At 65.1% G+C, this 57,215-nt stretch carries 51 protein-coding genes, 1 tRNA gene and 1 pseudogene (1 of these 53 only partly in view); 26 read left to right on the forward strand and 27 right to left on the reverse strand.

Annotated elements, in window-relative coordinates; genetic code table 11:
• Positions 1-399: 399 nt before the first annotated feature.
• On the forward strand, positions 400-1,113 hold the full coding sequence (gene radC / locus P6U30_RS35815; RefSeq protein WP_407167357.1) for a DNA repair protein RadC: 714 nt from the start codon (positions 400-402) through the stop codon (positions 1,111-1,113).
• 27 nt (positions 1,114-1,140) lie between these two features.
• On the opposite strand, the gene P6U30_RS35820 is transcribed toward radC, so the two are convergent.
• Together P6U30_RS35820 and P6U30_RS35825 are read right to left on the reverse strand one after the other, a co-directional pair.
• The gene (locus P6U30_RS35820; protein ID WP_407167358.1) at positions 1,141-2,502 is read right to left on the reverse strand and encodes a sensor histidine kinase; all 1,362 of its coding nucleotides are present in this window, start codon (positions 2,500-2,502) and stop codon (positions 1,141-1,143) included.
• Positions 2,489-3,154 carry a response regulator gene (locus P6U30_RS35825; RefSeq protein ID WP_407167359.1) on the reverse strand — a complete coding sequence of 222 codons (666 nt, stop codon included), beginning with the start codon at positions 3,152-3,154 and terminating at the stop codon, positions 2,489-2,491. The genes P6U30_RS35820 and P6U30_RS35825 overlap by 14 nt, the downstream gene beginning before the upstream one ends.
• Positions 3,155-3,271: 117 nt before the next feature.
• On the opposite strand from P6U30_RS35825, the gene P6U30_RS35830 reads away from it, so the two are divergent.
• From P6U30_RS35830 to P6U30_RS35840, 3 genes are read left to right on the forward strand one after another with little or no spacing between them, the layout of a single operon-like run.
• Entirely contained in the window at positions 3,272-4,051 is a 780-nt protein-coding gene (locus tag P6U30_RS35830; protein WP_407167360.1) for an ABC transporter ATP-binding protein, read from the forward strand.
• Positions 4,052-4,066: 15 nt separating this feature from the next.
• Positions 4,067-4,933: an ABC transporter permease gene (locus P6U30_RS35835; RefSeq protein WP_407167361.1), complete on the forward strand. Its 867-nt coding sequence runs from the start codon at positions 4,067-4,069 to the stop codon at positions 4,931-4,933.
• Positions 4,934-4,984: 51 nt separating this feature from the next.
• Entirely contained in the window at positions 4,985-6,001 is a 1,017-nt protein-coding gene (locus P6U30_RS35840; RefSeq protein WP_407167362.1) for an ABC transporter substrate-binding protein, read from the forward strand.
• Between the two features lie 606 nt (positions 6,002-6,607).
• On the opposite strand, the gene P6U30_RS35845 is transcribed toward P6U30_RS35840, so the two are convergent.
• The 9 genes from P6U30_RS35845 to P6U30_RS35885 form a co-directional block, all read right to left on the reverse strand.
• Complete coding sequence (locus tag P6U30_RS35845; RefSeq protein ID WP_407167363.1) at positions 6,608-7,375, reverse strand: tetratricopeptide repeat protein; 768 nt, start codon at positions 7,373-7,375, stop codon at positions 6,608-6,610.
• Between the two features lie 259 nt (positions 7,376-7,634).
• Positions 7,635-8,795 carry an iron-containing alcohol dehydrogenase gene (locus P6U30_RS35850; protein ID WP_407167364.1) on the reverse strand — a complete coding sequence of 387 codons (1,161 nt, stop codon included), beginning with the start codon at positions 8,793-8,795 and terminating at the stop codon, positions 7,635-7,637.
• A gap of 122 nt (positions 8,796-8,917) precedes the next feature.
• Positions 8,918-9,928 (reverse strand): NAD(P)H-dependent flavin oxidoreductase, encoded by a 1,011-nt coding sequence (locus P6U30_RS35855; RefSeq protein WP_407167365.1) that lies wholly within the window; start codon positions 9,926-9,928, stop codon positions 8,918-8,920.
• A 21-nt stretch (positions 9,929-9,949) separates the two neighbouring features.
• On the reverse strand, positions 9,950-11,137 hold the full coding sequence (locus P6U30_RS35860; protein WP_407167366.1) for an acetyl-CoA C-acyltransferase: 1,188 nt from the start codon (positions 11,135-11,137) through the stop codon (positions 9,950-9,952).
• 11 nt (positions 11,138-11,148) lie between these two features.
• Positions 11,149-12,282, reverse strand: coding sequence for an acyl-CoA dehydrogenase family protein (locus tag P6U30_RS35865; RefSeq protein ID WP_407167367.1), 1,134 nt, complete (start codon positions 12,280-12,282; stop codon positions 11,149-11,151).
• A 107-nt stretch (positions 12,283-12,389) separates the two neighbouring features.
• A complete protein-coding gene (locus P6U30_RS35870; protein ID WP_407167368.1) occupies positions 12,390-13,571 on the reverse strand; it encodes an acyl-CoA dehydrogenase family protein in 1,182 nt (393 codons plus the stop codon).
• Positions 13,572-13,583: 12 nt separating this feature from the next.
• Positions 13,584-14,321 (reverse strand): SDR family oxidoreductase, encoded by a 738-nt coding sequence (locus P6U30_RS35875; protein ID WP_407167369.1) that lies wholly within the window; start codon positions 14,319-14,321, stop codon positions 13,584-13,586.
• 44 nt (positions 14,322-14,365) lie between these two features.
• The gene (locus P6U30_RS35880) at positions 14,366-15,919 is read right to left on the reverse strand and encodes a class I adenylate-forming enzyme family protein (protein WP_407167370.1); all 1,554 of its coding nucleotides are present in this window, start codon (positions 15,917-15,919) and stop codon (positions 14,366-14,368) included.
• Positions 15,920-15,963: 44 nt separating this feature from the next.
• On the reverse strand, positions 15,964-16,602 hold the full coding sequence (locus tag P6U30_RS35885) for a 2-hydroxychromene-2-carboxylate isomerase (RefSeq protein WP_407167371.1): 639 nt from the start codon (positions 16,600-16,602) through the stop codon (positions 15,964-15,966).
• A gap of 197 nt (positions 16,603-16,799) precedes the next feature.
• Between P6U30_RS35885 and P6U30_RS35890 the strand changes: the two genes are divergently transcribed.
• Complete coding sequence (locus P6U30_RS35890; protein WP_407167372.1) at positions 16,800-17,300, forward strand: winged helix-turn-helix transcriptional regulator; 501 nt, start codon at positions 16,800-16,802, stop codon at positions 17,298-17,300.
• Positions 17,301-17,408: 108 nt separating this feature from the next.
• Here P6U30_RS35890 and P6U30_RS35895 read toward each other — a convergent pair whose 3' ends face one another.
• The 3 genes from P6U30_RS35895 to P6U30_RS35905 all read right to left on the reverse strand — a co-directional run bounded on the left by P6U30_RS35895 (position 17,409) and on the right by P6U30_RS35905 (position 19,987).
• A complete protein-coding gene (locus P6U30_RS35895) occupies positions 17,409-17,738 on the reverse strand; it encodes a hypothetical protein (RefSeq protein WP_407167373.1) in 330 nt (109 codons plus the stop codon).
• Between the two features lie 545 nt (positions 17,739-18,283).
• A tRNA-Arg gene (locus tag P6U30_RS35900) sits at positions 18,284-18,360 on the reverse strand.
• A gap of 118 nt (positions 18,361-18,478) precedes the next feature.
• On the reverse strand, positions 18,479-19,987 hold the full coding sequence (locus P6U30_RS35905) for a flavin-containing monooxygenase (RefSeq protein ID WP_407170624.1): 1,509 nt from the start codon (positions 19,985-19,987) through the stop codon (positions 18,479-18,481).
• 105 nt (positions 19,988-20,092) lie between these two features.
• On the opposite strand from P6U30_RS35905, the gene P6U30_RS35910 reads away from it, so the two are divergent.
• Entirely contained in the window at positions 20,093-20,743 is a 651-nt protein-coding gene (locus P6U30_RS35910) for a TetR/AcrR family transcriptional regulator (RefSeq protein WP_407167374.1), read from the forward strand.
• A gap of 254 nt (positions 20,744-20,997) precedes the next feature.
• Positions 20,998-21,639, forward strand: coding sequence for a hypothetical protein (locus tag P6U30_RS35915; RefSeq protein WP_407167375.1), 642 nt, complete (start codon positions 20,998-21,000; stop codon positions 21,637-21,639).
• 177 nt (positions 21,640-21,816) lie between these two features.
• Here the strand turns inward: P6U30_RS35915 and P6U30_RS35920 are convergent, their stop codons facing one another.
• Both P6U30_RS35920 and P6U30_RS35925 read right to left on the reverse strand, forming a co-directional pair.
• A complete protein-coding gene (locus tag P6U30_RS35920) occupies positions 21,817-22,023 on the reverse strand; it encodes a hypothetical protein (RefSeq protein WP_407167376.1) in 207 nt (68 codons plus the stop codon).
• A 280-nt stretch (positions 22,024-22,303) separates the two neighbouring features.
• Positions 22,304-23,308, reverse strand: coding sequence for a 2-dehydropantoate 2-reductase (locus P6U30_RS35925; protein ID WP_407167377.1), 1,005 nt, complete (start codon positions 23,306-23,308; stop codon positions 22,304-22,306).
• A gap of 149 nt (positions 23,309-23,457) precedes the next feature.
• Between P6U30_RS35925 and P6U30_RS35930 the strand changes: the two genes are divergently transcribed.
• Positions 23,458-24,054, forward strand: a complete 597-nt coding sequence (locus P6U30_RS35930; protein WP_407167378.1) for a YidB family protein — start codon at positions 23,458-23,460, stop codon at positions 24,052-24,054.
• 38 nt (positions 24,055-24,092) lie between these two features.
• Positions 24,093-24,371, forward strand: a complete 279-nt coding sequence (locus P6U30_RS35935) for a GlsB/YeaQ/YmgE family stress response membrane protein (RefSeq protein WP_407167379.1) — start codon at positions 24,093-24,095, stop codon at positions 24,369-24,371.
• A 188-nt stretch (positions 24,372-24,559) separates the two neighbouring features.
• On the opposite strand, the gene P6U30_RS35940 is transcribed toward P6U30_RS35935, so the two are convergent.
• Positions 24,560-25,342, reverse strand: a complete 783-nt coding sequence (locus tag P6U30_RS35940; protein WP_407167380.1) for an SDR family NAD(P)-dependent oxidoreductase — start codon at positions 25,340-25,342, stop codon at positions 24,560-24,562.
• 263 nt (positions 25,343-25,605) lie between these two features.
• On the opposite strand from P6U30_RS35940, the gene P6U30_RS35945 reads away from it, so the two are divergent.
• The 5 genes and pseudogenes from P6U30_RS35945 to P6U30_RS35965 all read left to right on the forward strand — a co-directional run.
• Positions 25,606-26,673 (forward strand): acyl-CoA dehydrogenase family protein, encoded by a 1,068-nt coding sequence (locus P6U30_RS35945; RefSeq protein ID WP_407167381.1) that lies wholly within the window; start codon positions 25,606-25,608, stop codon positions 26,671-26,673.
• 23 nt (positions 26,674-26,696) lie between these two features.
• Positions 26,697-27,857, forward strand: coding sequence for an acyl-CoA dehydrogenase family protein (locus P6U30_RS35950; RefSeq protein WP_407167382.1), 1,161 nt, complete (start codon positions 26,697-26,699; stop codon positions 27,855-27,857).
• A gap of 201 nt (positions 27,858-28,058) precedes the next feature.
• Positions 28,059-28,859 (forward strand): enoyl-CoA hydratase/isomerase family protein, encoded by an 801-nt coding sequence (locus P6U30_RS35955; protein ID WP_407167383.1) that lies wholly within the window; start codon positions 28,059-28,061, stop codon positions 28,857-28,859.
• 119 nt (positions 28,860-28,978) lie between these two features.
• Positions 28,979-30,061: an IS4 family transposase gene (locus P6U30_RS35960; RefSeq protein WP_407167384.1), complete on the forward strand. Its 1,083-nt coding sequence runs from the start codon at positions 28,979-28,981 to the stop codon at positions 30,059-30,061.
• A gap of 389 nt (positions 30,062-30,450) precedes the next feature.
• A pseudogene (locus tag P6U30_RS35965) lies at positions 30,451-30,549 on the forward strand (enoyl-CoA hydratase/isomerase family protein); the annotation flags it as partial.
• 218 nt (positions 30,550-30,767) lie between these two features.
• On the opposite strand, the gene P6U30_RS35970 reads toward P6U30_RS35965, so the two are convergent.
• From P6U30_RS35970 to P6U30_RS35985, 4 genes are all read right to left on the reverse strand, one after another.
• On the reverse strand, positions 30,768-32,882 hold the full coding sequence (locus P6U30_RS35970; RefSeq protein ID WP_407167385.1) for an acetate--CoA ligase family protein: 2,115 nt from the start codon (positions 32,880-32,882) through the stop codon (positions 30,768-30,770).
• Positions 32,883-33,329: 447 nt separating this feature from the next.
• Positions 33,330-34,079, reverse strand: a complete 750-nt coding sequence (locus tag P6U30_RS35975) for a hypothetical protein (protein ID WP_407167386.1) — start codon at positions 34,077-34,079, stop codon at positions 33,330-33,332.
• A 3-nt stretch (positions 34,080-34,082) separates the two neighbouring features.
• Positions 34,083-34,877: an enoyl-CoA hydratase gene (locus P6U30_RS35980; RefSeq protein ID WP_407167387.1), complete on the reverse strand. Its 795-nt coding sequence runs from the start codon at positions 34,875-34,877 to the stop codon at positions 34,083-34,085.
• A 134-nt stretch (positions 34,878-35,011) separates the two neighbouring features.
• Positions 35,012-36,217: an ABC transporter substrate-binding protein gene (locus P6U30_RS35985; RefSeq protein WP_407149192.1), complete on the reverse strand. Its 1,206-nt coding sequence runs from the start codon at positions 36,215-36,217 to the stop codon at positions 35,012-35,014.
• A 169-nt stretch (positions 36,218-36,386) separates the two neighbouring features.
• Here P6U30_RS35985 and P6U30_RS35990 point away from each other — a divergent pair, with 169 nt between their 5' ends.
• The 3 genes from P6U30_RS35990 to P6U30_RS36000 all read left to right on the forward strand — a co-directional run bounded on the left by P6U30_RS35990 (position 36,387) and on the right by P6U30_RS36000 (position 39,878).
• Complete coding sequence (locus P6U30_RS35990) at positions 36,387-37,157, forward strand: thermonuclease family protein (RefSeq protein ID WP_407167388.1); 771 nt, start codon at positions 36,387-36,389, stop codon at positions 37,155-37,157.
• Positions 37,158-37,298: 141 nt separating this feature from the next.
• Entirely contained in the window at positions 37,299-38,714 is a 1,416-nt protein-coding gene (locus P6U30_RS35995; RefSeq protein ID WP_407170625.1) for a M48 family metalloprotease, read from the forward strand.
• A gap of 372 nt (positions 38,715-39,086) precedes the next feature.
• Complete coding sequence (locus P6U30_RS36000; protein ID WP_407167389.1) at positions 39,087-39,878, forward strand: transporter; 792 nt, start codon at positions 39,087-39,089, stop codon at positions 39,876-39,878.
• Positions 39,879-40,138: 260 nt separating this feature from the next.
• On the opposite strand, the gene P6U30_RS36005 is transcribed toward P6U30_RS36000, so the two are convergent.
• Positions 40,139-41,431, reverse strand: coding sequence for an MFS transporter (locus P6U30_RS36005; RefSeq protein ID WP_407170626.1), 1,293 nt, complete (start codon positions 41,429-41,431; stop codon positions 40,139-40,141).
• A gap of 190 nt (positions 41,432-41,621) precedes the next feature.
• Here P6U30_RS36005 and cyoA point away from each other — a divergent pair, with 190 nt between their 5' ends.
• From cyoA to P6U30_RS36040, 7 genes are read left to right on the forward strand one after another with little or no spacing between them, the layout of a single operon-like run.
• A complete protein-coding gene (gene cyoA / locus P6U30_RS36010) occupies positions 41,622-42,788 on the forward strand; it encodes a ubiquinol oxidase subunit II (protein WP_407167390.1) in 1,167 nt (388 codons plus the stop codon).
• Between the two features lie 9 nt (positions 42,789-42,797).
• Entirely contained in the window at positions 42,798-44,807 is a 2,010-nt protein-coding gene (gene cyoB, locus P6U30_RS36015; protein WP_407167391.1) for a cytochrome o ubiquinol oxidase subunit I, read from the forward strand.
• A complete protein-coding gene (cyoC, locus tag P6U30_RS36020; protein ID WP_407149197.1) occupies positions 44,804-45,433 on the forward strand; it encodes a cytochrome o ubiquinol oxidase subunit III in 630 nt (209 codons plus the stop codon). Before cyoB ends, cyoC begins: the two co-directional genes overlap by 4 nt.
• Positions 45,430-45,822, forward strand: a complete 393-nt coding sequence (gene cyoD, locus P6U30_RS36025; RefSeq protein WP_407167392.1) for a cytochrome o ubiquinol oxidase subunit IV — start codon at positions 45,430-45,432, stop codon at positions 45,820-45,822. Before cyoC ends, cyoD begins: the two co-directional genes overlap by 4 nt.
• A 26-nt stretch (positions 45,823-45,848) precedes the next feature.
• Positions 45,849-46,643: an SURF1 family protein gene (locus P6U30_RS36030; protein ID WP_407167393.1), complete on the forward strand. Its 795-nt coding sequence runs from the start codon at positions 45,849-45,851 to the stop codon at positions 46,641-46,643.
• Positions 46,644-46,668: 25 nt separating this feature from the next.
• Positions 46,669-48,006 (forward strand): ATP-binding protein, encoded by a 1,338-nt coding sequence (locus tag P6U30_RS36035; RefSeq protein ID WP_407167394.1) that lies wholly within the window; start codon positions 46,669-46,671, stop codon positions 48,004-48,006.
• Entirely contained in the window at positions 47,990-48,532 is a 543-nt protein-coding gene (locus tag P6U30_RS36040; protein WP_407167395.1) for a response regulator transcription factor, read from the forward strand. The genes P6U30_RS36035 and P6U30_RS36040 overlap by 17 nt, the downstream gene beginning before the upstream one ends.
• Before the next feature lie 340 nt (positions 48,533-48,872).
• On the opposite strand, the gene P6U30_RS36045 is transcribed toward P6U30_RS36040, so the two are convergent.
• The 5 genes from P6U30_RS36045 to P6U30_RS36065 form a co-directional block, all read right to left on the reverse strand.
• On the reverse strand, positions 48,873-49,676 hold the full coding sequence (locus tag P6U30_RS36045; RefSeq protein ID WP_407167396.1) for a CarD family transcriptional regulator: 804 nt from the start codon (positions 49,674-49,676) through the stop codon (positions 48,873-48,875).
• 411 nt (positions 49,677-50,087) lie between these two features.
• A complete protein-coding gene (fdxA, locus tag P6U30_RS36050) occupies positions 50,088-50,426 on the reverse strand; it encodes a ferredoxin FdxA (RefSeq protein ID WP_066499798.1) in 339 nt (112 codons plus the stop codon).
• A gap of 126 nt (positions 50,427-50,552) precedes the next feature.
• Positions 50,553-50,822, reverse strand: coding sequence for an RNA-binding S4 domain-containing protein (locus P6U30_RS36055; RefSeq protein WP_407167397.1), 270 nt, complete (start codon positions 50,820-50,822; stop codon positions 50,553-50,555).
• Between the two features lie 69 nt (positions 50,823-50,891).
• Positions 50,892-54,356 carry a helicase-related protein gene (locus P6U30_RS36060; protein ID WP_407167398.1) on the reverse strand — a complete coding sequence of 1,155 codons (3,465 nt, stop codon included), beginning with the start codon at positions 54,354-54,356 and terminating at the stop codon, positions 50,892-50,894.
• A 692-nt stretch (positions 54,357-55,048) separates the two neighbouring features.
• Positions 55,049-55,834, reverse strand: a complete 786-nt coding sequence (locus tag P6U30_RS36065; protein WP_407170627.1) for a DUF3108 domain-containing protein — start codon at positions 55,832-55,834, stop codon at positions 55,049-55,051.
• A gap of 444 nt (positions 55,835-56,278) precedes the next feature.
• Between P6U30_RS36065 and rpmB the strand changes: the two genes are divergently transcribed.
• Together rpmB and P6U30_RS36075 are read left to right on the forward strand one after the other, a co-directional pair.
• Entirely contained in the window at positions 56,279-56,587 is a 309-nt protein-coding gene (gene rpmB / locus P6U30_RS36070) for a 50S ribosomal protein L28 (protein WP_407167399.1), read from the forward strand.
• A 626-nt stretch (positions 56,588-57,213) separates the two neighbouring features.
• Positions 57,214-57,215, forward strand: a 2-nt sliver of a protein-coding gene (locus tag P6U30_RS36075) for a hypothetical protein (protein WP_407167400.1). 799 nt of this gene lie beyond the right edge of the window; only 2 of the gene's 801 nt are visible here; only part of the start codon is in view: it crosses the right edge, with 2 bases visible at positions 57,214-57,215; the stop codon falls past the right edge of the window.

The raw sequence follows: 57,215 nt of genomic DNA on the forward strand, positions 1-57,215 counted from the left end.
GATTTGCGCAGCAAATCGGGTGAGGGGTTACGATCTATCGAGAGCGCAAGACCCCCTCACCCGGATTGCATCTGACGATGCAATCCGACCCTCTTCCCGTAGGCGGTAGGGCAATCGCATTTGGGAGAAAAGCGCCCTGCGGCCCATCCTTCGAGACGCCCGCCTTTGGCGGGCTCCTCTTGTGTTGCGGCACAATAGTAGACCCTCATGGTGAGGAGCGCCGCTTGCGGCGCGTCTCGAACCACGAGGCCGAGTACGTGCGCAGCCGCCCAAGGCGGCATATGCGATAACCCTGCCGTAGGCGGGGAGAGGTCAACCGAAGCCGCTGCGAGTCGATTCGACCCAATCTCATCGCGCCGGCACTTGCAAAACCCGGCGGGCACGGCATGGTTGTAGCCGATGCCCGCCAAGCCTGCCGATAGCCAGACCGAATCCGACGAGACGCCGCATTATCACGGCCATCGCGAACGGCTGCGCGAGCGCTTCTACGCGGCGGGACCTGCGGCGCTGAGCGACTACGAGCTGTTGGAGATGGCGCTGTTCGCCGCCATCCCGCGCCGCGACACCAAGCCGCTCGCCAAGGCGCTGCTAAAGACATTCGGCTCGTTCGCCGAGGTCGTGCATGCGCCGGTGGCGCGGCTGCGCGAGGTCGACGGCGTCAAGGACGCCTCGATCCACCAGCTCAAGCTGATCGCCGCCGCGGCTGATAGAATCGCCAAAGGCGAGATCCGGCGCAGCGTCGCGCTGTCGTCGTGGAACGATGTCATCGACTACTGCCGCTCCGGCATGGCGTTTGCCGACAAGGAACAGTTTCGCCTGCTCTTCCTCGACAAGCGCAACCAGTTGATCGCCGACGAGGTGCAGCAGACCGGCACCGTCGACCACACGCCGGTCTATCCGCGCGAGGTGATCAAGCGCGCGCTGGAATTGTCGGCGACCGCGCTGATCCTGGTGCACAACCATCCGAGCGGCGATCCGACGCCGTCGCAGGCCGACATCCAGATGACAAAGGCGATCGTCGAAATCGCGAGGCCACTCGGAATCGCCGTGCACGATCACATCATCGTCGGCAAGAACGGTCATGCGAGCTTGAAGGGGATGCGGCTGATCTGAACGACGAACGCGATCCAACTGCCGCAGCTATGTCGCGAGCAGCAGGCGAACGCGCGTCATCGCTGCCTCGCGGAAGATCGCAATTTCTCCCTTATGCGCACGAGCGACCTCGGCTGCGATGGCAAGCCCGAGACCGGAGCCGGTGGACTCCGGTCCCTTCGCGAAGGGCCGGATGACATCGTCCGGCGGAACGGCAAATCCGTCACCATCGTCGGCGACTTCGATCCATGCCCTGCCGTCATCGGCGCCGACGGATACGACGAGCCTGCTGCGGGCGCCATGCTTCAGCGCGTTGTCGATGAGATTGCCCAGCGCTTCGCGCAGGCTGACCGCGTCGCCATTCACGATCGGCGCTGGCGCGGCCGGCACGAAGGCGATGTCGACCTCACGCGGCAGCGACAACGGAACCGCCGCGGCCAGCACGGCCCTTGCCAGCGCGTTGAGGTCGATAGGCGTCATGGCGACAGCGTCGGCCCGGTGAATGACCATGGCGTGATCGAGAAGCTGGCCGGTGAGCCGGCCCAATTCGAACGTCCGCTCCCGAATGCGCGCGACCGTGACGGCCTTTTGCCGCGACGGCGGCGTCGCCGACAGGATTTCGACCTGGGCGTCGAGCGCCGCCAGCGGGGTGCGGATCTGGTGCGCGGCATCGGCGATGAACCGCTGCATCAGCGAGATGCGATCTGACAGCCGCCGCATGAAATCATCGATCGCATGCACGAGATTGCGAATTTCGACCGGCGGCTCGGTCTGAAGCGGCCGCAGATCATCCGGACGGCGTTCAACGATCTCGCGCTCGATGCGCATGAGCGGCTTCAGGGCGAAGGTGACGGCATAGCCCGTCGCGAGCAGCGCCAGCGCGCTCATCGCCGCAATGACGCCGAGCGCCTTCAATGTGAGGTCGCGCGCCAGGGCGCGCCGGGCTTCGATGGTTTGAGCCAGCACGATGGTCACCCAGCCGCCCACCGCGGGATCTTCGATCTGCTTGGCGACCGTGGCGATGCGAACGGGCTGCTCCTGATAAAATCCGTCCTCGATCACCACCCCATTGCGAGTCTGCTCGGGCTTGGCCTCCGAGGCGAGGTCCTCGTAGCCGGCCACCACGACACCGCGGGGGTCGACGACCTTGTAGAAGACGAGATCGTAGGCCGCCAGCGCGGCGATGGTGGATACGGGCGGCTCCAGCGTCACGACACCGCCCTGCACATAGACGTTCTCGGCGATCTGGATCGCGCCGCCGCTCAGCATGCGGTCATAGGCTTGCTGCGCGGCAATGGTGGCCGAACGCCAACCGGCGAAGCCGAGGATCACCGCGCCGAGCGCCAGCACCGCCGACAAGACGGCGATGATGCGGATGCGTAGCGAGTGCCGCAGATCAAAGCGCCGCAAGTTGATAGCCCAGGCCGCGCAGGGTGCGAATCTCGATCGGCGCATCGCCGAGCTTGCGTCGCAGCCGTGTCACGAATTGCTCGACAGCGTTGGGGCTCGCCTCCTGATCGAAATTGAAGAGCTGCTCGACCAGCTCTTCCTTGGGGACGATGCGCTCGGGCCGCGCCGCCAGGATTTCGAGCACCGTCAGCTCCCGCCTAGTCAGATTGAGCGGCCTGTCGGCGACGGTGGCGACGCGGCCGGCGCGGTCGATGACCAGCGGCCCGACCCGCAGCAGGTTATCGGGCTGGCCTGCGCTGCGACGCAGCAGGGCGCGGGCGCGCGCTTCGAGCTCGCCATAGTCGAAGGGCTTGACCAGATAGTCGTCGGCGCCGAGATCGAGTGCGCCGATCCGTTCGTCGACGGCGGACCGGGCGGTCAGCACCAGCACCGGCGTCGCGAGCTTGCGGCTGCGCATGCCCTTCAGGATCGCAATTCCGTCCCGACCCGGCAGCGTCAGGTCGAGGATCACGAGGTCGTAGGGCTGCACCTCAAGCAGCTCGGCGGCGGTCAGGCCGTCGCGCTCCCAGTCCACGGCGTGACCGATCTTCTCGAGGCGCATGACCACGGCCTCGGCGATATCGACGGTGTCTTCGACAACGAGTACCCGCAAACGGGAGCCTCCGGCGTCCTGAGTCAGTTTCGCGTCAGTGAGCCACGCTATCTCATCTCCCAAGCGCCCATAAGTGCGCAGGGACACAACACAAGGCACAACACAAGGGAGGGCCACATGCTCGCGCCATCTGATGCCGCATCCGCGTCGCCGCTGCTTTCCGTAGCGGGTGTGACGCTCCAGTACAAGACGCCTGACGCCGTGGTGACCGCGACGCGCCGGGTCTCCTTCGAGGTCTATCCGGCCGACCGCTTCGTGCTGCTCGGCCCGTCTGGCTGCGGCAAGTCGACCCTGCTGAAGGCGATCGGCGGCTATCTTGCCCCCGTCGAGGGGCAGATCAGCCTGAAGGGGCGCAAGGTGTCGGGGCCGGGCCCCGACCGAATGATGGTGTTCCAGGAATTCGATCAGCTCCTGCCCTGGAAGACGGTGCGCGAGAACGTCGTGTTCGCCCTGACCGCCTCCGGCCGCGCCGGCCAAACGGAGGCGGAAGACCGGGCGCGCGCCTACATCGACAAGGTCGGCCTGACCAAGTTCATCGACAGCTATCCGCACACCCTCTCCGGTGGCATGAAGCAGCGCGTCGCCATCGCCCGCGGCATGGCGATGGAACCCGACGTGCTGCTGATGGACGAGCCGTTCGCCGCGCTCGACGCGTTGACGCGGCGCAAGATGCAGGACGAATTGCTGCGGCTGTGGGACGACACGCGCTTCACCGTGCTCTTTGTCACCCATTCGATCGAGGAGGCGATCCGCGTCGGCACCCGCATCCTGCTGCTCTCGCCGCATCCCGGCGAGGTCAAGGCCGAGCTCAACAGCGTGCCGCCCGAAGAGATGGGCACCGGCAAGCAAGCCGCGCTCGAAACCCGCATCAACGACATGCTCTTCGCGAGCCATTGAGCCGAGGCGACCGTCATGACCGATCTCGTCAGCTTCCGTCCGGAAATCATCCGCGACGTCCAGTCGGGCGACGCCCCCGTGGTCGCCAAGACGCTCAGCCCGGCCGAGCGCATCTATCGTCTCGGCTTCGTGCGCAAGGCGGTGATCCTCGCCGTCCTCGCCGTGGCCTGGGAAATCTATGGCCGCTGGCTCGGCAACCCACTGCTGTTCCCGACCTTTGGCCAAACCGTCGAGGCTTTCGTCAGCAACGTCGCGAGCGGCGTCATCCCGCAGCGCATGCTGGTCTCGCTGCAGACGCTGGTCATCGGCTATAGCATCGGCATCGGCCTGGCGGCGCTGCTCACGACGCTGGCGATCGGCTCGCGGATCGGCGCCGACCTGCTGGAGACACTGACCTCGATGTTCAATCCGCTGCCGGCGATTGCGCTGTTGCCGCTGGCGCTGATCTGGTTCGGGCTCGGCACCGGCAGCATCATCTTCGTGCTGGTGCATTCGGTGCTGTGGGCGATCGCGCTCAACACCCATGCCGGCTTCCGTTCGGTCTCGAACACGCTGCGGATGGTCGGGCAGAACTACGGCCTGCGCGGCCTCAAGCTGGTGCGCCTCATCCTGATCCCGGCAGCCTTCCCGGCGATCCTGACCGGCCTCAAGGTCGGCTGGGCCTTCGCCTGGCGCACGTTGATCGCCGCCGAGCTCGTCTTCGGTGTCTCGTCCGGCTCGGGCGGGCTCGGCTGGTTCATCTACGAGAACCGTAACCAGCTCGAGACCGCGAACGTGTTCGCCGGCCTCTTCACCGTGATCCTGATTGGCCTCTTCGTCGAGAACGTCATCTTCGCCAACATCGAGCGCAGGACGATCCGTCGCTGGGGCATGCAGCACTGACGACAACTGTAACCAGGCCGAATGGCCGCCATTCCAAGAAGGAGGAAATACATGAGATTGAAGACCATCGTCCGCTCGCTCGCGGCTGCCGCGGTGCTCGCGGCGGCGCTCGGCGCCCCGGCCCGCGCCGAGGTCAGCGAAGTGCGCATCTCCAAGGGCTTCGGCATCCTCTATCTGCCGCTGATCGTGATGCAGGACCAGCAGTTCCTGGAGAAGCGCGCCAAGGCTGCCGGGCTCGGCGACATCAAGGTGACCTGGCTGATGCTTGACGGCGGCAACGTCATCAACGACGCGATGATGGCCGGCACGCTCGATTTCGCCGGCACCGGCGCGCCGGGCTTCGTCACGCTCTGGGCCAAGGCCAAGGGCATCCCCGGCGTCGAGGTCGTCGGCGTCTCGGGCATGAGCTCGACTTCGCTGTGGCTGATGGCGAACAAGCCGGAGCTGACATCGCTCAAGGACTTCACCCCGACCGACAAGATCGCGCTGCCCGGAATCAAGACCTCGCTCGCCGCTGTCGTGCTCCAGATGATCGCCGCCAAGGAATTCGGCGATGCCAATTACGCCAAGATGGACCCGATGACGATCAGCCTGCCGCACCCGGAGGCGCTCGCCGCCCTCGTCGGCGGCAAGACCGAGGTCAAGGCACATTTCACCTCGCCCCCGTTCCAGTATCTGGAAGCCAAGAGCCCGGGCATTCACCGTGTGCTCAACTCTGTCGACTATCTCGGCAATCTCACGCTCGACGTGACCTTCGCGCCGAAGAAGTTCGTCGACGCCAATCCCAAGATGACCCAGGCTTTCATCGAGGCGATGGACGATGCCACTCAACTCATCGCCAAGGACAAGAAGCTCGCCGCCGAGATCTACGCCAAGAACTCGAAGGTCAAGGTTGACCCCGCCGAGGTGCAGCAGATGATCGAGGACAAGGATGCGCGCTTCACCGCGACACCGGAAGGCGTGATGCAATTCGCCGAGTTCATGCACAGGGCGGGCTCGATCAAGGTCAAGCCGGCGAAGTGGAGCGATATGTTCGTGCCGCAACTCGCCGGTCGCCCCGGAAGCTGAACTACCGCGGAAGAGGATGCCTCCGCGTCTCTCTCCATGCGTCGTCTCTGGCCACGACCAAGATCCCGAGCCACTGCTGTCGTCCCGGCCTAGTGCGCAATGCGCACGGGGGCCGGGACCCATTACCACCGGATTTGATGATGAACGGGATCGTGGCCCCAGCGTCGCGCAACAATGAACATTCGGGGTAATGGGTCCCGGCCTTCGCCGGGACGACGGCGAGTGTGTGGCGCATCTCGGCCCAATACTCGTGACGATTGCGAAGCGCCGTCAAGCGGGTGAGACGCGCACACCATAGATCAATTCTCGATTCTCGAAATATGGCGCAAGCGACTTGCCTCGTCGGGCAACTCACTGATTGCGCGTCAGGGACGCACCGGCGGGAGGGTTCCCTCCCCCCTTGCGGGGGAGGGTTGGGGAGAGGGGTGGCCACACGACGCGCGCTCTCTGGATTCGTGTATCCACCTCGACAACGTGCGAACGCAATAGAGCGGAGACTATGCCCTCATCGCCCGCGGCTTACCCCCACAAGGGGGGACAGATCCTTGGCCACGTGCTCACCTCACCACCACTACGGCACGAGCGCTTCTTGAATTGGGCGTTGATCTAACCTTCCTCGTTGAGGAACTTCGCAACTGCGCTCGGACGAAAGAAGAAGCGGCCGTGCGACGATAGTGCCAGCGCGTAGGTGGCGCGGCCGATCATCTGCGGCCGGCCGCGCATGGCCTGACGCAGGTTGGCCTCGCCGGCCTCGCGCTGCCCCATCTCCAGCAGACAGGCGGCGAAATCGGCGCGCAGCATGGCATCCTCGGGACGCAGCGCCAGCAGATGGCGGTAGAGGTCCGCAGCGGCGGCACATTCGCCGTCGAGCAGCAGCGCACGCGCCAGCGTCGTCAGGACCTCGGGATGCCCAGGCGCTGCGGCGCGCGCCTTGACGAGCAGCGCGCGTGCCCGGGCGCGCTCATTGCGGTGGAGCAGCAGGCGCGCAAGGCTGAGCTCCAGCTCTACAGCATTTGGCGCAAGGTCAAGCGCGCGCTCGACGACGGCCACCGCCTCGTCGAGGCGTCCGGCCCCCGCCAACTGCCCTGCCAGTTCCTGAAATGCCGGCGGAAATGGCGGACGGCGCGCGGTGGTCCGGCGCAATAGGTCGATCGCCTCGTCGCGGCGTCCGGCGCCGCCCAGTGCCGCGCCGAGCAGCGTCTCGATGCCGGCATCTTCGACGCGGCGAGCAACACGCTCGAGCGGCGCGATCGCCTCCCCGCTCCGGCTCTGGGCGATCAGCGCCCGCGCCAGGACCGACGCCGCGGCGACGTCGGTGCGGCTCGCTTTCAGGACCTCGGCTGCAAGCCGCTCGGCCTCGACAAACTGTCCCATCTGCAGTGCGACCGCCGCACGTTGCAGGGCCTGGGACTGATTTTGTCCGCGACCAGCGGATGGAACGGGAGGAGGTTTCGGCATGAGGCGTGCTTTGGGATGGTCATCCCAGCCGTTATCACCACGGCCGACGACGCGTCCAGCAAAAGTCACATGACGAGAGCGGCCGCCTTGTCGCGGCTACCAAGGCTTCGCCGGAGGCAAGCGATTGCCCGATTGCCGCTCCTCGAAATGACGGACCTGTGGGGTTCGCGCCCCTTCAGGCGGCCAGCTTGAGGATATTGACGACGTCGCTTGGCTCGCGGATCGGCTGCGGGTTGGTCCGGGCGAAGATCGAGAGCATCACGTTCCGGCCGATCAGCTCGAAGCGGTCCTCGGCAACGCCGACATCGGCGAGCCGCCGCGGCAGCCCGAGCTCGGCGACGAACGCCGCGAACGTCTCGCCGGCGTCGCGCCCCGGCGCGCCGAGCGCGGCGGCGATCGATTGTTGCGCGGCTTCGGTGGCGGGACGATTATATCTCAGCACGCTCGGCATCATCACCGCCGTGCAGAAGTAATGCGGCACGTCGCAGGTGCCGCCGAGCACGTGGCCGATGGCATGGCTCGCGCCCATCGGCACCCGCGACTGCAAGCCGAAGGCCGACAACCACGAGCCCAACTGGCAATTCAGCCGCGCCGCTTCATCATCGGGATCCTCCTTGGTGCGCAGCAGGCCCTCGTGCAGATAGCGCAGCCCCTGCCGGCACACGGCATCGACCAGCACGTTGGGACGACTGGAGCAGATCGCCTCGATGCCGTGATCCATCGCCCGCGTGCCGGAACCCAGCCAGAGCTTCTCCGGCGTGTAGCGGGTGATGGCCGGATCGAGGATGATGCTGCGCGGCATCATCAGCGGATGATTGAAGATCTGCTTCAGCTTGCGCCTGCTGTCGGTGACCAGCGTTCCGGAATTGTATTCGCCGCCCGACAGCGTGCTGGGGATCGCGATCATCCGCACCTTCGGGGTGCGGAATGCGCCGAAGCGGCGCTCCGGCGTGGTCTCGAAGCCGTCGAGCCCCTCCGGCACGAAGATCTCGTGCTCCATGCACATCAGCACGATCTTGGCCGCATCGACCACCGAGCCGCCGCCGATCGCAACCACCAGATCGGCCTTGGCCTCCTTGGCCTGCCGCGCAATCCGCACCACCACGTCGCGGGTGGTGTGCTGCGGAACGCCGTCGAAGGTCTCGGCATGACGATTGCCGAGCGCCTTGCGAATCTTCTCGATCTCGTCGGTCGTGGTGTTGAGCGTCCGGCTGGCAATGAGGTACACCCGCGTCGCGCCGAGCCGCTCGGCCTCCTCGCGCAGCGCTTCGGCGGCCGGCTTGCCGTAGATCACGGATTCCATGGTGGGGTATTGATGGCTGCCAACGACGTGCATGCTCGTTACTCCCTCGATGTGTCCGTGATCAGTCCAATCGGTCAGGCCGGCGATTTAGAAAAGTCCGGCGGACGCCGGTAAGGCAATCCCGACGTCAGCGTGCTCGGCCATGGCGTCCTCCGTCACGCCACCGCGCGGGCCGGCGTGGTCTCGACGGTGCCGTCAAGCAAGCCGGTCAAGCGCTGGCGGATGATCTGCTCGGCTTCAGTCATGATGCGGTCGATCAGTTCCCTGACCGTCGGGATGTCGTGGATCAGGCCGACCACCATGCCGCAGCTCCAGGCACCGGCATCCATGTCGCCGTCGATCATCACCTTGGGATAGACGCCCGCGACCTGCTCGTGGATGTCCTCGATCTTCAGGGCGGCGCCCTTCTCGCGCTCGATCTGGAGCAGTTCGTCAACGCCCTTGTTCTTCAGCACCCGCTCGGTGTTGCGCAGCGCGCGCATCACGAGGCGGGTGTCGAGCTCGGTGGCCTCCACCAGCGCCTGCTTCACATTGGGATGGACCGGCGCTTCCTTGGTGGCGATGAAGCGCGTGCCCATGTTCATGCCGGCGGCGCCCATCGTCAGCGCCGCAACCAGGCTGCGTGCATCCGCCATGCCGCCGGAGGCGACGAACGGGATCTTTAATTCCTCCGCCGCGCGCGGCAGCAGGATCATGTTCGGGATGTCGTCCTCGCCCGGATGGCCACCGCACTCGAAGCCATCGACGCTGACCGCGTCGCAGCCGATCTTCTCGGCCTTCAGCGAATGCCGCACCGAGGTGCATTTGTGGATCACCTTGATGCCGGCCGCCTTCAGCGCCGGCATGTACTGCTCCGGGCTGCGGCCGGCGGTCTCCACCGCCTTGACGCCGCCTTCGCGGATTGCGGCGATATATTCCGGATAGGGCGGCGCGGTGAAGCTCGGCAGGAAGGTGAGGTTGACGCCGAACGGCTTGTCGGTCATGTCGCGGCAGCGCGCGATCTCCTTGGCCAGCAGCTCCGGCGTCCTCTGCGTCAAGCCGGTGATGATGCCGAGGCCGCCGGCGTTGGACACTGCGGCCGCCATCTCGGCGAAGCCGACATAATGCATGCCGCCCTGGATGATCGGGTGCTGGATGCCGAACAGTTCAGTGATCGCTGTCTTCACGAATATCTCCCGCGTTTCCGATCAGTGGATGATTTCAAACAAGCCCGCCGCGCCCATGCCGCCACCGATGCACATGGTCACCACGCCGTATTTTGCCTTACGCCGCCGGCCCTCGATCAGGAGGTGGCCGGTGAGCCGCGCGCCGGTCATGCCATAGGGATGGCCGATCGCGATCGAGCCGCCATTGACGTTCAGCTTGTCCGGATCGATGCCGAGCTTGTCGCGGCAATAGATCACCTGCACCGCATAGGCCTCGTTGAGCTCCCAGAGATCGATGTCGCCGATCTTGAGATTGTGCCGCTGCAACAGCCGCGGGATCGCGGCGACCGGGCCGACACCCATCTCGTCCGGCTCGACGCCGGCGGCGACGAAGCCGCGGAAAATGCCGAGCGGCTTCAGGCCCTTCCTCGCGGCGATCTTGTCACTCATGATCACGCAGGCCGATGCGCCGTCCGAGAGCTGGCTGGCATTGCCGGCGCTGATGGTCTTGCCCTCGAACACCGGCTTGATCTTGGCGAGGCCCTCCGCGGTCGTATCTGGGCGCGGTCCCTCGTCCTTCGATAGCGTCACCTGCTGGTAGCTGACCTGCTTGGTGTCCTTGTCGATCACGGCCATTTTTGTGGTGATCGGCACGATCTCGTCGTTGAAGCGGCCGCCCTGCAGCGCAGCACCGACGCGGCGCTGGCACTCCAGGCTGTATTCATCCTGCCTGTCGCGGCCAATTCCGTAGCGCTCGGCGACGACCTCGGCGGTCTCGAGCATCGACATGTACATCTCCGGCTTCATCGCCATCAGTTCATCATCGACAGCGTGGAATTTGTTCATGTGCTCGTTCTGCACTAGGCTGATCGACTCGATGCCGCCGCCGATCGCGATCTCGACGCCGTCCGATATCACCGAGCGCGCCGCGACCGCGATCGCCTGCAGGCCGGAGGCGCATTGCCGATCGATCGTGGTGCCGGCGACCGTGACCGGAAGCCCGGCGCGGATGGCGCCCTTGCGGGCGACATTCATCACCATGGTGCCCTGCTGCATCGCGCAGCCCATCACCACGTCCTCGACCTCGCCGGGCGCGATGCCGGCGCGCTTCACCGCCTCCGCGATCACATGGCCCGCCAGGGTCGGGCCATCGGTGTTGTTGAGCGCGCCGCGATAGGCCTTGCCGACGCCGGTGCGCGCGGTGGAAACGATGACTGCGTCTGGTGTCATGCTAAAGCTCCTCAAGCGGCCGCATCGAGCTGCGCGTAACGCAGCACGTGGTAAGCGGGATCGCCGAACTGGATGTTGATGGACGAGATACGCTTGAAGTAATGGCCGACATTGAGCTCGTCGGTCATGCCCATGCCACCGTGGAGCTGCACCGCCTGGTCGGCGATGAACTTGCCGGCATAGCCGATCTTCGATTTCGCGCCCGAGGCGAGCCGCGAGAGCCCCGCTTCCTCCCCTGCGCTGAGGCTGAGATTGAGATGCTGCATCAGCGACAGCGCCTCCTGATGCGCGATGAACATATCGACCATCCGGTGTTGCAGCACCTGGAAGGAGCCGATCGTGACGCCGAACTGCTTTCGGGTCTTGGAGTATTCCAGGGTCGCGGCGTTCAGCTCGCCCATCGCGCCGACCAGTTCGGCACACAGCGCGCCGATCGCACGGTCGCGGCAAGCTTCGAGCGCAGCGACGCCGTCGCCCTCCCGGCCAAGGAGCTGCCCGCGCACCTCGCGCAGGCTCACCTCGGCGGCTCTACGGCCGTCGATGGTCTTGAAGCTCTTCAGATCGAGATTGGCGGCACGGCGATCGACCACGAACAGGCTGACCCCGCCGCGATCGTGGCGATGGCCCGAGGTGCGCGCGGAGACGATCAGGTAATCCACCCAGGGCGCCGACATGACCGCCGTCTTCTCGCCGGTCAGGACATAGTCGTCGCCGTCCCGGCGCGCCGTGGTGGTGACGGTGGCAAGATCGAAGCGCGAGCCCTTCTCGCTCCATGCCAGGCTCCAGATCTCGTTTCCCGCGATGATCTCGGGAAGCAAGCCCTGCTTTTGCTCTTCGGAGCCTGCCTCCTCGATCAAACCGCCGGCCAGTACGACCGTCTCGACGAACGGCTCGACCACGAGGTGCCGGCCGAACTCCTGCATGATGATCATGGTCGACAGCACTCCGCCGCCGAGCCCGCCGACGGCTTCCGAAAACGGCGCGGCAAGCAGGCCGAGCTCGGCGAAGGCGCTCCAGTGCTTGCGGCTGAAGCCGTCTTCACTCGCGACGATCTTGCGTCGGGCATCGAAATCGTACTGGTCGCGCAGCAGCCGCTGGACGCTGGACCGCAACAATTCCTGCTCTTCGGTGAACTGGATATCCATCCGATCCTCTTGTGGCGATTTGCTAAAGCGCGATGAGATGCGCTTTAGCTCCTTGTTTGAGCATGATCTGTTCGGAAAACCGCTTCACACTTTTCCGGATCATGCCGCTAGAGACCGAGCACCGCCTTGGCGATGATGTTGCGCTGAATCTCGTTCGATCCGCCGTAGATCGAGAGCTTGCGCGAATTGAGATACTTTTCCGACGCGGTGTGGCCGTAGTCCGGCCCCGGCATGAAACAGTTGGCGCTGACCGGATGTTCGCGGATCGCGAGGCCATCATTGCCGATGGCGCGGTGGGTCAGCTCGGTGATGTCTTGGAAGATCTCGGTGCCGCGGATCTTGAACAGCGACGCCGCGGGTCCCGGGTCGATGCCGCGGGCCATTTGCGCCACGACGCGCAGCTCGGTCGCCTCCAGCGCCAGCACGTCGAGCTCGATGCGGGCGATGTCGCGGATGAAGTCCAGATATGCCGGATCATCCTCCGGGATCTCAGCCTTCACGATTGTCTTCAGCCGCGCGATGTAGCGGGTCGAGCGGCCGATGCCGGCCATGCTGGTGCGCTCATTGCCGAGCAGGAACTTGGCGTAGGTCCAGCCTTTGTTTTCCTCGCCGATCAAATTCTCGACGGGAACGCGGACGTTTTCCAGGAAGACGTCGTTGACCTCGTGCGAGCCGTCAATGGTGATGATCGGCCGCACCGTGACGCCCGGCGACTTCATGTCGATCAGGAGGAACGAGATGCCGGATTGCGGCTTGGCGGTGGGATCGGTGCGGACCAGGCAGAAGATCCAGTCGGCGTGCTGCGCCAGCGTGGTCCAGGTCTTGTGGCCGTTGACGATATATTGGTCGCCGTCGCGCACCGCCTTGGTGCGGACGGTGGCGAGATCGGAGCCGGAGCCCGGCTCCGAGTAACCCTGGCACCACCAGTCCTCGCCGGAGAGAATACGCGGCAAGAACCTCGCCTTCTGCGCCGCGTTGCCGAACGTGTAGATCACCGGACCGACCATGGTGACGCTGAACGCCAAAGGCGGCAGCGTGCCGGCGCGCGTCGTCTCCTGCTCGAAGATGAAGCGGCGGGTGATCGACCAGCCGGGGCCGCCATATTCCTTCGGCCACAACGGCGCGATCCAGCCCTTCCTGTGCAGGATGCGATGCCACAGCAGCATCTGCTCCTTGGAAAGGTCGGTCTCCGGATTGGGGACGCGCATCTCCGCCGGATAATTGTCCTTGATGAAGGCGCGCACCTCGTCGCGGAAGGCTGCATCTTCAGGAGATAGCGCGAGCTCCATCGGGCCTGCTCCCTACCACTTCTCGCCGAAGGGACGGATTTCCAGCTCGAAGGTCCATGCGCTCTTCGGCTGCTGGTAGAGCTGCCAGTAGGCGCCCGCGACGGAGGCCGGCGGCATCAGGAGATCCGGATTGTCGAGCGCGTTGGGGCCGAGCGCCTCGATCCGGCGCTGCCGCACCCATTCGGTATCGACGCCGGAATCGATGATGAGGTGCGCGACGTGGATGTTCTTCGGGCCGAGCTCGCGCGCCATCGCCTGCGCCACCGCGCGCAGGCCGAACTTGGCGCTGGCAAAAGCGGCATAGCCGCTGCCGCCGCGCAGCGACGCGGTGGCGCCGGTGAAGAAAATGTTGCCTTGCCCGCGCGGCAGCATCAGCCGCGCCGCCTCGCGCCCGGCCAGGAAGCCGGAGTAGCAGGCCATCTCCCAGACCTTGCGGAACACGCGCTCGGTGGTCTCCAGGATCGGGAAGTTGACGTTGGCTCCGATGTTGAAGATGCAGACTTCCAGCGGCGCATGCTTGTCGGCGTCGTTGAGGAAGGAGATGATCTCCTCCTCCTTGCGCGCATCGAGCGAGCGGGCGTGAACTTCGCCGCCGGCCGCCTCGATGTCCTTGACCAGCGGCGCCAGCTTGTCGCCGTTGCGGCGACCGGCGAAGATCGTAAAGCCTTCGGAGGCGAATTTCTTGGCGATCTCGCTGCCGATGAAGTCGCCGGCACCGATCACGGCCACGGTGGCATTTCTCTTCTGCATGGTGTTCTCCGGCCTTTGTTTGCGTGAGCTGCTGTTCAAACGCCTCAGCGTGGCGTGCGCAGCGACTCCGCCAGCTTGTGTTTCAAGAGCTTGCCCGTCGAGGTCGCGGGCAGCGCGTCCATCAGGATAATCTCGGACGGCCGCTTGTACGAGGTGAGTTGCGGGGCAGCATGGGCCATCAGGTCCTGCGCGGTCACCGTCGAGCCCTTGATGAGCTGCACGAAGGCGACGACCTCCTCATTGCCCTCGACCGGCCGTCCGACCACGGCGCACTGCACCACCGCCTCATGGGTGCTCAGCACCGCCTCGATCTCGGCGGGATAAACGTTGAACCCGGAGCGGATGATCATCTCCTTGGTGCGACCGACAATGAACAGGGCATCGCCCTCGAAGCGGGCGAGGTCGCCGGTGTTGAACCAGCCGTCGGCATCGATCACCTTCGCGGTCAGATCCGGGGCGCGGTAGTAGCCGCGCATCACGTTGGGGCCGCGGACATGGAGCTCGCCGACCTCGCCGTTTGCAACAGGCTTGCCGTCGGGACCGATCAGCCTCGCTTCAAGACCGGGCAGGATGGCGCCGACCGCATGGTCGGCCCGCGGCGCATCGTGCCGCACGCCGGAGATGCCCGGCGAACACTCGGTGATGCCGTAGCCATTGAGCAGCGGCAAGCCGAGCTCCTGCTCGACCCGTGATTTGAGGTCGAGGTCGAGCGGCGCGCCGGCCACCCCGATCATGCGCAGCCGGCCGCGGTCGAGTTTCGGCAGGCCGGCGTTGCGGCGATATTCGAGCAGGCGCTGATAGGTCGCCGGCACGCCGCTGAGCAGCGTGATGCCCTCCTCCGCCATCGCCTTCACGAGCGCGGCGGGATGGTATTTGGCGACGAGCCGCACGGTGGCGCCGACCATCAACGTCATGGTGAGCAGCGAGATGCCGACGATGTGCGAGATCGGCAGCACGCAATACTGCACGTCATCCGCCGTCATCTTGCGCGAGACGGCGGTGTCGCGGGCGCTGAACAGCAGATTGCGGTGGGTGAGCATCACGCCCTTCGGCGTGCCCGTGGTGCCTGAGGTGTAGATCAGCACCGCGACCTGCTTCGCGCCGTCGGCCTCGACCGGCTCGGGCAATGTCGCAAGGTTCAGGCCGGTGACGCCGATGCCGCGGAGCGGGCCGACATCCTGCGCGGCGGCCCCATAGCGCGCGGCGTGCGCCGCCGCTTCCTCGGAGACATCAGTGGTCAGCAACACGCGGCGTGCGCCGCTGTGCTCGCGGATCTGATCGAGCTCGCGCGGCGACAGCCGCGGATTGACGACGATCGACCAGACGTCGAGCCGGCTTGCGGCCAGCAGCAGGCAGGCGAGCGGATTGGCATTCTCGCTGACGATCATGATGCGGTCGCCGGGACGGACGCCGAGCCCGCGCAGCGCATCGACCACGCCGCCCACGGCCTGGTCCAGCTCGCGGTAGGTCAGCCTGCCGCGATCGTCGATCAGCGCCGGATGATCCGGCGTCGCTTCGACATACCGATCCATCACCTCGTGGATGCGGTTCGGCAAGCCTTCAACACGTCCTTCCATCACCTGCGTCGTCGCCAGCACCGAAACCTCCCTGCGATAGCCCTTGGGGTCTGCTTGTTCTCCGATCAGGCAGTCTTGCGCCGCTCCATGGCGAGCTGCGCGACGATCTCGTCCTCGACCTCGCGCAATTTGTCCTTGCCGAAGAAGATCTCGTTGCCGACGTAGAAGGTCGGTGATCCGAACGAGCCGCGCGCCACCGCGTCGCTGGTGTTCGCGATCAGCTTCTGCTTGACATCGTCGTGCTGGGCGCGGGCGATGAGACGGTCGATGTCGAGCCCCGATGACAGGAAGGCCTCGCGGAACACCTGCGGGTCGTCCATCTTCTTCGGCTCGACCCACATGTGGTGGTAGGCGGCGCGGAAATACGGTTCGAACACGCCTTCGAACTGCGCAGCGACAGCGCCGCGCATCAGCGCCAGCGTATTCACCGGAAAGAACGGGTTCGGCTTGAACGCTGTGATGTTGTGGCGCCGCAGGAAGCGCTCGGTCTCGAGCGCGTTGTAGTCAGGCTTGTTCCTGATCCCGCGCAGGGAATCCGCCGGCGACATGTTGCCGGTCGCCTTGTAGACGCCGCCGAGCAGCACCGGGATGTAATCGAACTTGACGCCGGTGCGCTGCTCGATGTCGGGCAGCACGAGCTCGGCGAGATAGGCGTTGGGGCTGCCGAAATCGAAGTGGAATTCGACCTTGAGCGGAGCAGCCATGGAACGCCCTTCCCTTCGACGGGCGACCGTTGCGCGGCCGCCGAATTGATCGTGGCCGAGACCATAAGTTCTATTTTAGAACTGTCAATATGATATTTATCATCCAATAGCGTGTAATAAGGCATCTTGTTGAAATAGCACGAGTTCTGATTTAGAATTTACTATGCGCTGCCGCTGCAGGTCGCTTGGAGATGCCGATGAAATGGGATGCCCTCGAGGAAGAGCCGTGCTCACTGGCCCGCACCGTGGCCGTGATCGGAGACCGCTGGAGCCTGTTGATCCTGCGCGAGTGCTTCCTGCGCATCCGCAGGTTCGATGACTTCCAGGCCTCGCTCGGCATCACCCGGCACTTGCTCGCCGACCGGCTCAAGAAGCTGGTGCGCTTTGGCGTGCTGCGCAAGATTCCGTATCAGGACGCCCCGAAGCGCTACGAATACATCCTGACCCAGAAAGGGCTCGACCTCTATCCGATCATCATGTCGATCGTGCACTGGGGCAATGTTCACATGGTCGACTCGCGGGGACGGCCGCTGCTGCACCAACACAAGACCTGCGGCCACATGTTCGATCCCGTGATGGTCTGCTCGGAATGCGGCGAGCCGCTGTCCGCGAAAGCCGTGCACGTGCATCCCGGCCCCGGCGCGCGACGATCCTCGGCGCACGCGAAGGCGATGGGGGCGAAGGTCAGGGGCGAATAGCGTTGCGGGCGGAGCCTGCCAAGAAAAAGGCCCGCCGTGTTGGCGGGCCTTTTTGTGAGGCGATTCCGACCGAGCCGATGTACAGCGAACCTTGGACCGCCGACGGCCTCAATCGTCGTCGCAGTCCCACCCCGACACGCTGCGGTAACCGTCGTAATCGCGATACCGGTATCGAGGCGCGTAATAGCCGTCATCATAGCCGCCATAGGAGCGGCGGTACGTCGGATATTCGCGGTAGCCCTGGTACGACGGATAGGATGGCGAGGCCTGGGCTTCTGATGCCAACACGCCGCCAATGAGGCCGCCGACGATGAGGCCGCCGATCAGCGCAGCGTTTCGGCCGTCACGTGCCTGCGCCGGCGCGGAGCCGACGAACAGCGTCGCCGCCACGGCGAGCGCAGCGAGACCGGTGGGAAGGGCTTTGGTGAGCGAAGACATGTGTCGCCTCCATCAGGATTACGCCCAAGTTCTATGTCGGGCGCCTTGAAGCCACACTGAACGTGCTGTTGCCGATCGTTCATCTCCGGCACTGGACGGGGCCGAGTTCACGAGGCGTCGGCAAGCCGTTCGGCGGATGCTCCGTGTGCGAGGGCCGGCCTCACAGAGCAACGGGAGGGCGCGGCCCCGGACCCCTAGGGTCGTGTGGGATGGACCCGAGGCCGCGCTTGCCTCGCGCTGGCGTATCCACAGTCACCCGATGGAGATGCGATAGCCAGGTGCCGAAGGTCATATGACGCAGCGGCGCCGCGATGGAGCCGCAAACGCGCAGCGCCGCCCCTGCGGAGTATGATCGCGGGCGGCGCTGGTTCAGTCTCCGGGCATGGGCAATTTCCCGGACATCCCATCGCAGCACAGATGCCCTCAACATTGAAAGTGACGAAGGGCACTTGTCTCGGCCGACGCAGCATTGGCGAGCGCCGGCCGGATGGCATTCTGAGAAAGCTGTCGACTGTGAGGAGATGACTTTCCCGCCTCGGGGCGAGTGGCGATCCCGGGAAGACTCGAACTTCCGACCTACGGTTTAGGAAACCGTCGCTCTATCCGGCTGAGCTACGGGACCGCGAGCCCGTTGTTCGCGGGCGTGGCCCTCCATAGCAGAGCCGCCAGCGGATCGCCAGCCTGCGACGATGCCGGCATGCATGAAGTCGAGGACAGTTCGGCCGTGCGCGACCCGGTTCCTACGCCGCCTGCCCCGCCGGCTTCGATGCTGATCCGATGGCAGCCGCGGTGCGCCCGGCCGGCAGATATTCGATCGCCTCGTCCTTGATCGAGCCGAAGCGCAGGCTGACGATGTCGAGCGCGTAGTTCTGGTAGAGCCGCCATGGTCGGCGCGACCCCTGCTTTGGGAACTTGGCGGCGGCGCGCTGGATGTAGCCGGAGGAGAAATCCACCCAGGGCAGTTCGGCGACATCAGGATCGTTCCGCCGCGGCGTCGCCTGCGCGTAGCCGTTGGCCTTCATGTAATTGAGCATGCGACAGACATATTCGCAGGTCAGGTCGCATTTCAGTGTCCAGGACGCGTTGGTGTAGCCGAACGCCGCGGCAAGGTTCGGCACGCCGCTGTACATCAGCCCCTTGTAGTTCATGGTCTTGGAGAGATCGACGCTGTTACCGTCGACATTGATCTCGAGCCCGCCGAGCACCTGGAGATCGAGCCCGGTCGCGGTCACCACGATGTCGGCGTCGAGCAGCTTGCCGGATTTAAGCTTGATGCCCTGGGGCGTGAAGGTCTCGATCTGATCGGTGACCACCGACGAGGCGCCGCTGCGGATCGACCGAAACAGATCGCCGTTCGGCACCAGGCAGAGCCGCTGGTCCCATGGATTGTAGCGCGGCGTGAAATGCGTGGCGATATCGTAGTCCGGCCCCAGCGCGTGGCGCACGCCACCGAGGATCAGCTTCTTGACGCGCTCGGGATCGCGCTTGCAGAGCCGGTAGAAATACATGCCGAACAGCACGTTCTTCCAGCGGGTGATGCCGTAGGCGAGCTTCGCCGGCAGCCGCGCGCGGAGCCAGTCGGCGACCTTGTCCTGGTCGGGACGTGCCACGACGTAGGTGGGCGAACGCTGCAGCATCGTGACGTGCGCCGCTCGCTTGGCCATCTCGGGCACCAGCGTCACCGCGGTGGCGCCGCTGCCGATCACCACAACTTTCTTGCCGGCATAGTCGATGTCGTCGGTCCATTTCTGCGGATGGACGACGCGGCCGGCGAAATCGGCGATGCCGGGGAAGTCGGGCGTATAGCCGTGTTCGTATTTGTAATAGCCGCTGCACATGAACAGGAAGTTGCAGGTGAAGCGCTCGATCGTCTTCTCCGCGCCGCGCTCGACCTCGATCGTCCATTGCGCATCTGCCGACGACCAGTCGGCACGCACGACGCGGTGATTGAAGCGAATCTTCTTGTCGATGCCATAAACGCGCGCGGTCTCCCGCACATAGTTCAGGATCGACGCGCCGTCGGCGATCGCCTTCGGCTCGGTCCAGGGGCGGAACGAATAGCCGAGCGTATACATGTCGGAGTCGGAGCGGATGCCGGGATAGCGGAACAGGTCCCAGGTGCCGCCGATGCAATCGCGCCCTTCCAGGATGGCGTAGCTGCGATCCGGACACTTCGTCTGCAGATGGTAGCCGGCGCCGATGCCGGACAGCCCCGCGCCCACGATCAACACGTCGAAATGAGCGGACATTGCCATTGCCCTGCCTCTCCCTCGGCCTCCCATGGCCGTTCGTTTTGACAACATGCCTTGTCAGATACCTTGACATCTGACAATGCGCCATGTCAATACACTTTCATGGGAAGCAGCCGGAAAGCCCGCCTCTATGGCGGCATGGACGCCGAGGAACGCCGTGCCGAGCGGCGGCTCAAGCTGATCGACGCGGCGATCGAGGTCTATGGCGAGGTCGGCTATCGCGGCGCGACCGTGAAGGCGATCTGCGAGGCGGCCGAGCTCACCGAGCGCTATTTCTACGAATCCTTCGCCAACAGCGAGGCGCTGCTGATCGCGGCCTACACCCACGTCGTCGGCCATTTGCATGAGGAGATGGCGGCGGCAGCCACCGCCGCAGGGAGCGACGCCGAGGCGCGATTGCGCGCGGCGCTGACGCTGTATTTCACGCGGCTGAAGCAGCATCCCAAGCCGGCCCGCGTCTTCCTGCTCGAGATCTCCGGTATCAGCCCGGCCGTCGATGCCGTCAAGCTTGATGCCTTGCGCACCTTCAGCGACATCCTGGTGCCGCCGTCGATCGATCCGAAGCGAAGCGGCAAGGGTTCGACCGCGGTGCTGCTGTCGAACGGCATGGTCGGCGCCGTCATCTCGATCGCGCTGCGCTGGGTGTCGAAGCAGTATCCGCAACCGGTCGAGGATGTGGTGGCGGTCGCGGCGAGCTTCTGCCGCGTCGCGCTCGGCGATCCGAGCCGCCGCAACCACCTGCGTTCAGTGTAGGGCATGGGTCTCGGCAGCGATTGCGACCGCGGTGGAGGCCCCCAAGTTCCTCGTTACCGTGCGGGCGGGCATGCCGGCCTCACATAAGGGAACCGGGGCCTTGGTATTGAGAATACAGGTCAATTTTGACCGTTGTGTTCCATCCGTCACATGGGACGGGCACCGCAATCTTCCACAACGGACGTGACAAGCTGCCCCAAAATGGCAAAAATTGGCGGAAATCGTGACCGCTGATTTGCGCTGGGACCTTGTCCGTGATTGCGAGCCGTTCATCGGTATATGCCATTGCCGCGGTGGCCGCCTGCCTTGAGCTGGCGCCGGTGACCGCGCATGCGCAGTGGTGGCGCAGCGGACCGAAAGACTTCGAAGAGTGCGCCGATATCGCCGAGAAGGCAAAGACGAAGGAAGACAAGACTGCGCAACTCGGCGAGTGCAACGCCAAGTTTGCCGGACGGCGCAAGCCCGGCGGCGGCTACACCTATTACGACTTCATGCAGGACCGCAGCTTCGACATCGCAGGTCCCAATCCGACGCCGGAAGAGCAGAAGAAGATCGACCAGGAATACACGGTCTATCTCGAACAGCAGCGCCGCTCGAACATCGTCGCGGCGCTCACCGCCAAGCAGCTTCAGGAAGAAGAAAAGCTGCAGCAACCACCGCCACAGCCACAATCGCAGCCCAAGCAGATCCCGCCGGCCACGGTGCACAGTGTACCGGCGCGCGTGCCGATCCCGGTCGCAAGCCCGGTCAAGCAGGCCGCGCGCATCAGGGCCGCGCAGTGCGCCAAGAACTCATTCTCCTGCGAATGGCCGCGGCTCTCGCAAAGCCTCGATGATCTCAAGAAGCTGTTCACTTTTCAGCCATCGCCCCCGGGACGTCCGGCGAAGCGGAGCTGACATCGCCTCGTCATGTTCCCGGCGTGCAGCAGCACAGCCGAACGTCTCGCGGACGCAAATAGCCACGTGGCGCCGGCATAGTCGGCCGCGCTTGCTGTAGCGGTCAGGCTCAGCACAACGCCAAGCACGAGGACGAACGAACGCCGCTTTCAAATGGTGGCTGAGAACGACCGAGCATCAATGCGCGTGGTGACGCTTGCGTTGTCGTGGCGCAATGTGCCGGGCGGCCGGCGCGGGCCGCTCGCCTGATGCGGCCATCCGCGCTCGCTGCTCTTGCAGCCGCGCATCATAGCCCGGCGACGGCACCACGGTCGGCGGCGCGGCCTGCGCCGACCACGCAGCGAACGCCGCAAGCGCGACAAGCACGATGCAAACCGGCTTCATGGCTTCCTCCCACACGCGGCAACACCAACGCCGCGATCATGACACCAAACGGGATGAGTTTGGCTTGAATCGACTCGCGGCGGCTTCCGTCACCTCTCCCCGTCGGGGAGAGGTCGGACTGCGCTCGGCGATGCGAAGCATCGTCCGTGCAGTCCGGGTGAGGGGACTTGCGCTTTCGAGAGACCATAACCCCTCACCCGATTTGCTACGCAAATCGACCTCTCCCAAGGGAGAGGTGACCTGCGACTCAGTTTCAGGTCCGTCTAATCCCATCTTCACACTAGGCCGCACGAATCTGCTCGGGCGTCAGCCCGGGCGAGCCCTTGCCGTCGGCCTCAGCCCTCCGGATCAGTTGTATGACGCGGCGCGACAGCGGCACCTCCAGCCCGCGACGATCGGCGATCGCGGTGATGACGCCCTGCAGATAGTCGATCTCGGTGCGGCGGCCGCGCTGCAAATCCTCCCACATCGAGGAACGCGCCTCGGGATCGATCTTCATGGTGCGGCCGAGCAGCATCATGAAGAGTGCGTCCGGCAACCGCAGCAGAGGCGGCATCCAGCTCGACGGCAGCGGCGTCGGCGACACCGGCCTGATGCCTTCGGCGCGCACCGCGGCCATTCCTTCCGCCATCTGATCGGCGAACAGGCGCCGCCAGTCGTGTTGCGCGAGCTGCTGGCGCAGCGGGATGTCCGACAGCGCGTTCAGCGCATTGTTGAGATTGACGATCAGTTTGCCCCACTGCACGCCGGCGATGTCGGAGGTCGCGCGGATGGCAAGGCGCGGTGCGGAGAGGCGTGCGGCGGTGTCTGCGTCGTCACGGGCGATCACGATGTCGCCCGAGGTCGAGCGATGGAAGCGGCCATCGCCGAGCGCCACCACATTGAACGGCACCATGCCGCCGAGCACGCTGCGGCCCGGCAGCCGCTCGCGCAGCAGCGGCACGTTGCCGACGCCGTTCTGCAAACTGACCACGACGGCATCGGGCGGAGCATGGCGCGCGATCAGATCGGCGATCTCGCGCGTGTCGGCGCTCTTCACCGTGACCAGCACCGCCTGTACATCGGCGAGGATCGACGGATCGTCCGACAGCGTCAACCGATCGGCTGCGACAACTTGCTCGGAGCCGTCGACATCGGTGACCCGCAGGCCGCAGGCCGCGATCTCCTGCATGACGCGCGGCCGTGCCAGCAGCGCGACGCGGCGGCCGGATGCCGCCAGCATGCCGCCGACAAAGCAGCCGATGCTGCCGGCGCCTGCAATGCCGATCGGCCGATCCCTGTTCATGTCGCCGAGCATCCGTTCATTATGGCTCGATAGCAGACCTTGGGATGCCTGCCTATTCGGCGCTCCGCCGCGCGGGCGTGTCGCCTTGTAACCGTCATGGGCCGCGGCTATGTTTCGCGTTCGGGGCACAGTTGCGGCAGGAGACGACCATGGGTTTACTCGACGTACTCAACGGCATGCAGAACGGCCCCCGCGGACCGAGCGCGCCAAGCACACAATCCGACAGCTCCAGCGGCGGCGGCATGTCGCCGATGACGATGGCCATTCTGGCGCTGCTCGCCTGGAAAGCCGTCAAGCATTTCACCGGCGGCAACCAGCCGGGCACCGCGGCGCCGACGCCGTCACAGGCTCCGCTGCCACCCGGCAACGTGACCGCCGGCCTTCCCGGCGGGTCCGGCGGCGGACTCTCCGACGTGCTCAAGGGTGGCCTCGGCGGACTGCTCGCCGGCGGCGCGGCCGGCACGGTGTTGAGCGGTGGCCTCGGCGATCTGCTCAACCAGCTTCAGCAGAAGGGTCAGGGCGACGCAGCCAATTCCTGGGTGAGCAACGGTCCCAACAAGCAGATCTCGCCCGGCGATCTCGCCAACGCGCTCGGCGCCGACCAGATCGACTCGCTGGCGTCGCAAAGCGGCATGTCGCGCGACGATCTGCTGCAGGGCCTGAGCCAGTATCTCCCCGACGTGATCAATCACCTGACGCCGGACGGGCGGCTGCCGAGCGGCGACGAGCTGCACGGCCGGCTGTGACGGCGCCGGCTTGATTCCATCCGAGGAGGACGACTGACATGGGCGGCATCATCTGGGTCATCATCGTCGGCTTTGTCGCAGGGATCATCGCGCGATTCCTATCGCCGGGGCCGAACAATCCGAGCGGCTTCATTCTCACCACGGTGCTCGGCATCGCGGGCGCGTTTCTCGCAACCTGGGTCGGTCAGGCGATTGGCCATTATGGCCCCGAACAGGGCGCCGGCTTCATCACCGCCACGATCGGCGCGCTGGTGGTGCTGTTTATCTGGAACCGGCTGGTCGCGGCAGGCGTGGTCTCCGATCCCGGCAACAGGTGACGCCATAGGTCGTCACTTCCGTCATGACGAGCCAACCGGTCGCGCGAACGCGCGCCCGATGACAGGCTCCGCGAAGCAATCCATCTCTCCCACACTCCGGGATGGATTGCTTCGTCGCTTCAGCGCAAAATTGCTTTGCAATTTTGTCGCGAGCTCCTCGCAATGACAACGGTAAGATCGAGCGCTCCTTACTGAATCAAATGCATGCCGGCGTCCATGCGGACGAACTCGCCGGTCATGTTGCTCGACGCCGGGCTTGCCAGGAAGCAGACCAGATTGGCGATGTCTTCCGCCGTCGACGCGACCTTGAGCGGCACCCGCGCCACCACGGTATCGCGCACCTGCTTGGCGCCTGCCTCGCCGCGACCCTTGGTGAACCATGGCGTATCGATATAGCCCGGGCACACCGTGTTGACGCGGATCAGCGGCGCGAGCGCGCGCGCCAGCGACTGCGTCATGGTGTTGAGCGCGCCCTTGCTCGCGGCATAGGCGACCGACGAGCCGCCGCCGGAGATGCCGGCGACCGAGGAGACATTCACCACGGCCGACGGCCGGCCCGAGGCCTTTGCGCCGGCCTCAAGCAGGCTGCGCGCAGCGCGCACCATCTGGAACGGGCCGATGGTGTTGACGGCATAGATGCGCTGGAAGTCTTCCGCCGAGAGCCCGTCGAGATCGTGATGCGGCACATGCTTGGTGGTGCCGGCATTGTTGATGAGCACGTCGAGCCGGCCCCAGCCTTGCGCAGCGGCGGCGATCTTCTTGCAGTCCTCATCGCGCGAGACGTCGCCTTGCACCACCAGCACTTCGGCGCCCTGCTTGCGGCAGGCTTCCGCGGTCGCTTCCGCCTCCGCCTTGCTGTTGGAATAGTTGATGATGATGCGCGCACCGGCGGTGGCGAGAATTTGCGCGGTGGCGGCGCCGAGTCCCGATGCCGATCCCGTCACGATCGCGCACAAACCTTCCTTCGACATCTGCGTTTTCCCCTTCGTTGTTCTCTGACACATGAAGTCCGGCGGGGGCATACCATATTGCGCGCGGCCGTCCCGGAAAATCTGCGAAATCCGCACTGCGGAATTAAATTCGTCGCATGGCTGTTCGCATGCCGCAGCCGCAAGCGGCCCTGCGGGCAGCGCTTGTCACGGCTATGGCTTTTCCGCATCATTGAGCGCAAGACAACATCGCGAAGCATGACCGGCCAAGCGCCGGCTCTAGCCAAATCAACACGAGGAACGCTGTGGCGGAGAGTGAGAACATCGTCGCCGAGACCGCGGAAAAGATTTTCGCCGATCTCGCAGATGCCCAAACCATCAATCACGACAAGCAGGGCGCATGGAAGGTGCCACTGTGGCAGGCGCTGACCGAGGCCGGCCTGCCGCTCTCCTGGGTGCCGGACGATCTCGGCGGTTCCGGCGCCAGCCTCGCCGAAGGCTTCAGCGTCCTCAATGTCGCCGGGCGGCATGCGATCGCTGTTCCGCTGGCCGAAACAATGCTGGCCGGCTGGCTTTTGACGCAGGCGAAGATCGCCTCCCCCGAAGGCGAGATGACGGTGGTGCCGGCGAGCCCGAAGGACCGCATCACGCTCAATGCCGACGGCAGCCTCTCCGGCCGCGCCCGCGGCGTGCCGTTTGCAAAGGAAGCAAAGCATGTCGCGGTGCTGGCCCATGGCAACAGCGGCACGTCGATCGCGCTGGTCGACGCCGCGAAGTGCCGGATCGAATCCGGCATCGGCCTCGGCGGTGATCACAGTGACACCGTCACGCTCGACAAGGTGCAGCCGATCTCAATCAAGGCCGCGCCGAAGGGTTTTGACCAGACCACGCTGATGCTGATGGGCGGTGTCGTGCGCAGCCTCCAGATCGCGGGCAGCCTGGAATCGCTGCTGGATATCTCGGTGCGCTATTCCAACGAGCGCGTCGCCTTCGAGAAGAAGATCTCGAAATTCCAGGCCGTGCAGCACAACCTCGCCCGTCTCGCCGGCGAGTCCGCCGCGGCGCTGGCGGCCGCGACCTCGGCAGCCGACACCATCGTCAACGCGACGTCGCTGGACAATGACGCGGTGTTCCTCGAAGCGGCGTCGGCCAAGATCCGCTGCTCGGAAGCGGCGGAAAAGGGCGGCGGCATCGCGCATCAGGTGCACGGCGCGATCGGCTTCACTGTCGAGCATATCCTGCACCGCTACTCGCTGCGTGCGCTCGCCTGGCGCGACGATTTCGGCTCCGAGAGCTACTGGGCGGTCGAGCTCGGCAAGCGCGTCGCCGACCGTGGCGCCGACGAATTGTGGCCGCTGGTGGCCTCGCGCTGAGATCCGGACATTAGAGACATCACATGACCGCAGCCCTTCGTTTCGATCCGATCCGTCTGCCGGAAAAGTGCGAGCAGCTCCGCAAGGAGGTGCGCGCCTTCCTCGCCGAGGAAATCGCCGCCGGCACCTTCGACCCCCACGCGCCCAACCGGGAGGACAATGACGCGCCGGAGTTCTCCCGCCGTGTCGGCGCCAAGGGCTGGCTCGGCATGACCTGGCCGAAGAAATATGGCGGCCAGGAACGCTCGTTCCTCGAACGCTATGTGGTGACCGAGGAGATGCGGATCGCGAACGCGCCGACCCGGCGCTTCTTCGTCGCCGACCGCCAGAGCGGGCCGGTGCTGCTGAAATACGCGCCCGAGCACATCAAGATGGATATCCTGCCGCGGATCTGCCGCGGCGAGCTCTGCTTCGCCATCGGCATGAGCGAGCCGAACTCCGGCTCCGACCTGTTCGCGGCGAAGACCCGCGCGACCAAGACCGACGGCGGCTATCTGATCAACGGCACCAAGATCTGGACCTCGTCGGCGCATATCGCCGACTACATGATCGCGCTGTTCCGCACCTCGCCGCCGACCAAGGAGAACCGCCGCCACGGCCTGACCCAGTTCCTGGTCAAGATGAAGCAGCCGGGCATCCAGGTGAACCCGATCGGCCAGATCACCGGACAGCGCGAATTCAACGAGGTGGTGTTCACCGACTACTTTGTGCCCGACGATCATGTGCTCGGCGAGATCGACGGCGCCTGGAAGCAGGCGACGAGCGAGCTCGCCTATGAACGCAGCGGCCCCGAGCGCTTCCTCGAGACCTACTATGTGCTGACCGAGCTGGTGCGCGCCGTCGGCAAGAACCCGGACACCCGCAGCGCGGAAGGCATCGGACGCCTGGTGGCGCAGGTTCACACCATGCGCCGCATGTCGGTGTCGGTCGCCGGCATGTTGCAGGCCGGCAAGGAGCCCGTGGTGGAAGCCTCCATCGTGAAGGACATCGGCACGGTGTGGGAGCAGCAGCTCCCGCATCGCGTCCGTGATCTTGCCGCCTTCGTCGAGGAGACCGCCAGCAACCGCGAGACGCTGGAAAAGCAGCTCGACTTCGCCATCAAGACCGCGCCCAAGCTGACGATCCAGGGCGGCACCACCGAGGTGCTGCGCGGCATCATCGCCCGCGGCCTGGGCCTGCGCTAATGCCGATGAGACCGGTGATCCCACCGCCTGCGCACTTCACCTCTCCCGGAGGGAGAGGTCGGCGCGCAGCGCCGGGTGAGGGATTACGGTCCCTCGATAGCGCACATCCCCTCACCCGATTTGCTGGCGCAAATCGACCTCTCCCATTGGGAGAGGTGGCACCTTTTGCGCCGAGAGATTGAAGCCTTACGGAGACAACATATGACCAAGTACACTGATATCGGCGTCGAGACCCACGGCCATGTCGGCCTGATCGAAATCCGGAAACCTCCGCTGAACTTCTTCGACGTCTCGCTGATCAATCAGATTGCCGACGCGCTGGAGGAGTTCGACAACAACATCGAGATCCGTTCTTCGGTGCTTGCAGCACAAGGCAAGGCGTTCTGCGCCGGCGCCAATTTCGGCGATCCCGCCCGCCAGGAGCAGGAGGAGCGCGCCAAGACCGATCCGGCCTCGAACCTGCCGATCAACCACCTCTACGTTCAGGCGGTGCGCATTTTCCGCAACAAGAAGCCGATCGTTGCGGCTGTGCATGGTGCCGCCATCGGCGGCGGCCTCGGGCTTGCCGTCTCGGCCGACTTCCGCGTCGCCTGCCCCGAGACGCGGTTCTCGGCGAACTTCACCAAGCTCGGCTTCCATCCGGGCTTCGGCCTCACCGCGACGCTGCCGGAGCTGATCGGCAAGAACAATGCGGAGCTGATGTTCTACACCAGCCGCCGCGTCACCGGCGAGGAGGCCTATCGCTGGGGTCTCGCCAACGTATTGGTGCCGCAGGACCAGGTGCGCGCTGCCGCGATGAAGCTCGCGCAGGAGATCGCCGAATGCTCGCCGCTCGGGCTCGTGTCCACCCGCGCCACAATGCGCGCCGGGCTCGCCGACCGCGTGCTCGCCGCAACTAACCATGAGCTGGTCGAGCAGACCAAGCTGCGCGCCACCGAAGACTTCAAGGAAGGCGTCAAGGCCACGGCCGAGCGCCGCACCGCCAACTTCAAGGGGCGGTGAAGCGCGCAAACGCGGCTCTCTCAACACGGTCGTCCCGGCCTTCGCCCATGGGCGCTAAAATAGGATTTGCGGGTTGGGTTTGCTTGTGATTCCAAGATGGGATGAGACACGAATCGCTTGTGAACGAAGACTGGGCGCGTGTTGTTGCGCGGCTTGGCGGAGCCGATGCTCTGGAGGTCAGCGCCCGCGAGACGAAGGCGTTTGTCCGGCCGCGAGAGATTAGCAATGCAGTCGATTTGCTGCGTCTGATCCTTGCGTACTGTCTCGGCGAGAGGGGTCTGCGGTTGACAACGGCCTGGGCAACCTCGGTGGGCCTTGTCGATATCTCCAACGTGGCTCTGTTGTATCGCTTGCGTCAATGCGGGGATTGGCTGGCGCGCCTGGTAGGCCAAGCGCTTGTGAGCGGCGCACCGAAGGCGAGCCGCGGTCGCCTGATCCGCATTGTTGACGCCACGACGGTCCCCAAGGCTGGGACGAGCGGCAGGAACAAGAACGCGGTGTGGCGCGTCCACAGTGCGTTCGATCTTCCGCGGGAGCGTTTTGGTCACTTCGAATTGACTGATGAGCGCGGGGGCGAGACGCTGGATCGGATACCGGCGGTTGCCGGCGAAATCCGTCTTGCCGATCGCGCCTATCTGCAGCCCGAGCGGATGGCACGTCTGCGCGATGCCGGTGCGGACTTCGTGATCCGGTCCGGCTGGAAGAGCGCGCGTTGGCTTGATGCCGAAGGTGGTCTGGTTGATCTCACGGCCGAACTGCGCAAAGCCACGGCAGGCGGCATGATCGATCGGCCGATCTGGATAAAACGCAAGTCTGGCGCGCCGCTCGCCGTGCGTCTGGTTGCGATCAGGAAGCCGGCGCAAGCTGCCGCGGCTGCGCGACGCAAGGCACGCCGGACCGCACAAAAGGGAGGCCATCAGCTCTCCAGCCAAACACTGGACGCCGCAGATTGGGTGATCCTGGTGACCTCACTCAAACCAAAGGACTTCACGACGGCCGACATTCTCGCCCTCTATCGGCTGCGATGGCGCATCGAGCTCGGCTTCAAGCGGCTGAAAAGCTTGATTGGCCTGAAGGGGCCGCCCGGAACTGACGAGCGATCCGCCAGACCCCATATCCTTGCCCATCTGCTGATCATTCTTCTGCTCGAGCCGCTCGTCGACGAACTCGAGGACTCTCCCCGCTTGGCCGACGCCGCCTGACCCGCCCAGGGGCGTGGCGACTCCTGCACCAGCTCGTCGCTTCGCTCCGGCAAGCCATCATTCCCCAGCCCGCAATCGCTTGCCTCCGCAGACTCCGCTCCACGCTCCGACGGCACCTCCGCGAGCCGCCCAGACACAAGCGTCGCTATCAAGCAATCCAACTACCTTAGCGCCTATGGGCGAAAGCCGGGACCCATACACCGCGGCCCACGAAAGAGGCACAAGCGGCGTCAGCTTGCTCCTCCAACCACATTCGGTGGTTATGGGTCCCTGCTTTCGCAGGGACGACGTTGGGGAGATAGCTCGCTATCTCCTCGGCACCACCAGCGCATCGACGATGGTGCGCCCTGCCGCTCCGGGTGCACCAGTACCGGATTGACCTCGATTTCCGCGATCTCGCCGCAAGCAACCACGAGCTGGTCGAGCAGACCAACCTGCGCGCCACCGAAGACTTCAAGGAGGGCGTCAAGGCCACCGCCGAGCGCCGCATCGAAGCGGCGTCCTATCCACACGTCGTCCCGGCGAAAGCCGGGACCCATACGCCGCGGCCCACGAAAGAGGCACAAGCGGCGTCAGCTTACTTCGACAACCCAATTCAGTGGTTATGAGTCCCTGCTTTCGCAGGGACGACACCGGATGACTTCGGCGCCCCTGTCTCCACACGTCGCCCCGGCGCAGGCCGGGACGACGTTGGGGAGATAGCTCGCTATCTCCTCGGCACCACCAGCGCATCGACGATGGTCACGCCCTGCCCCTCCGGGTGCACCAGCACCGGATTGACCTCGATCTCCGCGATCTCGCCAGCGTGCCGGGCCGCCAGCACCGAAATCTCCGAAATCAATCGCGACAGCGGTGCGACATCCGCCTTTGGCGCGCCGCGGAATCCTTGCAGCAGCGGCACGGCCTTCAGCGTCTCCAGCATCGCCGATGCCTCCGCCGCGCTCACCGGCGCCGGGCGATAGACCACATCCTTGAACAGCTCGGTGGTGATGCCGCCGAGGCCGACCATCACCATCGGCCCGAACGTCTTGTCGATCATGGTGCCGACGATGATCTCGACGCCTTTCTTGGCCATCGGCCCGACCAGCACGCCCTGGATCGCGGCCTGCGGCCGGTGCGCTTGCACGCTCTCCAGCATGTCGCGATAGGCCGTGAACGCCTCGCCCTTGGACCGGATGTTGACGCGGACGCCGCCCACCTCGCTCTTGTGCGGGATATCAGGCGACTGGATCTTCATGACAAGCGGAAATCCGGCCTGCGCGAGTGCGGCGTCGAGCCCGTCGCGCTCGGTGACCAGCACCTCTTCCGGCAGCGCGATGCCGGCCGCGCGCAGCAGCGCCTTGCTGTCGAATTCGGACAGCGTCCTTGATTTCACATGTGCCGAGAGATCGCGCGCCGGCGATGCTGCGCTGTCCACCACGGGCGCGAGCCTGAATTTCGCGTAATCGGCGAGCCGCCGCATCGCGACGCCGACGTGGGTGAGCCCCGAGAGCACCACCACGCCGGATTTCGCCAGCTCCCGCCTCGCGAATAGCGACGGCAGCGTATAGGAATAGAACACCACCGGCTTCCGTTGTGCCGCGATCACGGGCTTCAGCTCGGCCTCCTTGAACGGCATCCGCGTCTCGCTCGACAGCGACAGCACCACCAGCGTCGCGTCGACTTCATCGGACGAATCGAACAGCTCGATGCTCTTCTGCAAGCCGCCGCTGGAGACGCCCTGCGCGGTCACGTCGACCGGATTGCCCGCCGCGCCATAGGACGGCATCCACTGCTTGATCTGGCCCTGGACCGCCGTTGAGAGCTCGGGCACGCGCAGGCCCTGCATCGACACCGTGTCGGCGCCCCAGATGCCGGCGCCACCGGAGACGGTGAGCACCGCGACGCGGTCGCCCTTCGGCACTGGGCTGGTGGTGAGAACAGCGGCGATCGTCACGGCCTCATCGAGGTCGTTGGAGACGATGAAGCCGTATTTGGCGAACACCGCGTCATAGGCCGCCGACCAGCCGGCCATGCTCGCGGTGTGCGATGCGGCGGCGCGCTCGCCGGCACCGGAGCGGCCGACCTTGGTCACGATCACGGGCTTCCTGAGTTCCGCCGCCCGCTTCGCCGCCGCCATGAACTTGTCGACGTCGCGGATGCCCTCGATGAACAGCAGGATCACATCGGTGGATGGATCCTGAACCATGTAGTCGAGGAACTCGCCGGCGCCGAGATCGCTCTCATTGCCGGCGCTGACGACGTAGCTGAGCGCGACACCCAGCGCCTTGGCGCGGTGATAGATCGCAAAGCCGATGCCGCCGCTCTGCGCGACGATGCCGATTCGCCGCTGGCTCGCGACCAGATCCGGCGCATCCGGCTTGACGTCGACGGTCGGGCTGAAGGTGGCGGCGACCTTCTGCACCTGGCTGTAGAAGCCTTCGGCGTTCGGGCCCGAGATCCGCATGCCGGTCCGTCGCGCCAGCGCCGCGATTGCATCCTGCATCGCCGCGCTGTCGCCGCCCTCCTCCGCAAATCCCGACGAGATGATGACGGCGTTCTTGACGCCCACGGCCGCGCACTGCTCCAGCGCCGCCAGCACCGCGCGGGCCGGAATGACGATAACCGCGAGATCGACCGGCGCGCCGATCTCGGCGATCGACTTGAAGCAGGTCAGCCCGTCGATCTCGTCGTAGTTCGGATTGATCGGATAGAGCTTGCCCGGATAGCCGTTCTTGCGCAGCATCGCGAGCAACCGGCCCGGAATCTTCTCATGGTCGCGCGAGGCTCCGATCAGTGCGATGCTCTTGGGTGCGAAGAAGGAATCGAGCGGATGCGGCATGGGGACGTTTCCTGTTGTTCTTATTGTGGATCACGATATTGGATCGCCGCAACGAGCTCAATCCTACCCCCGTCATCCTGAGGAGGCCGCAACGCGGCCGCCTCGAAGGATGAACGGCCATCCGCCGGGCCATGCATCCTTCGAGACGCGCTGCGCGCTCCTCAGGATGACGGTTTCTAGATGCGTAGATGGGGTAACGGGCCCGGATGGAGCGGAGCGCAATCCGGGTGCTGCTCCGCAAAGCGCGGTCCCGGATTTCGCTGCGCTCCATCCGGGCTACAATCTTCCGTCATTGCCCGCCAACGGGTCGCGCGAATGCGCGCCCGATGACAGGCTCCGCGAAGCAATCCATCGCACGCGGCATATGCGGAGCATATGGATTGCTTCGTCGCTTCAGCGCAAAATTGCTTTGCAATTTTGTCGCGAGCTCCTCGCAATGACGACCAACTAGGTCGTCACCTTAAATCTCACGCCGCAGAGCAGGAACTCGTCACCCGACACCGCGCATCCTCTGGCCTTCGCGGCCTCCAGCACCTTCGTTTTGTTCGCGACCTTGAACGTCAGGCCGCTCATGATCTCGGCCTCACCCTTGACGAAGCGGAAGGTGCTGTTCGGCAGCTTCAGCGTCGTGTCGGTTGCGGCGATGCCGATGATCCTGCCCCAATGCTCCGCCAGCGCCTGCGGTTCGGGGCTCTGCATCTCGACCTCGGTCAGCGCCAGGGTGGTATCCTTGCGGATCGACTGCTGCCAGGTGGGACCGGCCGGCGGATAGGGGCCGAGAATGTCGTCGCTGCCGTCGGTATGATTGAACTCGATGAAGGCAGCGCGGCAATCACGCGGGTGCAGTTGCACGCCGTGATAGGGTGCGTGCGTGATCACGTTGGCGGTGCGCACGCCCATCGCGTTGGCCTTGGCACCGCGCGCGTCGGGATCCTCGCAACAGAAGATCGCCATGTAGCCGCCACGGCCGCCGGTCTTCTCGAGGAAACGGCCGGCCGCCGTGCCCGGCTGGAACGGCGCGACCACCTCGAGAAGGATGGTGTCGACCGGCAGCAGCGCATTCTCCAGGCCGTACTTCGCGACGTTGCCGTCACGGTAGCAGACGTCGAGGCCCATGATCGCGGAGATGTCCGAGATCACGGGCTCGAGCTGCGGCGCCACCAGGCAGATCTGCCGCAGCCGCATGTACTCGGCCATCGCTTACTGCCCCTGGAAGGTAGGCTTGCGCTTCTCGACGAAGGCCTTGGCCGCTTCCTTGTGGTCGGCCGTCTCGCCGGCGCGCGAGTGATGGATCGCTTCGCCGTCGAAGCAGGCTTCCAGCGACATCGTCTCGGCATTGTTGATGTTGCGCTTGATGTATCCGAGCGCCACCGACGGTCCCTGCGCCAGCGACCGCGCAACTTCGAGCGCCGCCGCATCGATCTCGGCATCTGACACCACCTTGCTCACCATGCCGAGACCCAAGGCCTCCTGTGCCGAGAGCACCGGCGACATCAGATAGAGCTCGCGCGCCTTGGCGCTGCCGAGCATCTTGGTGAGGAAGTAGGTGCCGCCGTAGTCACCGGAGAAGCCGACCTTGGCGAAGGCCGTCGTGATCTTGCAGGAGGCGCTGGCGACGCGGAGATCGCAGGACAGCGCGATCGACAGCCCGGCGCCGGCCGCCGCACCGTCGAGCTGCGCCACCACCGGCTTCGGCATCTGATGCAGGATGCGCGAGACTTCCATGCCGCGGCGCAGGTTCGCCATCTTGGTCTCGAACGGCAGCGGCGCGCGGCCTTCCGCCATCGACTTGACGTCGCCGCCGACGCAGAACGTGCCGCCGGCGCCCTTGATCAGCACCGCGCGCACCTCGGGATCGTCCTGCGCGCGCCGGGCAGCGTCCACCAGCCCGCGCGTCATGTCGGGATTGAGCGCGTTGCGCCGATCGGGACGGTTCATCGTGATCGTGAGCAGGCCCTGGTCGAGGGATTGGAGAACCATCTGATTGTCGCTCATGGCGTTTTGCCTCTCGTTGTTGTTGGTTGTTGTGGCGTCATTCCGGGATGGTCCGAAGGACCAGACCCGGACTCTCGAGATTCCGGATTCGCGCTTCGCGCGCTCCGGAACGACTGCGTGACTTTGTCACTCCGTCACTTCTTCACCAGCGGACAGCGCGACTCTGCCAGCGACTGGAACGCCTGGTCGCCTGGCACGGTCGCGAGCAGCTTGTAATCATCCCAGCGGCCCTTGGACTCCGACGGCTTCTTGACCTCGAACAGGTACATGTCGTGCACCATGCGGCCGTCCTCGCGGATCTTGCCGTTCTTGGCGAACATGTCGTTGATCGGGGTCTCCTTCATCAGCTTCATGACGGCAGCCGAATCGGTGGTGCCCGCGGCCTTCACCGCCTGCAAGTAATGCAACACGGAAGAGTAGACGCCGGCCTGCGCCGAGGTCGGCACCCGCTTGGTGCGTTCCATGAAGCGCTTGGTGAAGGCGCGGGTATCGTCGTTGAGGTCCCAGTAGAAGGCTTCGGCCAGCAGCAGGCCCTGCGCGGTGTCGAGCCCGACGCTGTCGATATCGGTCACGAAGGCGAGCAGCGGCGACAGCTTCTGGCCGCCCTTGCTGATGCCGAACTCCGCGGCCTGCTTGATCGCATTGATGGTGTCGCCGCCGGCATTGGCGAGCCCGATCACCTTGGCCTTCGACGCCTGCGCCTGCAGCAGGAAGGATGAGAAGTCAGAGGTGTTGATCGGATGCCGGACGCTGCCCAGCACCTTGCCGCCGGACTTCACCACCACGTTGGAGGTGTCCTTCTCCAGGTCCTGGCCGAACGCGTAGTCCGCGGTCAGGAAGAACCAGGTGTCGAGCCCGGATTTCACCGCGGCCAGCCCGGTGACATTGGCCTGCGCGAAGGTGTCGAACACGTAGTGCACGGTATAGGGACCGCAGGCCTCGTTGGTGAGGCGGATCGAGCCGGGCCCGTTGAACATGATGATCTTGCCGCGTGCCTTGGCGATCTCGGCAGCGGCGAGCGCAGTTGCGGACGCCGCGACATCGAAGATCATCTCGACATGCTGGTTGTCGAACATGTCGCGGGCGATGTTGGCGGCGAGATCGGCCTTGTTGAGATGGTCGCCGACGACGACCTCGATCTTGCGGCCGAGCACCTCGCCGCCAAAATCCTCCACCGCCATCTTGGCGGCCGTCTCGCTGCCGGAGCCGGTGATGTCGGCATAGAGGCTCGACATGTCGAGGATACCGCCGAGCTTCAACGGGGGCTTCTCCTGCGCCAGCGCTGTATTCGCCGAAATCGCAAGCACGCAGGCCAGCACGCCGGCCAAAACTCGTCTCATCAAACCCCTCCCTGGAAGCCCGCGCCGCATTCCATCGCGGCCGGTCCGTTTCACGCGCGCGGGATCATGCCGCATGCCATTCACAGCGGCAAGTCGCGGAGCTACCTCACGTTTTCCGCTGAACGGAATGGCTGAAATGTGCGAAGATCGATCGATGCAAGGATGGTCGATGCGGATTCCGACGATGCCCATTCACCGCGCACTCATGGTCTGCGCGGCGCTGCTTGCTTGCGGCAGAGCCCACGCCGCAGGCTGCAATTTCGAGACCCAGGGCGAAGGCCGCGTTGCGGCCGTTGTCGATGCACGGAGCTTCCGGCTGGATGACGGCCGCGAGGTCAAGCTCGCCGGCATCGAGGTGGCGGATGGGATAAAAGCCCGCGCAGCCTTGTCCGGGCTCTTGGCCGGGCGCGACGTGATCTTGCGCGGCGGCGACGACACGCCGGACCGCTACGGCCGTCAGCCGGCCTACGCCTTCCTGGCCGACGCCGACACATCCGTGCAGGGCGAACTGTTGCGGCGGGGCCTCGCGCTGGTGTCGCCCGAGGTGACCGACAAGGATTGCGCGGCGGCTCTGATGGCCGCTGAGGCCGAGGCCCGACAGGCCCGAGCGGGAACCTGGAGCGAGGCCACCGTCATAAAAAACGCCGAAAGTCCGGGCGATATTTTGGCCGGAATCGGCCGGTTTGCCGTGGTCGAGGGCCGAGTTTTGTCGGTACGACAGGCCGGGGCCACGACCTATCTGAATTTCGGCCGAAACTGGACACGGGACTTTGCGGCGACTATTTCAAAGCGCATAGTCCCTGCGTTTGAGGCGGCCGGGCTCGCGCCCAAGTCCCTCGAAAATCGAAAGATTCGCGTCCGAGGCTGGGTGGAAGCGCGACGTGGGCCACGTATCGAATTGCTCCGGGTGGGGCAGATTGAAGTGCTCGGCGGGAATTAGGGGACGTGCCAATATAGGCCGTATCCCGGCCGGTTCATTCAACGATTGCGAGCGGTAGACTTGAGAGAGCGTGCAGGACGGCGTGAGGGAGTGACAGGCCGCCGCCTTGCGGCTGCGCTGCCGCTTGTCTGCGCCGCGCTGATGCTCGCAGCCTGCAGCAATGTCGGCCGGTTCGAGCAGGTCGCGCCGACCGCGGCGGCGGCCGTCCCGGTGAAGCCGAACCGCGTGGTGCAGCAGACACCCGCGACCGAGCGCGAGCACGAGCGCATCCTGTCCTCCTATGGCGGCGCCTATGACGATCCGAAGCTCGAGGCGCTGATCAGCAAGATCGTCGATCGGCTGGTTGCAGCCTCCGATCGGCCCGACCAAGCCTACAAGGTCACCATCCTCAATTCCGGCGCGGTGAACGCCTTCGCACTGCCGACCGGCCAGCTCTATGTGACGCGCGGGCTGATTGCGCTCGCCAGCGACACCTCCGAACTCTCCTCCGTGCTCAGCCATGAGATGGCGCATGTGCTGGCCAAGCACGCCTCGATCCGCGAGGACCAGGCGCGGCAGGCCGCCGTGGTGACGCGCGTCGTCACCGACATGAGCAACGATCCCGATTTGACCGCCCTGGCGCTGGCCAAGACCAAGCTGACGATGGCGAGCTTCTCGCGCCAGCAGGAATTCGAGGCCGACGGCATCGGCGTCGGGATCGCCGCTCGCGCGCATTTCGATCCCTATGGCGCCTCGCGATTCCTGAGCGCGATGGAGCGCAACGCGGCGCTCAAGATCGGCAGGACCGCGCTTGATCCGCGCGCGCAGGACTTCCTGTCGTCGCATCCGGCAACGCCCGAGCGCGTCGCCAATGCCCAGGCAATCGCGCGACAATACACCTCGCCCGAGAGCAATGACCGCGACCGCGACGCCTATCTCGCCGCGATCGACAACATCGTCTACGGCGAGGACCCGAGCGAAGGCTTCGTGCGCGGCCGCCGCTTCCTGCATCCCAAGCTCGGCTTCACCTTTACGGCACCCGACAACTTCACGCTCGACAACACCGCGCAGGCCGTGATCGGCGTGCGCGAGGGCGGCAGCCAGGCGATGCGCTTCGACGTCGTGCGGGTGCCGGCCGAGCAGTCGCTCGGCGACTATCTCAATTCCGGCTGGATGGAAGGCGTCGAGAAGTCCTCGACCGAAGACCTCAACATCAACGGCTTTCCGGCGGCCTCCGCCACGGCCCATGGCGACCAGTGGCAGTTCAAGGTGTACGCGCTGCGCTTCGGCACCGACGTCTACCGCTTCATCTTCGCCGCCAAGCAGAAGACCACCGAGAGCGAACGCAATGCGCGCGAGACCGTCAATTCGTTCCGCCGCCTGACGCTCGAGGAGATCCAGGCCGCACGCCCGCTGCGCATCAAGGTCATCAACGTGCAGCCGGGCGACACGGTGGAATCGCTGTCGCACCGCATGGCCGGCGTCGATCACCCGGCCGAACGTTTCCGCGTGCTGAACGGGCTCGACGCTCACGCGCAGGTGAAGCCGCGCGACCGCGTCAAGATCGTGGTGGATTGAGGCGCCACGTCGCCCGGATGGAGCGCCAGCGAAATCCGGGACCGCTGTAACCGCAGACGGACCATCCCGGATTGCGCTTCGCTCCATCCGGGCTACACGGACCTTCAGAGCGTTTTCGAGCGAAGTGGACATCGGTTCGCGTGAAGAAAACGCATCAAGACAAGAATCTAGAGCTTCGGTTCTGATTCAATCAGAACTGAAAATGCTCTAGTCATCGCAGCGGCCGTAATAGTTGCGCGTCAGATGATAATGCGTACCCGCCGGCCGCACTCCAAGTTTTTTCCCAGCCAGCCGGGAATATCCGTACGCGCCCGCCGATCCATATCGGAGCTGCCACCTCCGCAGCCGCGCCGCGCCATTGGAGCATCCCCAGTGTTTCTCAATCGCCTCGGCGCCGTCGCTCGCATGCTCGCTGTGCTCGCAGTTGCGGCAGCCTCCGCCGCACGCGCGGATAGCTGCCCCAAGGCGAGCGACGACATCGCGACCGACCGGCCCGACGTTACCAATTCGAGTATCGTCGTGCCGGCCGGCAGTTTGCAGAACGAGAACGGCGTCAACCTGACCTCGCGTGACGGCGGCCGCACCATCGACGGCAGCAACAGCCGGTGGCGGCTGGGCATTGCGCGCTGCCTCGAGATCCTGGTCGACCTGCCAAGCTACTCTGGCCGTTTGAAATCGCCCGCCGTGTCGGGCTTCTCGGATGTCACCCCGGCGGTGAAATGGCAGATCAGTCCGGTGCCCGGCAAAATCGACCTGTCGATCACGGCCGGCGTCGCGCTGCCGACCGGTGCAGCCGACATCGCCGGGCGCGGCGCTCAGCCGTATATCCAATTGCCGTGGTCATGGGAGCTGCATGACGGCTGGGGCGTCAGCGGCATGTTCACCGAATTTGTCCGTCCCGCCGAGCGGACGGGACGGCACATCAGCGAGACGACCTTCGTGATCGAGCGCAAGCTGACGGAGCGAGTGAGCGTCTTCACCGAATATGTCGGCGACTATCCCGATGGCGCACGGCCGACCCAGCTCATCAACTCCGGCGGGATGTATCATGTGACGCCGACGCAGCAGCTCGACATCCATGTCGCGTTCGGCCTCAACCGCAATTCACCGAGCTATATTATCGGCGTGGGATATTCGTTCCGCGTCGACGGATTGTTTCGGTGAGGATGTAGATGGATGTATCGGCCGATCTGCGCATTCTCACCTCCCCTTGAAAAGGGGAGGTCGCTTTGCTCGCAAGAGCAAGGCGGGTGGGGATCTTCTCTCTCCGCATACAGTGTCGCCAGCGGCTGACCCCCATCCCGACCTTCCCCCTTTCAGGGGGAAGGAGAAGAGCCCGGATAGAGCGCAGCGCAATCCGGGACAAGTCCGTCCGCGGTGAGAGCGGTCCTGGATTTCGCTTCGCTCCATCCAGGCTACAAAGTTCACCCCTCGGCTTCGCGCAGGCCGCTCAGCCACAGCGCGAGCAAAGTCCAGACTGCGCCCGACAACAGGTAGGCGCCCGCCGAGATCAGCCCGAAATGGGTTGCCAGCAACAGCGCCGCGAGCGGGGCGAAGCCGGCGCCGAACAGCCAGGCCAAATCCGACGTCAGCGCGGAGGCCGTGTAGCGATAGGCCCGCGCGAAGCTGGACGCGATCGCGCCCGAGGACTGCCCGAAGGAGAGACCGAGCAGCACGAAGCCGAGCACCATGTACACCGTCTCGCCGAGCGGGCCGGCGTCGAGCAGTTGCGGGGCGAAGCCGCTATACACCGCGATCGCGATCGCCGAGCCGAGCAGCAGCGGCTTGCGGCCGACCCGGTCGGCGATCATGCCGGAGGCGACGATCGCGGCGACGCCGACCATCGCGCCGATCATCTCGATGATCAGGAAGCGCACCGGGCTTTCCTTGGTGAACAGGAACACCCAGGACAGCGGAAACACCGTCACCATGTGGAACAGGGCAAAGCTCGCCAGCGGCGCGAAGGCGCCGAGCAGGATATGGCGGCCCTCCTGCCTCACCGTCTCGCCGACCGGTGCCGGCTGCAGGTCGCGGCTTTCGAACAGTTCGGAATATTCATCCGTTCCCACCATGCGCAGCCGCGCGAACAGCGCCACGACGTTGATGGCGAAGGCGACGAAGAACGGATAGCGCCAGCCCCAGTCGAAGAAGTCCTCCGCCGACAGGTTGCCGGCAAAGAAGGCGAACAGCGCGCTCGCCACGATCAACCCGAGCGGCGCGCCGAGCTGCGGCACCATCGCGAACCAGCCGCGATGTCGCGCCGGCGCATTCATCGCAAGCAGCGAGGCGAGGCCGTCCCAGGCGCCGCCCCAGGCGATACCCTGCGCGACCCGCGCCGCAGCGAGCAGCCAGATCGCCGCCACGCCGATCTCGCTGTAGCCGGGCAGGAACGCGAGCGCCACCGTGGCCGTGCCGAGCAGAAACAGCGCGATGATGAGCTTGGCGCCCTTGCCGTGGCGGCGGTCGACCGCCATGAAGATAACGGTGCCGAGCGGGCGGGCGGCGAAGGCGAGCGCAAACAGCCCGAAGGAATAAAGGGTGCCGGTCAGCTCGTTGACGAACGGGAACACCAGCTTCGGAAATACGATCACCGAGGCGATCGCGTAGACGAAGAAGTCGAAGAATTCCGAGGTGCGCCCGATGATGACGCCGATGGCGATTTCGCCGGGTTTTGCATGCCCGTGACCTGAAGAAGTCGCCGGGTTGCCGTGAGCCATTGCTGGGGCCTGTGCCATCGCGCCGTGAACCGTCCTTGGAGTGAGGCCGCGGGCAGACTTTGCCATGCGGTCCATTCGACTGTTTCGCGCCCTATCTCGCAGTGCAACATTGGACAAATTGTCCAATGTCCGTTTTGTTGCATCGCAGCTACCCCTTGGCGGAACTCATAAAATTCCAGCGGGGTAAGCTGTGCGCGCCTTGAAATTGTTGGCCTTATTGCCGTTTGTGGCCCTGCTCGGCGGGTGCGATTTCGTCGTCCTGGCGCCCGCCGGCGACGTCGCCGCCCAGCAGCGCGACCTCGTCGTGATCTCCACCGTTTTGATGCTGCTGATCGTCCTGCCGGTGATGGCGCTGACGGTGTTCTTTGCCTGGCGCTACCGCCAATCCAACACCGCCGTGCCCTACGAGCCGGAATGGGATCACTCGACCCAGCTCGAGCTGGTGATCTGGTCGGCGCCGCTGCTCATCATCGTTTGCCTGGGTGCGCTGACCTGGATGGGCACCCATCTGCTCGATCCCTACCGCACGCTTGGCCGCATCGATGCCGGCAAAGCGATCGAGAGCAAGGACGCGCCGCTCAATGTCGAGGTGGTCGCGCTCGACTGGAAGTGGCTGTTCATCTACCCCGACTACGGCGTCGCCGCCGTCAACGAGCTCGCCGCTCCGGTCGATCGCCCGATCCGCTTCCGCATCACGGCCTCCTCCGTGATGAACTCCTTCTACATCCCCGCACTCGCCGGCCAGATCTACGCCATGCCCGGCATGGAGACGAAACTGCACGCCGTCGCCAACGAGCAGGGCACCTTCAGGGGCTTCTCCGCCAACTACAGCGGCGCCGGCTTCTCCGGCATGCACTTCGCGTTCAAGAGCCTCTCCGCCTCCGATTTCGACAAGTGGATCACCAACGCCAAGGCCAGCAGCAACATGCTCGGCCGCAGCGACTATTTGCAGCTCGAGCGCCCGAGCCAGAATGAGCCCGTTCGTCTCTACGGCTCGGTCGATCGCGACCTCTACAAGGCGATCCTCAACATGTGCGTCGAGACCGGCAAGATGTGCGTGAGCGAAATGATGGCGATCGACGCCAAGGGTGGCCTCGGCCGCGAGGGTCTCAACAACACGCTGCCGCTGACCTACGACAAATACGCGAGGCGCGGCGCGCCGCTCGGCAACCAGCCGACCTTCGTCGCCGGCATCTGCTCGATCGACGAGCTGAAGGACACGCCGTCGCGCGAGATCTTCGCGCCGTCGGACATGACCCCGCTGCGCGGCGTCGGCATGAAGCGTCCGCCATTCTCTCCCGCCCATCCGTCATCGACGTCGCTGCTGTTTGGCCAGCGTCCGAAATCAGAGTCCTAAGAGGGCCGCATGTTCAACAATCCTGAAATCATCAAGGCGATCTTCGGCCGCCTCAATCTGGACGCGCTGCCGCTGCACGAGCCGATCCTGGTCGGCACCTTCGCGGTGGTCGCGACCGGCGGCCTCGCGCTGTTCGCCGCCGTCACCTATTTCCGGCTGTGGGGCTATCTGTGGCGCGAGTGGTTCACCACCGTCGATCACAAGCGCATCGGCATCATGTATATGATCCTCGGCATCGTGATGCTGCTGCGCGGCTTCGCCGACGCGCTGATGATGCGCCTGCAGCAGGCGATCGCCTTTGGCGGCTCCGAGGGCTACCTCCCCGCGCATCACTACGATCAGGTGTTCACCGCGCACGGCGTGATCATGATCTTCTTCGTGGCGATGCCGCTGGTGACGGGCCTGATGAACTACATCATGCCGCTGCAGATCGGCGCCCGCGACGTCTCCTTCCCGTTCCTGAACAATTTCAGCTTCTGGATGACGGTCGGCGGCGCGGTGCTGGTGATGGCCTCGCTGTTCGTCGGCGAGTTCGCCCGCACCGGCTGGCTCGCCTATCCGCCGCTGTCGAATATCGGCTACAGTCCTGACGTCGGCGTCGACTACTACATATGGGGCCTCCAGGTCGCAGGCGTCGGCACGACGCTATCGGGCATCAACCTGATCTGCACCATCGTCAAGCTGCGCGCCCCGGGCATGACGATGATGAAGATGCCCGTCTTCACCTGGACCACGCTCTGCACCAACGTCCTGATCGTCGCCTCCTTCCCGGTGCTGACGGCCGTGCTGGTGCTGCTGTCGCTCGACCGCTACGTCGGCACCAATTTCTTCACCAACGACTTCGGCGGCAGCCCGATGATGTACGTGAACCTGATCTGGATCTGGGGCCATCCCGAGGTCTACATCCTGGTGCTGCCGGCGTTCGGCATCTTCTCCGAGGTGACCGCGACGTTCTCGGGCAAGCGGCTGTTCGGCTATACCTCGATGGTCTACGCCACCGTCGTCATCACCATCCTGTCCTACCTGGTCTGGCTGCACCACTTCTTCACGATGGGCTCCGGCGCCAGCGTGAACTCGTTCTTCGGCATCACAACCATGATCATCTCGATCCCGACGGGCGCGAAGATGTTCAACTGGCTGTTCACGATGTATCGCGGCCGAATCCGCTTCGAGCTGCCGATGATGTGGACGGTGGCGTTCATGCTGACCTTCGTGATCGGCGGAATGACCGGCGTGCTGCTCGCGGTGCCGCCGGCCGACTTCGTGCTGCATAACAGCCTGTTCCTGGTCGCGCACTTCCACAACGTGATCATCGGCGGCGTGCTGTTCGGCCTGTTCGCCGGCATCAACTACTGGTTCCCGAAGGCGTTCGGCTTCAAGCTCGATCCATTCTGGGGCAAGCTGTCGTTCTGGTTCTGGGTTACGGGTTTCTATGTCGCCTTCATGCCGCTCTATGTGCTCGGCCTGATGGGCGTCACCCGCCGCCTGCGCGTGTTCGACGATCCGAGCCTGCAAATCTGGTTTATCATCGCGGGCATCGGCGCATTCCTGATCCTGCTCGGCATCGTCTCGATGCTGGTGCAGTTCGCGGTGAGCTTCTTGAAGCGCGAGCAGCTCCGCGACGTCACCGGCGATCCCTGGAACGGACGCACGCTGGAATGGGCCACGTCGTCGCCGCCGCCGAGCTACAACTTCGCCTTCACGCCCGTCGTCTACGACAACGACGCGTGGTGGGACATGAAGCGTCGCGGCTACAAGCGTCCGCTGTCCGGCTTCAAGCCGATCCACATGCCCTCCAATACCGGAACCGGCATCATCCTCGCCGGCCTCGCGACGGTGATGGGATTCGGCCTGATCTGGTACATCTGGTGGCTTGCTGCCGTCAGCTTCATTGGGCTGCTCGCGGTCGCGATCGGCCACACCTTCAACTATCACCGCGACTTCAACATCCCGGCGGATGAAGTGAGTCGGGTCGAAGACACGCGGACGCATTTGCTTGCCGCGGGAGCCAAGTCATGACTGTAGCAACCGTCTCCACGCAGAATTCCGAACCGGTCTTCCACGTCATCGACGAGCACGCGCATCCGGAAGGCGCCAGCACCATGCTGGGCTTCTGGATCTACCTGATGAGCGACTGCCTGATCTTTGCGATCCTGTTCGCGACCTTCGGTGTGCTCGGCGGCAACTACGCCGCCGGTCCTGCACCGAAGGATCTGTTCGATCTCAATCTCGTCGCGCTCAACACGACGATGCTGCTGCTCTCCTCGATCACCTACGGCTTCGCCATGCTGACGATGGAGAAATCGAAGATCGGCGCGACGCAGGCCTGGCTCGCGATCACAGGACTGTTCGGCCTCGCGTTCCTCGGCATCGAGCTCACCGAGTTCGCGCACATGATCCATGAGGGCGCGACGCCGCAGCGCAGCGCCTTCCTGTCGTCGTTCTTCACGCTGGTCGGCACCCACGGCCTGCACGTCACCTTCGGCCTGGTCTGGCTGACGACGCTGATGGTGCAGGTCGCGCGTTTCGGCCTGATCGAGGCCAACCGGCGCCGTCTGATGTGCCTCTCCATGTTCTGGCACTTCCTGGACGTGGTCTGGATCGGCGTCTTCACTTTCGTCTACCTCCTGGGAATGCTGCGATGACCTCAGACTCTCACGCCCTGCGATCCAACGCCGGAGATCACGGCCACCACGCCCATGACGCGGCGGCGCACGGCACGCTTTCGAGCTACCTGATCGGCTTCGGTCTCTCCGTCGTCCTCACCGCGGTGCCGTTCTGGCTGGTGATGACCGGCGCGATCGCGGACAAGCAAGTCACCGCGCTGATCGTGCTGTTGCTCGCCGCGGTGCAGATCGTGGTGCACATGATCTACTTCCTGCACATGAACACCCGGTCCGAGAACGGCTGGACCATGATGGCGCTGATCTTCACGGTCATCATGGTGGTAATCGCGCTGACCGGATCGCTGTGGGTCATGCATCACCTCAACACCAACATGATGCCGATGCACGACATGAGCCAGATGCCGTGACGATGCGGTCGTCCAGGCCCTCCGTATTGCTCCTCACGCTCGGCATGCTGGGCGTGGCGCTGCTGACCGCGCTCGGGGTCTGGCAGATCGAACGCAGGGCCTGGAAGCTGGCGCTGATCGAGCGGGTCGAGCAGCGCATTCACGCTACCCCCGCTCCGCTGCCGGCCGCCTCCTCGTGGCCCGCCGTGACGGCCGCCGGTGATGAATACCGCCGCGTCACCGTGACCGGCACCTTCCTGCATGCGGACGAAACCTTGGTCCAGGCCGTGACCGACGACGGTCCCGGCTTCTGGGTGCTGACCCCGCTGCGAAGCGCCGACGGAACCACCGTGCTGGTCAATCGCGGCTTTGTGCCCGCCGAGAAGCGCGATCCCGCGACACGGCGCGAAGGCGCTCCGCAAGACGTGGTGAGCGTCACCGGCCTCCTGCGGATGTCGGAACCGAAGGGCGGCTTTCTGCGCAGCAACGACCCGACGGCCGGCCGCTGGTATTCGCGCGATGTCGCCGCGATCGCGGCTACGCACGGATTGTCGCAGGTCGCGCCCTTCTTCATCGATGCCGACGCCACTCCGAATCTCGGCGGTTACCCGGTCGGCGGACTGACCGTGGTGCGGTTTCATAACAGCCACCTGATTTACGCGCTGACATGGTTCACGCTCGCCTTTATGCTGGCGGTTGCACTGCTGCGCGCTGTGCGCGGCAGGGGTCGCGCCGGCGGCTCCGATCCCCGACGCGCCGCCGTGCGCCGCCTGATCGGCGCAGCACGCAACCTGTCTCGCAACCCAGGCCCAGATGCTCGAGCGCACATCGGATCCGCATGACGACGAAACGGCGGCAGAAAATGCCATGACGCCGCCTGCCGGCAGCGCGGCCGGCGGCCTGGCATTCGATCTCACCGCGCCGTCGCCGACCGACGCTGCGACCAATCGCAAGAACATGGCGCTGCTGATCCAGTTGCGCTGGACGGCGGTGATCGGCCAGATCGCCACCATCGCCTTCGTCCAGTTCTGGATGGGCATCGACCTGCCGCTGTTGCCGATGGCAGGCGTGATCTGCGGCCTGGTGGCGCTCAACCTCGTCAGCCTGCTCTGGGTGCGCTACCGCGCCGACATCAACAACCGCGAGCTGCTGATCGCGCTGGCACTCGACGTGGCGGCGCTGACAACCTTGCTCTATCTCAGCGGCGGCGCCACCAATCCGTTCACGTCGCTCTATCTGCTGCAGGTGACGCTCGGCGCGGTGCTGCTCGACGCCCCGTCGACCTGGTCGCTGGTGGCGCTGGTCTGTATGAGCTACGCCTGGCTGACCGGCTATTACGAGCCGCTGGCGCTGCCGCGGGAAGGATTTGGCGATGCGTTCAGCCGGTACATCGCCGGCACGTTCATCGGCCTCGTGCTCGACGCTGTGCTGCTCGTGGTGTTCGTGACCCGCATCAACCGCAACCTGCGCGACCGCGATGCGCACCTCGCCGCGCTGCGCCAGCATGCCGCCGAGCAGGATCATATCGTGCGGATGGGCCTGCTCGCCTCCGGGGCCGCGCACGAGCTCGGCACGCCGCTCGCCTCGCTCTCGGTCATCCTGAGCGACTGGCGCCGGATGCCCGCGCTCGCCTCCGACCCCGAACTGTCGCAGGACCTCGGCGAGATGGAGACGTCGCTGCAGCGCTGCAAATCGATCGTGACGGGCATCCTGCTGTCGGCAGGCGAGGCGCGCGGCGAAGGCTCCGCGCCGACCACGGTCGCGGCCTTCCTGACCGCGCTGGTGGAGGAATGGCGGACGACGCGGCCCTCGGCCACGCTGTACTTCCGCAATGCGTTCGGCGCCGATCTGCCGATCGTGTCCGACATCGCGCTCAAGCAGGCGATCTTCAATGTGCTGGACAATGCCGCCGAGGTTTCGCGCGACTGGATCGAACTGATGGCGGAGCGCAAGGACGACACCCTGGTGCTGTCGGTGACCGACCGCGGCCCCGGCTTTCCGCGCGAGATGCTCCCGAACGTCGGCAAGCCCTATCAATCGACCAAAGGCAGCCCCGGCAGCGGCCTCGGCCTGTTCCTGGTGGTCAATGTCGTGCGCAAGCTTGGCGGCGTGGTGACGGCGCGCAACCGGCCCGATATCGGCGCCGCGGTCAGGCTCGAGCTTCCGCTCTCGACACTCGTGATCGGAGATGAGCTTGACGGATGAACGCCAGCTTCTGATCGTCGAGGACGACGCCGGCTTTGCCCGCACGCTCAAACGTTCGTTCGAGCGCCGCGGCTACGGCGTCGTCGTCGCGGCCTCGCTCGACGAAGTCCGCCATCTGCTGGAGCAGCAATCGCCCGGCTATGCCGTGGTCGACCTCAAGCTCGCCGGCGGCGCCTCCGGTCTTGCCTGCGTGGAAGCGCTGCACGGGCACGATCCGGAGATGCTGATCGTGGTGCTGACCGGGTTCGCCAGCATCGCCACCGCAGTGGAGGCTATCAAGCTCGGCGCCTGCCACTATCTGGCCAAGCCGTCCAACACCGACGACATCGAGGCCGCGTTCCAGAAGGCGGCCGGCAACGCCGACATCGAGGTCGGCGCGCGTCCCACCTCGATCAAGACGCTGGAATGGGAGCGCATCCATCAGACCCTGATCGAGACCGATTTCAACATCTCCGAAACCGCCCGTCGCCTCGGCATGCATCGCCGCACCCTGGCGCGCAAGCTCGAGAAGCAGCGGGTGAAGTAGCTGCGGCCCGGCGTAGTCGACGGTAGCGTAATTTGCATTTTGGGAGAAAAGCGCCCTGCGGCCATCCTTCGAGACGCCCGCCTTTGGCGGGCTCCTCAGGATGAGGTCTTGTGTTGCGGCACAATGGTAGACCCTCATGGTGAGGAGCGCCGCTTGCGGCGCGTCTCGAACCACGAGGCCGAGTACGTGCGCAGCCGCCCAAAGCGGCATATGCGATAGTCCTACCGTCGGCCGGGAGAGCTGAGCAGTGCCGGATGGTGAGAAGACCTTACGTCCGCTGGAAAAACAAAAGGCCCGGTCTTTCGACCGGGCCTTCCGTCTGAATTCTGTGGCAAGCGGCTCAGGCGGCCTCGTCGGCCACCGTGGCATCGTCGCCGTCGGAATCGAGATCGTCTCCGTCGCCATCGCCCTCGGCGTCGCCTTCTGCGGCTTCGGCCTTGGCACCGCGGCGCGGGCTCTTGGCGAGCTGGCTCTCGATCTCCTTGACCGCTTCGGTCTCGGTCGAGTGCTGCACCACGGCGATTTCGCGCGACAGGCGGTCGAGCGCCGCTTCATAGAGCTGGCGTTCGGAATAGGACTGCTCGGGCTGCGATTCCGAGCGATAGAGATCGCGGACCACCTCGGCGATCGCGACGATATCGCCCGAGTTGATCTTCGCTTCGTATTCCTGGGCGCGGCGCGACCACATGGTGCGCTTGACGCGGGCGCGGCCCTTCAGCGTCTCCAGCGCCTTCTTGACCAGCGCCGGCTCCGACAGCTTGCGCATGCCGACATTGGCGACCTTCGCGGTCGGAACGCGCAGCGTCATCTTGTCCTTCATGAAATTGATCACGAACAGCTCGAGCTTGGCGCCCGCGATCTCCTGCTCCTCGATGGCCAGGATCTGGCCGACGCCGTGAGCCGGATAGACGACGAATTCATTGGCCTTGAAGCCCTGACGCTGGGTCACGACCTTCTTCTCTTCCACGCGCGGCGCGGCGGCCGGCTTGGCGGCAACCTTCGGCGCGGCGGCGGGAGCGGCAGCCTTCGCAGCAGCCGGCTTGGGCGCGGCGACGGACTTGGGGGCGATCTTGGGGGCGACCTTGGCAGCAGAGGTCTTCGCAGCCGCCGCTTTCGCGGCAGTCTTGGCAGTCTTTTCTGGCATCACGCTTCTTTTGTTCTTTGAGGACTTTGCGGCCGAAGCCTTCCTGGCATCCTTCACAGGCGCCTTGGCACGGCCCTTGAGTGCGCTGCGAGCAACAACAGCGGCTTTCTTGGTCGTCTTTGAAGCACTCTTTTTACGCGTTTTCTGTGACACAGCCTGCGCGCGGAAACTGCCACGCCCCTGTTCGAGTTTGCGGGAACCTCGAAGCCACAGGATACGCATGGCAGCGGGTTCTTGGCTTGTAATGTGCTCGATATAGCACATTTTCCGCAAAAATCAATGATTTACGCCCGATTCCGGACATAAGTCGGGACCACGCGGTCATATGTCCGTCATTAGGGTTAAATCAGCAGGCCGTTATGGGGCCGGCACCGAGCTTAAGCCCGTGCCTACCGGGGTAGTTCCAGCGAATCAGTCACCGGTTCCCGGATTCGGAGAGAAATATTTCTCGAATTTGCCCTCTTTGCCTTCCCATTCCTTGGCGTCTTCGGGCGAGTCCTTCTTCTGGGTGATGTTCGGCCAGCTCTTGGCATAGTCGCGGTTGACTTCGAGCCACTTCTCCAGCCCCGGCTCGGTGTCCGGCTTGATGGCATCCGCCGGGCATTCCGGCTCGCACACGCCGCAATCGATGCATTCGTCGGGATGGATGACCAGCATGTTCTCGCCCTCGTAGAAGCAGTCGACGGGGCAGACCTCAACGCAGTCGGTATATTTGCATTTGATGCAGGCTTCAGTGACGACGTAGGTCATCCAAAACTCCGAAAACGGTCAACTTTTTCAGGGGTTGCCTAGCGCAGGAATACCGCAGCCGCAAGGGAAGTAGGCTCCCAAAGTGCTGGCGTTCCGGCGCAAATCCGAATTGCAGCCCCTAAATAATTACTCCTTGCCGGCTTGCAAATCGTCGTACAGCACGCGCGCCGAGGTGGCATCGCCGCGCCGCTCGGCAAAGCCCGCGACCTTCAGCACCCGGACGCTGTTGTCGAGCGCCACGGTGACGACGTCGCCGAGCTTGACCGCATGGCCCGGCGATTTCTCGCGCACGCCGTTGATGCGAACGTGCCCGGACTCGACCAGCGCGGCCGCGCTGGTCCGGGCCTTCACCACCCGCGCGTGCCACAGCCATTTGTCGAGGCGCTGTCGGTCCAAGTGGATTCTTATGTTTGACGCGCTTTCTTCACGCGAACCGGTCTCCACTTCGCTTGAAAACGCTTTGCCCTAGTCCTTGCGATTGCCCGCGAGCTGTTCCTTCAGCGCCGCGAGCTTTGCGAATGGCGAATTCGGATCGATCGGCCGGTCGCGCTCGCGCGGCGCGCTCGACGCATAGGGCCGATGCGACGGTCCGCCGTCGCGCTTGTCGCGACCACCCTTGTCGCGGCCGAAATCGCGGCCGCCGCGGTCACGCTCGCCCTTGCGCTCGCCGCCGAACTTGTTGTCGCGGCGGCGCTCATTGTCGCGATCGCGGCCCTTGCCCTCGAAGCGCTCGCGGCGTTGGTCGCGGCCCTCGCGCGGCGCGCCATCGGCAGGCGCCGCCGACGGATCGGCGGGCGCACCGGGACGCGGCGTGCGGAAATCCTGGTGACGGCGCGGCCGGCGATGCTGCTCGCGCTTGTCGCCCTCGCCGCCTTCGGCGGCCTGTGCACCGCCCTCGGCGGACTTGCCGTGATGACGGCCGCGGTTGCGATCGTGCCCGCGATGGTGCGGACGGCGCTGCTCGTCGGGGCGACCACCGGGACGCCAGACTTCCACGAGCTGCGGTTCGGCCGGTGTCTCGGGCGCGGCCTCGACTGCGGCAGTCTCGGCCGGCGCAGCTTCGACAGAAGCGGCCTCGGCGGATGCTTCGGCGGCCGCAACAGGCTCGGCCACCGTTTCGGCCGCCGGCGTGTCGGCCAGCGCCGCAGGCTCTGGTGCGGCTTCGGCTTCGGCGACGACGTCGGATGGCGTCTCGGCGGCGGCGGGTGCGACCACATCGGCCGCCGGCGCGAAGCCGACTTCGGGCAGCAGCGCGGCGGACGGCGCGGGATCGCCGGACACCGGCTGATCGCTGGCGGCATCCGCAGCCGGCGCCTCGGCGCTTGCCTCGACCGGCGCCTCAACGGAGGCGGCATCCGCGCTCACCTCGACCGGCGTCTCGGCGGCGACATCAGTGGTTGCCTCCGCCGGCGTCTCGGCGGCAGCAGCCTCGGTGCTCTCGGCCGGCGGTTCGGCGGGCTTCGGCGGTAGCGGCGGACGGCGGTCCATCCGGTAGCCGAGCGCGCGCAAGATCGAGGCGAAATCCTCGCCTGCCGATCCCGTCAGCGAGGTCATCGCCTGGGTCACGACAAAGCCGCGGCCGTCGAATGCGCCGGCCGGCTTCTCGCCCGGCGAGGTCTCGCGCCAGGCCAAGGCGGGGCGGATGAGATCGGCCAACCGCTCCAGGATGTCGACGCGCACCGCGCGCTCGCCGCACTGGCGATAGCCGAGCACGCGATAAGCATCGCGCGGCAGGGCCTTGTCGACCGGGAACGAGGTGCGGCCGCTGGAGGCCAGATGCTGCACGTTCGACAGCGCGCCCATGTCGACATTGTTCTGCTTCTCGGCCCACAGCAGCGAGGCCAGCGAGCGCGCCGCGGGCTTCAAGAGCTGCGGGAAGTAGATGTGATAGGCGCCGAACCGCACGCCGTATTTGCGCAGGGTGGCGCGCGACGGCTGGTCGAGATCCTTCATCTCGGAGGAGATCTTCGCACGCTCGAGCACGCCGAGCGCTTCGACGAGCTGGAAGGCGATGCCGCGGGCGATGCCCTGCAGATCCTCGGCCTTGGAGAGCTCGAACAGCGGCCCGAGCAGCTTCTCGATATGGGTCTTGAGCCAGAGGTCGAGCCGGTTCTGCACCGCTTCACGCGAGGCGCCGGTCAGCCGCTCGTCGGAAATGATGCGCAGGCGCGGATGCAGCGCGTCGTCGGCCGCGACCAATTTCGCCACCGCATCGCCGGTCCAGCGGATGGTGCCGTCGGAGGTCAGCACAAACTGCTCGTCGGGCGCGGCGCCCAATTTCTCGGCACGCACGTCGATCTCGCGCGCCAGCACCTGCTGCGCGGCAGCCTGCAGGGCCTTGGCGTCGGAGCCGGCTTCGGCAGCGTCGGGCGCAAAGGTGAATCCATCGAGCCGGCCGATCACATGACCTTCCACGATCACTTCGCCGGTTTTGCCAATTTCCGTATTCAAAACTGAGTTCTCCCGCAGGCGGCGCATCAATACACTGGTCCGCCTGTCAACGAAACGCTCTGTGAGCCGTTCATGCAGCGCATCGGATAATTTATTTTCGAGCTCGCGCGTGATCCCCTGCCAATGCTCCGGGTCATACAGCCAGTCCGGTCGGTTGGCGACGAAGGTCCAGGTGCGAATCTGCGCGATTCGGCCCGACAACGTGTCGATATCGCCGTCGGTGCGGTCGGCCTGGTCGACCTGGGCGGCGAACCATGCGTCAGGGATACGCCCCTTTTGCATCAGGAAGCCGTACAGCGTGGTCACGAGTTCGGCATGGGCGGCCGGCGACAGTTTCCGGTAGTCCGGGACCTGGCAGGCGTCCCACAGCCGCTCCACGGCGGCCGCGCCATGCGCCATATCGCGCACCTCGGCGTCGCGCGCGGCGTGATCGAGCACGCGCTGGTCTTCGGCGACCGGTGCCCGCGTCAGCGTCTCGTGGCCGGGCGGCAGCGCCAGCGACACCTGCAGCGCGCCGAGCGAGGCGAAATCAAGCTTGGCGTTGCGCCATTGCAGCATCTTCACGGCATCGAAGGTGTGGTTCTGCAGCGCGTTCACCAGTTCCGGCTCGAACGGCGCGCAGCGCCCCGTGGTGCCGAAGGTGCCGTTGCGCGTCGCGCGGCCGGCTCTCCCTGCGATCTGCGCGAATTCGGCCGGTGTCAGCCGGCGGAACTGGTAGCCGTCATATTTGCGGTCGGAGGCGAAGGCGACGTGATCGACGTCGAGATTGAGCCCCATGCCGATCGCATCGGTGGCGACGAGATAATCGACGTCGCCGTTCTGGAACATCGCGACCTGCGCATTGCGCGTGCGCGGGGAGAGCGAGCCGAGCACGACCGCGGCACCGCCATGCTGGCGGCGGATCAACTCGGCGATCGCATAGACCTCATCCGCGGAGAACGCGACGATCGCGGTTCGTCGCGGCTGCCGCGTGATCTTGCGATCGCCGGCGAATTCGAGCTGCGACAATCTCGGCCGCGTCACGATCGAGGCGCCGGGCAACAGCCGCTCGATGATCGGCCGCATCGTCGCAGCGCCCAGCAGCAGCGTCTCGTCGCGGCCGCGGCGGTTGAGGATGCGATCGGTGAAGACATGGCCGCGCTCGAGATCGGCGGCGATCTGGATCTCGTCGACGGCCAGGAACGAGACGTCGAGATCGCGCGGCATCGCCTCCACGGTGGAGACCCAGAAGCGCGGCGACTTCGGCTTGATCTTCTCCTCGCCGGTGATCAGCGCGACGCTCTCCTCGCCGGCGCGATCGGCGATCTTGTTGTAGACCTCGCGCGCCAGCAGCCGCAGCGGCAGGCCGATCACGCCCGACGAATGCGCCAGCATCCGCTCGATCGCCAAATGCGTCTTGCCGGTGTTGGTCGGCCCGAGAACGGCGGTGACGCCTGCGCCGGGCACGCGGTCATTTCCGAACGAAGTTGAGAAAGCCATATTGTGCAGGTGTTTCTTGAACTGGTGGCGCGGTCAAGGCTGGCGCGACGCCGTCATCCTGAGGAGCGCGTCAGCGCGTCTCGAAGGATGCACGGCCGAGATATTTCCGCGCGCGGCGATCCGCTAGCAGAGACAGCGGGGCCGTCGCCCTTCGAGACGGCCGCTGCGCGGCCTCCTCCAGCGACAACGGCAGAGCCGTCGCGCGGGGGTGACGGTGGAAGAGGATCTTCACGCCTTCACGCGTCCTTTCGCAAAATCTGTCTCACAATGCGACGCTTTTCGCGCCAGACTTAAGCTCCGGAACGGGTTGAGAACGAATCGCGCCCGAATCGCTGACTCCCTTCCAGGCCTGAAACGTTCACCGCAACATCTCGGGCAACTCTCAAGCCGCGGCACTAGATCAAGTTTATATGGGGTCCACAAGCCGGCGTTTCAGGTGCTCGGTTCCTTAAATTGCAGACAACGCCGAGTCGAATCAGAACCGGGCAAGAGTCAACTGAATTCCGGTGCCGGTTGTCGTGTTCCGTGGGCGCGAATCGCCTTCGGAACACCCTCTCCCCTTGTGGGAGAGGGTGGATTCGATGCGGAAGCATCGAAGCCGGGTGAGGGGTTTGTCTCCGCGGAGAGAACCCCTCATCCGGCGCGCATGTCATGCGCGCCACCTTCTCCCACAAGGGGAGAAGGTGAGTAGGCTACTGCGTCTTCGCCACGCGTGGCGGCGCGGCGGCGGTGACGAACGAGGTGGCCTCCAGCATCGCAGGGCCGAGCGGGGTCGGGATCGTCATGCGGAACGGCACCAGGATGCGCGTGCCGGCGATCGGCACCAGCGTGATCTCGATGTTGCGCTGGGCGGCGAGATATTTGATCACGGGGCGATCGGGGATGTAGCCCGCGATCGGCACGAAATAGATCGCGCAGACCAGCGCCGGGCCGTGATAGCCGCGCTCGGCCTTCACCGTCTCCAGCCGCTTGTAGTCCAGCTTCAGATCGTAACGCATGCGGCCGTCGAACACGCCGGCGGCGGTGCGGCAGCTATCCGGGCTCAACAGCTCGGTAGTCCCGGGGACGCGCAGCATCGAGCCGGTCATCGGATCGAACACGCCCTTCTTGTGCGCGTCGGTGACCGGGATGCGGTCGGCATCGACCGGCGGCACCGGCTCGATCGTGGCATCCTTGACGTTGCCGTTGGCGAGCACCATCCGGATCGTCTCTGACTTCTTCGAGGTCGAGGTGGTCGCGGTGTACGAGGTCGCCACCAGCGCGCCGTTGACGACGCGGCCCTGCGAGGCGCCGGTGCCGGTGCCGCCGGTGAACGCCTTCAGAAGCCCGGCGGTGCCGCCCTGGGCCGAGGCCGAGAACGCGTCGTCGCCGATTTCGATGGTCCAGGAGCCCTTGCCGACCGGGATGCCGGCGAGGGTGGCTTCATACTGCGCATCGAGCCGCCCCTGGGCCTTGGCGGCCTCGGGACCGAACAGCATGAATGCGCCGGCCAACAGGCCGAGCAGCCACCCGGAGGGCGGCAAAATGGCAATCGGGATAGTCACTTACCTGACGGTCCTGCTATCGGCGCTCGATCGTGTCATTTAGGCAGACAAATTGGCCAGACAACGCGTGTTTCCGCAAAAGAGGGCGCCGCCTTGCGCCCGAACACGCCTCGTCAAACCCGCGCGCGTCTTTATGGAACCAGAATTGCAGCCGAATACGCCCTTTATATGGTTGCCATCTCAGGCGTTAAGTGGCTGGAACGGCTTATGAACCGGCAATTTCCGGGGCGCCCATGCGGCAATACAATCTTGACGCTTGGGCCATCTGCCCCTATACACCCGCGGTTCCTGGAAAATGGACGCGAATTCAAAACCCCCGCGCGGGCCGTGTGATTGCACGCCCGATCAAGAGGCGGGGATGGAAAAGGATTTTGTAAGATGTCCCGGCGCTGCGAACTGACGGCCAAGGGCCCCCAGGTGGGCCACAAGGTGAGCCACTCGAACATCAAGACCAAGCGGCGCTTCCTGCCGAACCTGGCCAACATCACCTTCATCTCGGAGGCGCTCGGCCGCAACGTGCGCCTGCGCGTCTCGACCAGCGCGATCAAGAGCGTCGACCACAATGGCGGCCTCGACGCTTACCTGTTGAAGGCCAAGGCCGACGTGCTCTCGCCCCGCGCCCTCGAACTCAAGCGCGCGATCGAGAAGAAGGTCGGCAAGCCCGCGCCGGTGAAGCAGGCGAGCTGAGCGCGGCTAGACGCGGAATTCGCGGGAAGAGAGTTTTGAACGGCCGGGTCGAATGACCCGGCCGTTTTTTGTTTAAAGCCGCCTGATGAGATCCGCCGCGGCTTTTCATCTGGTTCAACTGGACTCTGAGAAAGGAAAACTCGCTATAGTTGTAGGATATGAGCTATCCAGTTCCAAACTCACCTGCCGACTTCGAAGACTTGGTTCGCGACCTTATTGGGCGCGAACTGAATATGCGCCTCGAGGCCTTTAGCGCAGCACCAGACGGAGGCACCGAAGGTCGGGATGCAAACGACCCTATGATAAGGACGCTCCAGGCCAAACACTCGCTGGCTCAACCCTATACTCACGACGGCAAGAGCTGCGGTGTCAGTACCTGATAACCTGATAATGTTCGCGAACCACCGTCACTGAACAACAACGCCAACGACTGACTTGAAATCCCGCAGCGCAGTCCAGGTCCCGCAGAAGCGCATCTTGCATTTCGTAAGGTATTGCTCAGGGAAGCGGTCCGAGCGTTGCTACAGGGCGAGACCGACGGCCCACATGACGTGAGAGCTTACATCAATGCAACGATCGGAGGGAGCGATTTTCGCACAACGACAGGCGCCGAACGTGGAGAGGCGAT

Origin of the sequence: Bradyrhizobium sp. ORS 111 (assembly GCF_045571485.1) — a bacterium.
Taxonomy (GTDB): Bacteria; Pseudomonadota; Alphaproteobacteria; order Rhizobiales; family Xanthobacteraceae; genus Bradyrhizobium.

What these genes read in the sequence shown, in the direction of transcription:
- radC (WP_407167357.1), top strand. Translation starts at nt 400, where the DNA reads ATGCCCGCCAAGCCTGCCGATAGCCAGACCGAATCCGACGAGACGCCG.
- P6U30_RS35830 (WP_407167360.1), top strand. Translation starts at nt 3,272, where the DNA reads ATGCTCGCGCCATCTGATGCCGCATCCGCGTCGCCGCTGCTTTCCGTA.
- P6U30_RS35835 (WP_407167361.1), top strand. Translation starts at nt 4,067, where the DNA reads ATGACCGATCTCGTCAGCTTCCGTCCGGAAATCATCCGCGACGTCCAG.
- P6U30_RS35840 (WP_407167362.1), top strand. Translation starts at nt 4,985, where the DNA reads ATGAGATTGAAGACCATCGTCCGCTCGCTCGCGGCTGCCGCGGTGCTC.
- P6U30_RS35845 (WP_407167363.1), bottom strand. Translation starts at nt 7,375, where the DNA reads ATGGGACAGTTTGTCGAGGCCGAGCGGCTTGCAGCCGAGGTCCTGAAA.
- P6U30_RS35850 (WP_407167364.1), bottom strand. Translation starts at nt 8,795, where the DNA reads ATGCACGTCGTTGGCAGCCATCAATACCCCACCATGGAATCCGTGATC.
- P6U30_RS35860 (WP_407167366.1), bottom strand. Translation starts at nt 11,137, where the DNA reads ATGACACCAGACGCAGTCATCGTTTCCACCGCGCGCACCGGCGTCGGC.
- P6U30_RS35865 (WP_407167367.1), bottom strand. Translation starts at nt 12,282, where the DNA reads ATGGATATCCAGTTCACCGAAGAGCAGGAATTGTTGCGGTCCAGCGTC.
- P6U30_RS35870 (WP_407167368.1), bottom strand. Translation starts at nt 13,571, where the DNA reads ATGGAGCTCGCGCTATCTCCTGAAGATGCAGCCTTCCGCGACGAGGTG.
- P6U30_RS35875 (WP_407167369.1), bottom strand. Translation starts at nt 14,321, where the DNA reads ATGCAGAAGAGAAATGCCACCGTGGCCGTGATCGGTGCCGGCGACTTC.
- P6U30_RS35885 (WP_407167371.1), bottom strand. Translation starts at nt 16,602, where the DNA reads ATGGCTGCTCCGCTCAAGGTCGAATTCCACTTCGATTTCGGCAGCCCC.
- P6U30_RS35890 (WP_407167372.1), top strand. Translation starts at nt 16,800, where the DNA reads ATGAAATGGGATGCCCTCGAGGAAGAGCCGTGCTCACTGGCCCGCACC.
- P6U30_RS35895 (WP_407167373.1), bottom strand. Translation starts at nt 17,738, where the DNA reads ATGTCTTCGCTCACCAAAGCCCTTCCCACCGGTCTCGCTGCGCTCGCC.
- P6U30_RS35905 (WP_407170624.1), bottom strand. Translation starts at nt 19,987, where the DNA reads ATGTCCGCTCATTTCGACGTGTTGATCGTGGGCGCGGGGCTGTCCGGC.
- P6U30_RS35910 (WP_407167374.1), top strand. Translation starts at nt 20,093, where the DNA reads ATGGGAAGCAGCCGGAAAGCCCGCCTCTATGGCGGCATGGACGCCGAG.
- P6U30_RS35920 (WP_407167376.1), bottom strand. Translation starts at nt 22,023, where the DNA reads ATGAAGCCGGTTTGCATCGTGCTTGTCGCGCTTGCGGCGTTCGCTGCG.
- P6U30_RS35925 (WP_407167377.1), bottom strand. Translation starts at nt 23,308, where the DNA reads ATGAACAGGGATCGGCCGATCGGCATTGCAGGCGCCGGCAGCATCGGC.
- P6U30_RS35930 (WP_407167378.1), top strand. Translation starts at nt 23,458, where the DNA reads ATGGGTTTACTCGACGTACTCAACGGCATGCAGAACGGCCCCCGCGGA.
- P6U30_RS35935 (WP_407167379.1), top strand. Translation starts at nt 24,093, where the DNA reads ATGGGCGGCATCATCTGGGTCATCATCGTCGGCTTTGTCGCAGGGATC.
- P6U30_RS35940 (WP_407167380.1), bottom strand. Translation starts at nt 25,342, where the DNA reads ATGTCGAAGGAAGGTTTGTGCGCGATCGTGACGGGATCGGCATCGGGA.
- P6U30_RS35950 (WP_407167382.1), top strand. Translation starts at nt 26,697, where the DNA reads ATGACCGCAGCCCTTCGTTTCGATCCGATCCGTCTGCCGGAAAAGTGC.
- P6U30_RS35955 (WP_407167383.1), top strand. Translation starts at nt 28,059, where the DNA reads ATGACCAAGTACACTGATATCGGCGTCGAGACCCACGGCCATGTCGGC.
- P6U30_RS35970 (WP_407167385.1), bottom strand. Translation starts at nt 32,882, where the DNA reads ATGCCGCATCCGCTCGATTCCTTCTTCGCACCCAAGAGCATCGCACTG.
- P6U30_RS35975 (WP_407167386.1), bottom strand. Translation starts at nt 34,079, where the DNA reads ATGGCCGAGTACATGCGGCTGCGGCAGATCTGCCTGGTGGCGCCGCAG.
- P6U30_RS35980 (WP_407167387.1), bottom strand. Translation starts at nt 34,877, where the DNA reads ATGAGCGACAATCAGATGGTTCTCCAATCCCTCGACCAGGGCCTGCTC.
- P6U30_RS35985 (WP_407149192.1), bottom strand. Translation starts at nt 36,217, where the DNA reads ATGAGACGAGTTTTGGCCGGCGTGCTGGCCTGCGTGCTTGCGATTTCG.
- P6U30_RS35990 (WP_407167388.1), top strand. Translation starts at nt 36,387, where the DNA reads ATGCGGATTCCGACGATGCCCATTCACCGCGCACTCATGGTCTGCGCG.
- P6U30_RS35995 (WP_407170625.1), top strand. Translation starts at nt 37,299, where the DNA reads ATGCTCGCAGCCTGCAGCAATGTCGGCCGGTTCGAGCAGGTCGCGCCG.
- P6U30_RS36005 (WP_407170626.1), bottom strand. Translation starts at nt 41,431, where the DNA reads ATGGCTCACGGCAACCCGGCGACTTCTTCAGGTCACGGGCATGCAAAA.
- cyoB (WP_407167391.1), top strand. Translation starts at nt 42,798, where the DNA reads ATGTTCAACAATCCTGAAATCATCAAGGCGATCTTCGGCCGCCTCAAT.
- cyoC (WP_407149197.1), top strand. Translation starts at nt 44,804, where the DNA reads ATGACTGTAGCAACCGTCTCCACGCAGAATTCCGAACCGGTCTTCCAC.
- cyoD (WP_407167392.1), top strand. Translation starts at nt 45,430, where the DNA reads ATGACCTCAGACTCTCACGCCCTGCGATCCAACGCCGGAGATCACGGC.
- P6U30_RS36035 (WP_407167394.1), top strand. Translation starts at nt 46,669, where the DNA reads ATGACGCCGCCTGCCGGCAGCGCGGCCGGCGGCCTGGCATTCGATCTC.
- P6U30_RS36040 (WP_407167395.1), top strand. Translation starts at nt 47,990, where the DNA reads ATGAGCTTGACGGATGAACGCCAGCTTCTGATCGTCGAGGACGACGCC.
- P6U30_RS36045 (WP_407167396.1), bottom strand. Translation starts at nt 49,676, where the DNA reads ATGCCAGAAAAGACTGCCAAGACTGCCGCGAAAGCGGCGGCTGCGAAG.
- fdxA (WP_066499798.1), bottom strand. Translation starts at nt 50,426, where the DNA reads ATGACCTACGTCGTCACTGAAGCCTGCATCAAATGCAAATATACCGAC.
- P6U30_RS36060 (WP_407167398.1), bottom strand. Translation starts at nt 54,356, where the DNA reads ATGGCTTTCTCAACTTCGTTCGGAAATGACCGCGTGCCCGGCGCAGGC.
- P6U30_RS36065 (WP_407170627.1), bottom strand. Translation starts at nt 55,834, where the DNA reads ATGCTGTTCGGTCCCGAGGCCGCCAAGGCCCAGGGGCGGCTCGATGCG.
- rpmB (WP_407167399.1), top strand. Translation starts at nt 56,279, where the DNA reads ATGTCCCGGCGCTGCGAACTGACGGCCAAGGGCCCCCAGGTGGGCCAC.